The organism is Aeromonas sp. 1805 (genome assembly GCF_013085525.1).
GTDB classification, from domain to species: domain Bacteria; phylum Pseudomonadota; class Gammaproteobacteria; order Enterobacterales; family Aeromonadaceae; genus Aeromonas; species Aeromonas hydrophila.
This window is the reverse complement of record NZ_CP038515.1, coordinates 2,559,944-2,616,651: the sequence shown is the minus strand read 5'-3', so window position 1 is coordinate 2,616,651 and position 56,708 is coordinate 2,559,944. Positions and strand designations below refer to the sequence as shown.

The 56,708-nt window shown below is 62.2% G+C and carries 51 protein-coding genes, 3 tRNA genes, 1 pseudogene and 1 riboswitch (2 of these 56 running past the window's edge); of the genes and pseudogenes, 39 read left to right on the top strand and 16 right to left on the bottom strand.

What is annotated here, in order from left to right; all coding sequences use genetic code 11:
• The 6 genes from E5E96_RS12395 to E5E96_RS12370 all read left to right on the top strand — a co-directional run.
• Positions 1 to 315, top strand: the 3' end of a protein-coding gene (locus E5E96_RS12395) for a methyl-accepting chemotaxis protein (protein WP_171282263.1). 1,608 nt of this gene lie to the left of the window's left edge; the window shows 315 of its 1,923 coding nt (coding positions 1,609–1,923); its start codon lies off the left edge, out of view; the stop codon is at positions 313 to 315.
• 12 nt (positions 316 to 327) lie between these two features.
• Positions 328 to 900 carry a chemotaxis protein CheW gene (locus E5E96_RS12390; RefSeq protein WP_029301654.1) on the top strand — a complete coding sequence of 191 codons (573 nt, stop codon included), beginning with the start codon at positions 328 to 330 and terminating at the stop codon, positions 898 to 900.
• A gap of 75 nt (positions 901 to 975) precedes the next feature.
• Positions 976 to 3,144, top strand: coding sequence for a methyl-accepting chemotaxis protein (locus E5E96_RS12385; RefSeq protein WP_171282262.1), 2,169 nt, complete (start codon positions 976 to 978; stop codon positions 3,142 to 3,144).
• Positions 3,145 to 3,200: 56 nt separating this feature from the next.
• Positions 3,201 to 4,004: a protein-glutamate O-methyltransferase CheR gene (locus E5E96_RS12380; RefSeq protein WP_118881781.1), complete on the top strand. Its 804-nt coding sequence runs from the start codon at positions 3,201 to 3,203 to the stop codon at positions 4,002 to 4,004.
• A gap of 10 nt (positions 4,005 to 4,014) precedes the next feature.
• Positions 4,015 to 4,485 carry a chemoreceptor glutamine deamidase CheD gene (cheD, locus tag E5E96_RS12375; RefSeq protein ID WP_011704960.1) on the top strand — a complete coding sequence of 157 codons (471 nt, stop codon included), beginning with the start codon at positions 4,015 to 4,017 and terminating at the stop codon, positions 4,483 to 4,485.
• Between the two features lie 10 nt (positions 4,486 to 4,495).
• On the top strand, positions 4,496 to 5,557 hold the full coding sequence (locus E5E96_RS12370; protein WP_039215468.1) for a chemotaxis response regulator protein-glutamate methylesterase: 1,062 nt from the start codon (positions 4,496 to 4,498) through the stop codon (positions 5,555 to 5,557).
• Between the two features lie 53 nt (positions 5,558 to 5,610).
• Here the strand turns inward: E5E96_RS12370 and E5E96_RS12365 are convergent, their stop codons facing one another.
• Entirely contained in the window at positions 5,611 to 6,843 is a 1,233-nt protein-coding gene (locus tag E5E96_RS12365; protein ID WP_171282261.1) for a cysteine desulfurase-like protein, read from the bottom strand.
• Between the two features lie 335 nt (positions 6,844 to 7,178).
• On the opposite strand from E5E96_RS12365, the gene E5E96_RS12360 reads away from it, so the two are divergent.
• The 8 genes and pseudogenes from E5E96_RS12360 to E5E96_RS12325 form a co-directional block, all read left to right on the top strand.
• Positions 7,179 to 7,263: transfer RNA gene (locus tag E5E96_RS12360), tRNA-Tyr, on the top strand.
• Between the two features lie 31 nt (positions 7,264 to 7,294).
• Positions 7,295 to 7,379: transfer RNA gene (locus E5E96_RS12355), tRNA-Tyr, on the top strand.
• 31 nt (positions 7,380 to 7,410) lie between these two features.
• Positions 7,411 to 7,495 (top strand) — tRNA-Tyr (locus E5E96_RS12350).
• Positions 7,496 to 7,629: 134 nt separating this feature from the next.
• Positions 7,630 to 7,902, top strand: a complete 273-nt coding sequence (locus E5E96_RS12345; protein ID WP_171282260.1) for a hypothetical protein — start codon at positions 7,630 to 7,632, stop codon at positions 7,900 to 7,902.
• 747 nt (positions 7,903 to 8,649) lie between these two features.
• Positions 8,650 to 9,387: an EAL domain-containing protein gene (locus E5E96_RS12340; protein ID WP_171282259.1), complete on the top strand. Its 738-nt coding sequence runs from the start codon at positions 8,650 to 8,652 to the stop codon at positions 9,385 to 9,387.
• Between the two features lie 233 nt (positions 9,388 to 9,620).
• On the top strand, positions 9,621 to 10,982 hold the full coding sequence (yegQ, locus tag E5E96_RS12335; RefSeq protein ID WP_017408769.1) for a tRNA 5-hydroxyuridine modification protein YegQ: 1,362 nt from the start codon (positions 9,621 to 9,623) through the stop codon (positions 10,980 to 10,982).
• 1 nt (position 10,983) lies between these two features.
• Complete coding sequence (locus E5E96_RS12330; RefSeq protein WP_005334896.1) at positions 10,984 to 11,232, top strand: YfhL family 4Fe-4S dicluster ferredoxin; 249 nt, start codon at positions 10,984 to 10,986, stop codon at positions 11,230 to 11,232.
• Between the two features lie 18 nt (positions 11,233 to 11,250).
• Positions 11,251 to 11,334: pseudogene (locus E5E96_RS12325) on the top strand (ferredoxin); the annotation flags it as partial.
• An 83-nt stretch (positions 11,335 to 11,417) separates the two neighbouring features.
• Here the strand turns inward: E5E96_RS12325 and alr are convergent.
• Both alr and dnaB read right to left on the bottom strand, forming a co-directional pair.
• Positions 11,418 to 12,491 (bottom strand): alanine racemase, encoded by a 1,074-nt coding sequence (gene alr, locus E5E96_RS12320; protein WP_171282258.1) that lies wholly within the window; start codon positions 12,489 to 12,491, stop codon positions 11,418 to 11,420.
• A 309-nt stretch (positions 12,492 to 12,800) separates the two neighbouring features.
• Positions 12,801 to 14,195: a replicative DNA helicase gene (dnaB, locus tag E5E96_RS12315; RefSeq protein WP_011704946.1), complete on the bottom strand. Its 1,395-nt coding sequence runs from the start codon at positions 14,193 to 14,195 to the stop codon at positions 12,801 to 12,803.
• Between the two features lie 432 nt (positions 14,196 to 14,627).
• On the opposite strand from dnaB, the gene E5E96_RS12310 reads away from it, so the two are divergent.
• From E5E96_RS12310 to E5E96_RS12285, 6 genes are all read left to right on the top strand, one after another.
• Positions 14,628 to 15,482 (top strand): Tim44 domain-containing protein, encoded by an 855-nt coding sequence (locus E5E96_RS12310; RefSeq protein WP_011704944.1) that lies wholly within the window; start codon positions 14,628 to 14,630, stop codon positions 15,480 to 15,482.
• A gap of 178 nt (positions 15,483 to 15,660) precedes the next feature.
• Positions 15,661 to 17,202 (top strand): cyclic diguanylate phosphodiesterase, encoded by a 1,542-nt coding sequence (locus E5E96_RS12305; protein ID WP_043159583.1) that lies wholly within the window; start codon positions 15,661 to 15,663, stop codon positions 17,200 to 17,202.
• A 232-nt stretch (positions 17,203 to 17,434) separates the two neighbouring features.
• A complete protein-coding gene (locus tag E5E96_RS12300) occupies positions 17,435 to 19,273 on the top strand; it encodes a bifunctional UDP-sugar hydrolase/5'-nucleotidase (RefSeq protein ID WP_171282257.1) in 1,839 nt (612 codons plus the stop codon).
• An 86-nt stretch (positions 19,274 to 19,359) separates the two neighbouring features.
• Positions 19,360 to 19,701, top strand: coding sequence for a DUF2956 domain-containing protein (locus E5E96_RS12295; protein WP_016349725.1), 342 nt, complete (start codon positions 19,360 to 19,362; stop codon positions 19,699 to 19,701).
• A 126-nt stretch (positions 19,702 to 19,827) separates the two neighbouring features.
• The gene (locus E5E96_RS12290) at positions 19,828 to 20,163 is read left to right on the top strand and encodes a hypothetical protein (protein ID WP_171282256.1); all 336 of its coding nucleotides are present in this window, start codon (positions 19,828 to 19,830) and stop codon (positions 20,161 to 20,163) included.
• Positions 20,164 to 20,276: 113 nt separating this feature from the next.
• The gene (locus E5E96_RS12285) at positions 20,277 to 21,146 is read left to right on the top strand and encodes a tetratricopeptide repeat protein (RefSeq protein WP_171282255.1); all 870 of its coding nucleotides are present in this window, start codon (positions 20,277 to 20,279) and stop codon (positions 21,144 to 21,146) included.
• Positions 21,147 to 21,235: 89 nt separating this feature from the next.
• Here E5E96_RS12285 and E5E96_RS12280 read toward each other — a convergent pair whose 3' ends face one another.
• Both E5E96_RS12280 and fkpA read right to left on the bottom strand, forming a co-directional pair.
• On the bottom strand, positions 21,236 to 22,642 hold the full coding sequence (locus E5E96_RS12280) for a sigma-54 dependent transcriptional regulator (RefSeq protein WP_171282254.1): 1,407 nt from the start codon (positions 22,640 to 22,642) through the stop codon (positions 21,236 to 21,238).
• 151 nt (positions 22,643 to 22,793) lie between these two features.
• Entirely contained in the window at positions 22,794 to 23,600 is an 807-nt protein-coding gene (fkpA, locus tag E5E96_RS12275) for an FKBP-type peptidyl-prolyl cis-trans isomerase (RefSeq protein WP_011704938.1), read from the bottom strand.
• 119 nt (positions 23,601 to 23,719) lie between these two features.
• Between fkpA and E5E96_RS12270 the strand changes: the two genes are divergently transcribed.
• Together E5E96_RS12270 and E5E96_RS12265 are read left to right on the top strand one after the other, a co-directional pair.
• Positions 23,720 to 24,688: a WD40 repeat domain-containing protein gene (locus tag E5E96_RS12270; protein WP_171282253.1), complete on the top strand. Its 969-nt coding sequence runs from the start codon at positions 23,720 to 23,722 to the stop codon at positions 24,686 to 24,688.
• Between the two features lie 14 nt (positions 24,689 to 24,702).
• Entirely contained in the window at positions 24,703 to 24,918 is a 216-nt protein-coding gene (locus E5E96_RS12265; protein WP_011704936.1) for a SlyX family protein, read from the top strand.
• A gap of 64 nt (positions 24,919 to 24,982) precedes the next feature.
• Here E5E96_RS12265 and E5E96_RS12260 read toward each other — a convergent pair whose 3' ends face one another.
• Complete coding sequence (locus tag E5E96_RS12260) at positions 24,983 to 25,621, bottom strand: peptidylprolyl isomerase (protein ID WP_171282252.1); 639 nt, start codon at positions 25,619 to 25,621, stop codon at positions 24,983 to 24,985.
• Between the two features lie 145 nt (positions 25,622 to 25,766).
• Positions 25,767 to 25,973 carry a YheV family putative zinc ribbon protein gene (locus tag E5E96_RS12255; protein ID WP_011704934.1) on the bottom strand — a complete coding sequence of 69 codons (207 nt, stop codon included), beginning with the start codon at positions 25,971 to 25,973 and terminating at the stop codon, positions 25,767 to 25,769.
• Positions 25,974 to 26,012: 39 nt separating this feature from the next.
• Here E5E96_RS12255 and E5E96_RS12250 point away from each other — a divergent pair, with 39 nt between their 5' ends.
• The 3 genes from E5E96_RS12250 to E5E96_RS12240 all read left to right on the top strand — a co-directional run bounded on the left by E5E96_RS12250 (position 26,013) and on the right by E5E96_RS12240 (position 28,831).
• Entirely contained in the window at positions 26,013 to 26,699 is a 687-nt protein-coding gene (locus E5E96_RS12250; RefSeq protein WP_171282251.1) for a hypothetical protein, read from the top strand.
• Positions 26,700 to 26,880: 181 nt separating this feature from the next.
• Entirely contained in the window at positions 26,881 to 27,780 is a 900-nt protein-coding gene (locus tag E5E96_RS12245) for a chemotaxis protein (protein ID WP_011704932.1), read from the top strand.
• A 67-nt stretch (positions 27,781 to 27,847) separates the two neighbouring features.
• Positions 27,848 to 28,831 (top strand): hydrolase, encoded by a 984-nt coding sequence (locus E5E96_RS12240; protein WP_171282250.1) that lies wholly within the window; start codon positions 27,848 to 27,850, stop codon positions 28,829 to 28,831.
• Here E5E96_RS12240 and E5E96_RS12235 read toward each other — a convergent pair.
• Entirely contained in the window at positions 28,813 to 29,973 is a 1,161-nt protein-coding gene (locus tag E5E96_RS12235) for a membrane-associated sensor domain-containing protein (RefSeq protein ID WP_171282249.1), read from the bottom strand. The genes E5E96_RS12240 and E5E96_RS12235 overlap by 19 nt on opposite strands.
• A gap of 83 nt (positions 29,974 to 30,056) precedes the next feature.
• On the opposite strand from E5E96_RS12235, the gene E5E96_RS12230 reads away from it, so the two are divergent.
• Positions 30,057 to 30,299, top strand: coding sequence for a YheU family protein (locus tag E5E96_RS12230; protein ID WP_011704929.1), 243 nt, complete (start codon positions 30,057 to 30,059; stop codon positions 30,297 to 30,299).
• A 429-nt stretch (positions 30,300 to 30,728) separates the two neighbouring features.
• Here E5E96_RS12230 and E5E96_RS12225 read toward each other — a convergent pair whose 3' ends face one another.
• The gene (locus E5E96_RS12225; RefSeq protein WP_171282248.1) at positions 30,729 to 32,075 is read right to left on the bottom strand and encodes a UDP-glucose/GDP-mannose dehydrogenase family protein; all 1,347 of its coding nucleotides are present in this window, start codon (positions 32,073 to 32,075) and stop codon (positions 30,729 to 30,731) included.
• 221 nt (positions 32,076 to 32,296) lie between these two features.
• Between E5E96_RS12225 and arnB the strand changes: the two genes are divergently transcribed.
• From arnB to E5E96_RS12180, 9 genes are all read left to right on the top strand, one after another.
• Positions 32,297 to 33,433 (top strand): UDP-4-amino-4-deoxy-L-arabinose aminotransferase, encoded by a 1,137-nt coding sequence (gene arnB, locus E5E96_RS12220; protein WP_171282247.1) that lies wholly within the window; start codon positions 32,297 to 32,299, stop codon positions 33,431 to 33,433.
• Between the two features lie 6 nt (positions 33,434 to 33,439).
• The gene (arnC, locus tag E5E96_RS12215; protein ID WP_171282246.1) at positions 33,440 to 34,420 is read left to right on the top strand and encodes an undecaprenyl-phosphate 4-deoxy-4-formamido-L-arabinose transferase; all 981 of its coding nucleotides are present in this window, start codon (positions 33,440 to 33,442) and stop codon (positions 34,418 to 34,420) included.
• Positions 34,417 to 36,408 (top strand): bifunctional UDP-4-amino-4-deoxy-L-arabinose formyltransferase/UDP-glucuronic acid oxidase ArnA, encoded by a 1,992-nt coding sequence (gene arnA, locus E5E96_RS12210; protein WP_171282245.1) that lies wholly within the window; start codon positions 34,417 to 34,419, stop codon positions 36,406 to 36,408. The genes arnC and arnA overlap by 4 nt, the downstream gene beginning before the upstream one ends.
• Complete coding sequence (gene arnD / locus E5E96_RS12205; RefSeq protein ID WP_171282244.1) at positions 36,401 to 37,300, top strand: 4-deoxy-4-formamido-L-arabinose-phosphoundecaprenol deformylase; 900 nt, start codon at positions 36,401 to 36,403, stop codon at positions 37,298 to 37,300. Before arnA ends, arnD begins: the two co-directional genes overlap by 8 nt.
• Positions 37,301 to 37,369: 69 nt before the next feature.
• Complete coding sequence (arnT, locus tag E5E96_RS12200) at positions 37,370 to 39,013, top strand: lipid IV(A) 4-amino-4-deoxy-L-arabinosyltransferase (RefSeq protein ID WP_171282243.1); 1,644 nt, start codon at positions 37,370 to 37,372, stop codon at positions 39,011 to 39,013.
• Entirely contained in the window at positions 39,013 to 39,357 is a 345-nt protein-coding gene (locus E5E96_RS12195) for an EamA family transporter (protein WP_024944371.1), read from the top strand. Before arnT ends, E5E96_RS12195 begins: the two co-directional genes overlap by 1 nt.
• Complete coding sequence (gene arnF, locus E5E96_RS12190; RefSeq protein ID WP_171282242.1) at positions 39,354 to 39,800, top strand: 4-amino-4-deoxy-L-arabinose-phosphoundecaprenol flippase subunit ArnF; 447 nt, start codon at positions 39,354 to 39,356, stop codon at positions 39,798 to 39,800. The genes E5E96_RS12195 and arnF overlap by 4 nt, the downstream gene beginning before the upstream one ends.
• A gap of 174 nt (positions 39,801 to 39,974) precedes the next feature.
• Entirely contained in the window at positions 39,975 to 40,844 is an 870-nt protein-coding gene (locus E5E96_RS12185) for a phosphoribulokinase (protein WP_045528133.1), read from the top strand.
• 15 nt (positions 40,845 to 40,859) lie between these two features.
• Positions 40,860 to 41,390, top strand: coding sequence for a DUF4136 domain-containing protein (locus tag E5E96_RS12180; protein ID WP_011704919.1), 531 nt, complete (start codon positions 40,860 to 40,862; stop codon positions 41,388 to 41,390).
• Between the two features lie 57 nt (positions 41,391 to 41,447).
• Here the strand turns inward: E5E96_RS12180 and E5E96_RS12175 are convergent, their stop codons facing one another.
• Both E5E96_RS12175 and E5E96_RS12170 read right to left on the bottom strand, forming a co-directional pair.
• Positions 41,448 to 41,744 carry an MliC family protein gene (locus E5E96_RS12175; protein ID WP_011704918.1) on the bottom strand — a complete coding sequence of 99 codons (297 nt, stop codon included), beginning with the start codon at positions 41,742 to 41,744 and terminating at the stop codon, positions 41,448 to 41,450.
• A gap of 49 nt (positions 41,745 to 41,793) precedes the next feature.
• A complete protein-coding gene (locus E5E96_RS12170) occupies positions 41,794 to 42,198 on the bottom strand; it encodes an OsmC family protein (protein ID WP_016349708.1) in 405 nt (134 codons plus the stop codon).
• A 311-nt stretch (positions 42,199 to 42,509) separates the two neighbouring features.
• Between E5E96_RS12170 and crp the strand changes: the two genes are divergently transcribed.
• On the top strand, positions 42,510 to 43,148 hold the full coding sequence (crp, locus tag E5E96_RS12165) for a cAMP-activated global transcriptional regulator CRP (RefSeq protein WP_011704916.1): 639 nt from the start codon (positions 42,510 to 42,512) through the stop codon (positions 43,146 to 43,148).
• Positions 43,149 to 43,274: 126 nt separating this feature from the next.
• A complete protein-coding gene (locus E5E96_RS12160; RefSeq protein ID WP_039215438.1) occupies positions 43,275 to 44,075 on the top strand; it encodes a putative RNA methyltransferase in 801 nt (266 codons plus the stop codon).
• 60 nt (positions 44,076 to 44,135) lie between these two features.
• Here E5E96_RS12160 and E5E96_RS12155 read toward each other — a convergent pair whose 3' ends face one another.
• The 4 genes from E5E96_RS12155 to E5E96_RS12140 form a co-directional block, all read right to left on the bottom strand.
• Positions 44,136 to 46,058 carry a glycoside hydrolase family 19 protein gene (locus tag E5E96_RS12155; RefSeq protein WP_301271268.1) on the bottom strand — a complete coding sequence of 641 codons (1,923 nt, stop codon included), beginning with the start codon at positions 46,056 to 46,058 and terminating at the stop codon, positions 44,136 to 44,138.
• 83 nt (positions 46,059 to 46,141) lie between these two features.
• Entirely contained in the window at positions 46,142 to 48,520 is a 2,379-nt protein-coding gene (locus E5E96_RS12150; protein WP_171282241.1) for a M66 family metalloprotease, read from the bottom strand.
• 72 nt (positions 48,521 to 48,592) lie between these two features.
• Positions 48,593 to 51,202, bottom strand: coding sequence for a glycosyl hydrolase family 18 protein (locus E5E96_RS12145; RefSeq protein ID WP_130632932.1), 2,610 nt, complete (start codon positions 51,200 to 51,202; stop codon positions 48,593 to 48,595).
• Positions 51,203 to 51,312: 110 nt separating this feature from the next.
• Positions 51,313 to 51,400: riboswitch (cyclic di-GMP riboswitch) on the bottom strand.
• A 174-nt stretch (positions 51,401 to 51,574) separates the two neighbouring features.
• The gene (locus tag E5E96_RS12140) at positions 51,575 to 55,075 is read right to left on the bottom strand and encodes a PAS domain-containing hybrid sensor histidine kinase/response regulator (RefSeq protein ID WP_171282240.1); all 3,501 of its coding nucleotides are present in this window, start codon (positions 55,073 to 55,075) and stop codon (positions 51,575 to 51,577) included.
• 219 nt (positions 55,076 to 55,294) lie between these two features.
• Here E5E96_RS12140 and E5E96_RS12135 point away from each other — a divergent pair, with 219 nt between their 5' ends.
• A complete protein-coding gene (locus E5E96_RS12135) occupies positions 55,295 to 55,906 on the top strand; it encodes a DUF2975 domain-containing protein (RefSeq protein ID WP_045528120.1) in 612 nt (203 codons plus the stop codon).
• 7 nt (positions 55,907 to 55,913) lie between these two features.
• Positions 55,914 to 56,123, top strand: coding sequence for a helix-turn-helix transcriptional regulator (locus E5E96_RS12130; protein WP_011704909.1), 210 nt, complete (start codon positions 55,914 to 55,916; stop codon positions 56,121 to 56,123).
• An 84-nt stretch (positions 56,124 to 56,207) separates the two neighbouring features.
• Here the strand turns inward: E5E96_RS12130 and E5E96_RS12125 are convergent, their stop codons facing one another.
• Positions 56,208 to 56,708, bottom strand: partial view of a 3-phenylpropionate MFS transporter gene (locus tag E5E96_RS12125; RefSeq protein WP_139703655.1) — the 3' end only. It continues 639 nt past the right edge of the window; only the last 501 of its 1,140 coding nucleotides appear in the window; the start codon falls outside the window, past its right edge — the gene reads right to left on this strand; it ends in the stop codon at positions 56,208 to 56,210.

Genomic DNA, 56,708 nt, shown 5'->3' with positions numbered 1-56,708 from the left:
TCTGGTGAGCAGGCCAGCGCTGCCAACCAGATAAGCCTCGCCATGAGCCAGCTCAACCAGGTGACCCAGCAAAACGCCGCCAGCAGCGAGGAGCTGGCGGCCACGGCCGAAGAGATGAGCTCTCAGGCCAACGAGCTGCAGCAAACCATGGATTTTTTCTCGCTGGAGAACCTGAGCAAATCGGCAAGGACTCACGAGAGCGGACATAAAGGATTGCCCCCCAGAGGCAAATTTGTCATGCCGACCCCGCACCCACTGCACGGCAATACGGCAGCGCAACCTCCGGTTGACGAGGCCGATTTTGTCCGTTTTTAACCGGAGAGCCCCATGAGCATGTCTACCGAAGTGGCCGTCCAGCATGGCACGCTGGCCCCTGATAACCAAGGCGATGCCCAGTACCTGACCTTTCTCATCAACGGCGAGATGTTTGCCATCAACATTCTCGGGGTCAAGGAGATCATCGAATACGGCAACATCACTCCCATCCCCATGATGCCGAGCTTCATCCGCGGCGTGATCAACCTCAGGGGAGCCGTGGTCTCGGTGGTGGATCTCAATGCCCGCTTTGGCAATGCCCCTTCCAGCATCACCCGCCGCAGCTGCATCGTCATTATCGAGGGAGTGCATCCGGACGATCCGGAACACGGCAATCAGGACATCGGCGTGGTGGTCGACTCCGTCTCCGAAGTGCTGACCATTCCCTGCAATGAGATAGAGCCGCCACCGAGTTTCGGGGCTCGCATCCGGGCGGACTTTATCAGCGGTATGGGCAAGGTAAATGGCAAATTCGTCATCCTCATCAATACCGAGAAGGTGCTCTCCATCGACGAGATGGCACAGCTCAGCGAACTGACCCAGCAGCAGGAACGGTTGCTGGAACAGAAGCCACAGACACCGTAATTCAGGCGTAGCAAGCAACAAGAGTGTCGCTCACCACACCACACAGCAATGACATGTCGCACAAGGATAAGGCTCATGACTCAATCATTTTTTGGCAATCTGTTCGGCAACGGCAGCGCTCATGCCTTGCTGCAGGAACAACTGCTCCAGCTCATTGGCGCAACCCGATCGCTCCAGCAGGGGATCAGACAAGGCGACCAATCTGCCCAGCTTGAGCTGGGTTCGCTCAGTGGCCCGCTGCGGGAACTCTGTCAGGAGTTCAATACCGTGCTGGCGCTGCTGGGGGAGCGCCTTAGCAACACCCTCGCCACCATCAGTGCCAACCAGACCCTGTATGACGAAAACCTGCGAGTGCGCAAGGCGCTGGATGGGGCCTCGACCAATGTGATGATCGCTGATACCAATCTCGACATCGTCTATATGAATGAAGCCGTGCTCGCCATGCTGGGCCAGGCCGAATCGGACATTCGCAAGGATCTGCCCAATTTTGATGTCAGACAGCTGATGGGCAAGAACATTGATACCTTCCACAAAGACCCTTCCCATCAGCGCAGCATGCTGGCCAAACTGAACAGCACCTATCGCGCCCAGATAACCGTCGGGGGACGCATCTTCTCGCTGATCGCCAATCCGGTCTTCAACGATGGCGGCGAACGGCTTGGCTCCGTTGTCGAGTGGGCCGATCGGACCAAGGAGATCGCCATCGAAAACGAGATGAAGGCAGCCAGCGCAGCGGCCAAGATCGCCGCTGCAGAGAGCCTGCGCGTCAAGAAGGCGCTCGATGGCGCCAGCACCAACGTGATGATCGCCGACACCGATCTCAACATCATCTACATGAATGAATCCGTCAAAGAGATGCTGAGCCTGGCTGAAGCGGATATTCGCAAAGAACTCTACAACTTCAATTCAGCCACCCTGATGGGGGCCAACATCGACAGCTTCCACAAGAATCCGGGCCATCAGCGCAGCATGCTGGCCAAGCTGAACAACACCTATCGTACCCAGATCCTGCTCGGCGGGCGCACCTTCTCGCTCATCGCCAACCCGGTGTTTGGCGACGATGGCGAACGGCTCGGCTCCGTGGTCGAGTGGTCGGATCGCACCAAGGAAGTCGCCATCGAGCGGGAGATGTCGGAGATCGTGCAGGCAGTGATCAACGGCGAACTACACCGCCGCATGGATCTGACCGGCAAGAATGGCTTCTTCCAGACCCTGGGAGAGGGCATCAATCGCATCGCTGAGGTGATCGATACCAGCCTCAACGACGTGATCCGGGTGGTGCAATCCCTGGCCAGAGGCGACTTGACCCAACAAGTCGAGGCCGACTACCCCGGAGTGTTTGGCACCACCAAGGACTCCCTCAACCAGACCATAGTCTCGCTGACCAATATCGTCACCGAAGTGCGGGGCGCATCTGACAATCTCTCCAGCGCGGCCGAACAGGTCAGCGCCACCGCCCAATCCATCAGCCAGTCAAGCAGCGAACAGGCTTCCAGCATGGAAGAGACCAGCGCCTCCATCGAGCAGATGAGCGCCAGCATCAACCAGAACACCGACAATGCCCAAGTCACCGATGGCATGGCCAGCAAGGCAGCCAAGGAGGCCGTGGAAGGCGGTGAGGCCGTCAAGCTCACGGTCGATGCCATGAAGCAGATCGCCAAGCGGATCGGCATCATCGACGACATCGCCTACCAGACCAATCTGCTGGCCCTCAATGCCGCCATCGAGGCCGCCCGGGCCGGGGATCACGGCAAAGGCTTCGCCGTGGTGGCCGCCGAAGTGCGCAAACTGGCGGAGCGCAGCCAGGTCGCGGCCCAGGAGATCGGCGAGCTGGCCTCTAGCAGTGTCGACATGGCGGAGAAGGCGGGCCGTCTGCTCGATCAGATGGTGCCCTCCATCAACAAGACCTCGGATCTGGTGCAGGAGATCAGCGCCGCCTCCGCCGAACAGTCCACCGGCGTCAGCCAGATCAACATCGCCATGAATCAGCTGAGCCAGGTCACTCAACAAAATGCCTCCTGCAGTGAGGAGCTGGCTGCCACCGCCGAGGAGATGAGCAGCCAGGCCGAACAGCTGCAACTGGCGATGGAGTTCTTCACGCTGGAACAGCACAAGCACGGCGCCAACCAGAAGGCACCGGCCCGTGGTGGCCCACGGGGGCGTTTCATGCACGAGGGCAACGGCCAGGAAGGTGTAGGTACCACGCCACGCCCTCACAATGACGCCGACTTTATCCGCTTCTAGCCTGATGCGGGTGGGCCAAGCTCACCCGCATCCCGCTCACCGCAGGGAGTTTGTGCGTGTATCAGACCCAGTTGCATGATGATGAATTTGCGCAGTTTCAACGCTGGATCCACCAGACGGCGGGTATCGACTTGTCACCAGCCAAGAAGGCCCTGGTTGCCAGTCGCCTGTCAAAGCGGCTCTGCCACTACGAGCTGGAGAGCTACGGCGACTATTTCAGCCTGATCATGAATAACCGAGGGACAGAACTGCAGGTCGCACTCGATCTGCTCACCACCAACGAGACCTATTTTTTCCGCGAACCCAAGCACTTTGAATTTCTCGGCAACAAGGTATTGGCACAACTGCCAAAAGAACGGGCGGTGCGGATCTGGAGCGCGGCCAGCTCTTCCGGTGAAGAGCCCTACAGCCTGGCCATGACCCTGGCCGACAATCTGAACCATGGCAGTTGGGAGGTCATCGCCTCGGATATCTCGACCCGGGTGCTGGAGCAGGCCAGAGCCGGGCAATATCCCATCGAGCGGGCCCACAACATCCCGCTGCCATTTTTGATGAAGTACTGCCTGAAAGGGGTCGGTTTTCAGGAGGGCACCTTCATCATCGATCGCAAGCTGCGCGAGAAGGTGCAGTTTCATCACATCAATCTGAATCAGGAGCTGCCCGACATCGGGCTGTTCGACGTCATCCTGATCCGCAACGTGATGATCTATTTCAACCGGGAGACCAAGGCGCAGGTACTGCAACGGTTGGTACCGCGCCTGCGCAAAGGGGGCTATCTCATCGTCAGCCATGCCGAGAGCCTGAACGGTCTGCCCCACGGCCTGCAACTGGTATCGCCTTCCATCTATCTGAAACCATAAGGGTTTCAATATGAGAGAGGTCTCGCTGCAACCTGGAGAATTCTATTTTGGGCAGGATGACACCATCATCCGCACCCATCTTGGTTCCTGTGTGGCCATTACCATGTGGCACCCGGAACAGAAGCGAGGCGGCATGTGCCACTACATGCTGCCCAGCCGCGGCCACAGCACCATGAGTCTGGACGGTCGCTATGCCGATGAAGCAATTCAACTATTTATCAATGAGATAAGCAAATATCCCGCCCCCATCCACGAATACGAGGTCAAGCTGTTTGGCGGCGGCAACATGTTTATCGAACAACAAACGCTCAACACCATGAATGTGGCCATCAGAAACATCAAGGCCGCCTGGCAACTGACCCAGCACCTGGGCCTCACCATCAAGGCCCACCATCTTGGCCATGCGGGACACAGAAGCCTGATTTTTGAGCTGGCCAACGGCAATGTCTGGGTGCGTCATCACCGCTTGCCACATCGCTAAGGGGACGGGAATGAAACAGATCAAGGTCATGCTGGTGGATGATTCCGCCGTGGTCAGGCAGGTATTGCAAGCCATTCTCGAGCAAGAACCCGACATCAAGGTCATCGCCACCGCGTCTGATCCGCTGTTTGCACTGGAGAAGCTGAAGAAGGAGTGGCCAGACGTGATCGTGCTGGACGTGGAGATGCCGCGCATGGACGGCATCACCTTCCTCACCAAGATCATGGCCGAACACCCCACTCCGGTGGTCATCTGCTCCTCCCTGACCGAGAAGGGGGCGGAAACCACGCTGCAGGCCATGGCCGCTGGCGCCGTGGACATCATCACCAAGCCCACCGTCGGCCTGAAAAGCTTTCTGCAGGAGTCGGCGCAGGAGCTGGCCATGGCGGTACGCGCCGCCGCCCAAGCCAATGTCAGACGACTGGCCAAAGTGCCCACCCCCAGCGTCGCCCCCAAGCTCAACGCCGACGCCATCATGCCCGCCGCCAGCCAGCATGCCATGGCCCAGACCACCGAGCGAATCGTGGCGATCGGTACCTCCACCGGCGGCACCCAGGCGCTGGAGGCCGTGTTGACCACCCTGCCCCGCGTCTGCCCCGGCATTGTCATCGTGCAGCACATGCCGGAGAAGTTCACCGCTTCGTTTGCCGAGCGGCTCAACAGCCTGTGTCAGATAGAAGTGCGGGAGGCCAAGAGCAATGACAGGGTGATCCCCGGGCTGGCGCTGATCGCCCCCGGCGGCAAGCACATGCTGCTCAAACGCAGCGGCGCCTACTATCACGTCGACGTGATGGACGGCCCCCTCATCAACCGCCACCGCCCTTCGGTGGACGTGTTGTTTCGCTCGGTGGCCAAGTTTGCCGGCGGCAATGCCACCGGCATCATCATGACCGGGATGGGGGATGACGGCGCCCGCGGCTTGCGGGAAATGCTGGAGGCGGGCGCCAACACCTTCGCCCAGGATGAGGCCTCCTGCGTGGTCTTCGGCATGCCCAAGGAGGCCATCAAGCTTGGCGCCGCCCGCCATGTCTTGCCGCTGCAGGATATCCATCACGCCATCGTAGGCCGCTAGCAGGCGGCAGAGAGATGAAACGACACAGCCCGGCATGACCGGGCTGTTTTATCTCAATGCGGCATATCGTCGAGCAGGGCAAACAGGCGGTCAATCTCAGCCGAGGTGTTGTAGTGCATGCAGCCTATGCGCAGCACCCCATCGCTCACCCCCAGTTGCTCAACCAGTGCCAAGGCATAGAAATGGCCGGCCCAGCTGCATACCTGATGCTGCCCCAAAAACTCGGCCATCTCGGCCGGGGTATGGCGGTTTGACGTCAGGGCGAAGGTCGGGGTGCGCCCCTGGCTGCCGTGAATGCCGTGCAGGGTGAACCAGGGCCGCTCGGCCAGCTTGGCCATCAGATGCTCGCTGAGTTGCCGTTCGTGGGCCTGGCTGCGGGCAAACGCCAGATCGAGGCGAGCTTCCAGCTCATGCTCGGTGCCGTCCAACCCGGACAGGGAGGCCAGGTATTCGACGGTGGCCTCCACCCCGGCCAGCGCTTCCCAGCTCTGGGTGCCGGTCTCCCACTTGTAGGGCGCCACGTTCTTGGCCGGCTCAACCTTGTAGGGAGTGAAATGCGTCAGGTGGCGATGCTTGCCATAGAGAATGCCGAGATGCGGGCCGAAGAACTTGTAGGCGGAACACCCCAGAAAATCGCAATCCCAGGCCTGCACATCGATACGCTCGTGGGGAGCAAAGTGAACCGCATCCACATAAAGCAAGGCCCCTGCCCCGTGCACCGCATCGGCGATGCGAGGGATGTCGACCAGAGTGCCGGTGGTATTGGAGGCCGCCGTCACCGCCACCAACCGGGTCTTGGGCCCCAGCAGGCTGCACAGATGCTCATAGTCCAGCCCGCCGGTGGCCACGTCTATTCTTGCCTGATGCACCACCACGCCGCGATCCGCCGCCGCTTGCTGCCAGCTGGAAACGTTGGAGTAGTGATCGAGCGCGCTGACGATGATCTCGTCGCCGACCTGCCACTCCCGCGCCAACGCTCGGCTGAGCGCAAAGGTCAGGGTGGTGAAGTTGGCGCCGAACACTATCTCCTCTGCCCGCTCAGCCCCCAGCAACGCAGCCACCGCCTGCCTGGCCCGCAGCGCCTGCTGCTCGGTCACCCTGGCCGAGAAAAAGGGGCCCCCCAGATTGGCGTTGAAGTGACCGAGGTAATCGGTCATGGCGGCGAGTACGGCATGTGGCACCTGAGCGCCGCCGGGGCCGTCCAAGAAGATGGGGGCTTTGCCCTCAACCAGCTGATTGAGAGCGGGAAACTGGCCGCGCAACACGGCGATATCGAGAGCCTGCATAGGGAGAGTCCACAATCCATGTTAACAGTTGAATAACATGGCGAGAGTAAAATGCGGCAGCAGCAATGTCCATCAAGGAAGCGGTCAGCCATCACACTTAGAAGAGAAGGTGATTTTTTCAGTACAAAACGCTACTCGGCGCATGTTGTCTGATGGTGCTTCACACCCGCGATGAGCCCTGGATCTGGTCTGACAGCGACAGGGAAGTCGTTGATAAGCGTGAAAAATGAGCGACAAATATCAAAAAATGACCGAATGGCACTTTTTTATCGCCAGATAGGCCCACCAGGGGTTCACAAAGAGCGAAGATCTGATAGTATGCGCCTCGCACTTGGGGAGGGGTTCCCGAGCGGCCAAAGGGATCAGACTGTAAATCTGACGGCTCTGCCTTCGAAGGTTCGAATCCTTCTCCCTCCACCATTCAAGTGCAACAATCAGGAAAATACCCCGTGGAGGGGTTCCCGAGCGGCCAAAGGGATCAGACTGTAAATCTGACGGCTCTGCCTTCGAAGGTTCGAATCCTTCTCCCTCCACCATCTTCCTGAACACAATATGCAAGGCCCCTGTGGAGGGGTTCCCGAGCGGCCAAAGGGATCAGACTGTAAATCTGACGGCTCTGCCTTCGAAGGTTCGAATCCTTCTCCCTCCACCATCATTCAAGAAAACCCGGCCCAGTGCCGGGTTTTCGCTTTTCACGCTTCTATCCATTTGACACTGTCAGATCTGACAATTGCCTGTCGGCCCGCTTTTGGAAACAGTATTGCCATCACATCAAGAGACATGACCATGTTCGAGATCTGGGATGAAGAGGGACAGGCAACCGGTCTGAGTCTGCCGCAGCTGCAACAACGGCTGAGCTCCTATCGCGGCGAGGTGATGGTGCGCTACATCAACCGCATCGGCCTGCCCACCACCCTGTTTCTGACCATCGACCAGGGCCTTGCCTATCAGCGCTTCAAAGCCGATACCCCCCTGCTCGACTGGACCTGGCTGGCACAGGCCGTACAGCCGGAGCAACGCAAACAGTCATTGCTTCCACTTGAAGCAGTTGCTCCCTGAATAGTTGTATGTATCAATAGATAAGTAAATGGGAAAACTATTTAAGAGAACAGATTAAATACTTAAAATTTTACTTTATATACTCCATCCAATAAGAGCATGTATTAATAATAGCTTACTATTTAAAATCATATAGGTAGCAATGAAATTTATAACATCATACATGATGTGATCTGTTATCTATCCCAGATTATTAATATTTATAAATAGTCAGAGCGCTTACGCCCTATTCTCCGAAACAATTAGTCTGAACGAACTTGCCACCTGAACCCATTCTATAACAATCTCAAGTGCCCCCATAGCTGGCGTCATCATAAATCACTTCATGAATGGCGATCTCTACAAAAATCGCCTAACCAGCTGATGGAAAGCAATTTAAAATGTGCTCCTTGCTAGCTAAACATATGATCATATAAACTTCCGATACTGATTCCTGCCGATGCAGAAGTATTGCCGCTGAACAGCAAAAAAAAAAGATCAAATATACTTTCCTCATTACCATTCCAAGCGTCTATCTATACAAGAGGGATGAGTGAAATCATCAACACGGCGAGGCGTTGCGGCTCTTTAATAATCATCCCACCGTATATTTACCGGGCCAGTCTATGACGCAAACGAGTCAGCGTTAATCGGAATAGTCCTATATTGCAGGCATTAATTAACGTTAATTATCAGATGATTCCTACAGGCTTTTCCGATCTCTTCTGCTGTATTATCCGCAACCCTATCCGTCAACAGGTGAGTGCCGTGTTTGCATTTCAAGAAGAGTACCCAATAGGTGACATGGCAAGCATCGCGGTGGCCGATCTTGCCGTGCCCTTCTATCAGCCGATCATCGGCCGGGATCATCAGGTCAAGGGTTATGAGGTGCTGGCCAGACGCTGGGAGCAGGCCCAGCAGAGCTATCAGGGCATCGACTTTGCCTCCCTCAGTGAGGAGCAATCCCTGCATCTGGACATCGTCATGCTCAGGGCCATCATGCGGGATCTGCCGACCCTGGCAAAAGGCGGACCCTATTTTCTTTCCATCAATCTCAACCCGACCCTGAACAGCCCCACCTATCAGAACCTGTTGCTGCTGGTGCTGATGCAGGCGCGCAAGCTGGGGATCGAGGTCTGGTTCGAGGTGCTGGAACAGGCCCCGCTGCAGCGGCAGCACAGGGCGCTGATCGAGGTACTGCGCAGCCACGGTGCCCATGTCGCCTGCGATGACTTCGGTACCCTGGAGTGCAACTTCCAGCGCATGCTGGCGCTGCCCTACGAGGTCATCAAGCTGGATCGCTCCCTGCTGCTGCAAGCCAGCAAGACGCCCCATGCCCTGCGCATGCTGACCGGTCTGGTGGAGTACCTGCAGCGGCTCGGCATGAAGGTGGTGTGCGAAGGGGTCGAGACCCTGCAACACATCGAAATAGCCAACCGGCTCGGTTGCGACTATCAGCAAGGCTACGCCTACGCCATGCCCTCCCCCCTCTCTCGCTGGGCCTGAACCGCCCCATTTTTGACCGCCGACTCGCGCCGGGGACGTTCCCCTGCCAAATTGCATGATGCGGTGAGGGCGAGTACAATCTCGCACCCCGTTTATCCGGTGCATGCTGCTGCAGCCCGGATATACCGTTATCGGGTCGCGCCGAGCGAGTATCCACTCCCGGCGTAGCTCAACCCATACGGCGCCATCAGGTGGCGCCGTCCTGATTTGCAATCAGATACGAAGAGTCCGCCATGTTTAAACCAGAATTGCTCTCCCCCGCAGGTTCCCTCAAGAACATGCGTTACGCCTACGCCTATGGCGCCGATGCCGTCTATGCCGGCCAGCCCCGTTACAGCCTGCGGGTGCGCAACAACGAATTCGATCACGAGAATCTACAGCTCGGCATCAACGAGGCCCATGCCCTCGGCAAACAGTTCTACGTGGTGGCCAACATCCAGCCCCACAACTCCAAGCTCAAGACCTTCATCCGCGACATGCGCCCGGTGGTGGAGATGAAGCCGGATGCGCTGATCATGTCCGACCCCGGTCTCATCATGATGATGCGTGAAGCCTTCCCGGACATGCCTATTCACCTGTCGGTACAGGCCAACGCGGTCAACTGGGCCACGGTGAAGTTCTGGCATCAGATGGGCCTGACCCGGGTCATCCTCTCCCGCGAACTGTCGCTGGACGAGATCGAGGAGATCCGCATGCAGGTGCCGGAGATGGAGCTGGAAGTGTTCGTTCACGGGGCGCTGTGCATGGCCTACTCCGGCCGCTGCCTGCTCTCCGGCTACATCAACAAGCGTGACCCCAATCAGGGCACCTGCACCAATTCCTGCCGCTGGGAGTACAAGGTGCACGAAGGCAAGGAAGATGACGTGGGCCAGATCGTCCACCGTCAGGAGCCCATCGCCATCCGCCCGGACAACACCCTGGGTCTTGGCAAACCGACCGATGCGCTGGTGCTGCTGGAAGAGTCCAACCGCCCGGGCGAGTACATGAGCGCGTTCGAAGACGAACACGGCACCTACATCATGAACTCCAAGGATCTGCGCGCGGTCGAGCACGTCGAACGACTGACCAAGATGGGCGTGCACTCGCTGAAAATCGAAGGCCGCACCAAGTCCTTCTACTACTGCGCCCGCACCGCCCAGGTCTATCGCAAGGCCATCGACGATGCGGTCGCCGGCCGCCCGTTTGACCGCAGCCTGATGGGCACCCTCGAGAATCTGGCCCACCGCGGCTATACCGAGGGCTTCCTGCGCCGTCACAACCACAGCGAATACCAGAACTACGACTACGGCTACTCGGTCTCCGACACCCAACAGTTCGTTGGCGAGATCACCGGTCGCAACGGTGACATGGTGGAAGTCGAGGTGAAGAACAAGTTCCTGGTGGGCAACAGCCTGGAACTGATGACCCCGCAGGGCAACCTCAGCTTCAATCTGGAGCAGATGCAGAACCGCAAGGGCGAGCTCATCGACACCGCGCCGGGCAACGGCCACGTGGTCTATGTACCGGTGCCGAAGGAAGTGGACGTTGACTACGGCATCCTGCTGCGCAACCTCGGTGAGCGCCAGGATACCCGTCAGCCGCACTCGGCCGCCTGAGATGGCACTGCTCATCACCGACAAGTGCATCAACTGTGACATGTGCGATCCCGAGTGTCCGAACCAGGCCATTAGCCTGGGCGAGGAGATCTACGAGATCGACCCCAGTCGCTGCACCGAGTGCGTCGGTCACTACGAGAAGCCGACCTGCATCAGCGTCTGCCCCATCGACTGCATCATCTGGGATCCCGCTCACGTGGAAACCGAAGATCAGCTGATGGAAAAGTTCGTGCGGATGCACAGGCAGTAACATCAGCATCTGCTCTACATGGACTGCATCATCTGGGATCCCGCTCACGTGGAGACCGAAGATCAGCTGATGGAAAAGTTTGTGCGGATGCATCGGCAGTAAAACATCGGTAACCCGCAGGTCGCTGACGACACATAAAAAAAGCCCCGCATGCGGGGCTTTTTGACGTTTGGCGCTCACGGCATCTAGACGTATTCCATAAAGACCCGGGAGGTAAGCTTGGTGATGAGCTCGTAGGGGATGGTGCCGATCTGGTCGGCCACCCGCTCCACCGGCAGCCCTTCACCCCACAGCACCGCCTCGTCGCCGGCCTTGTCGGTGGCGCCTGGGCCGAGATCCACCGTGGTCATGTCCATGGAGACCCTACCCACCAGCGGCACGATACGGCCGTTGACCAGCACCGGCGTGCCGTTGGGGGCCATGCGTGGATAGCCGTCGCCATAGCCGATGGCGATGACACCGAGCCGGGTATCGCGATCCGACACCCAGTTGGCGCCATAGCCCACCGGCTCGCCCGCCTTGTGATCCCGCACTGCAATCAGTTGTGTCTTGAGGGTCATCACCGGCTGCAGGTCGTAATCGGCCGCCACCGTGTTGGGGAAGGGGGAGACGCCATAGAGGATCACGCCGGGGCGGATCCAGTCGCAGTGGGAATCCGGCCAGGCCAGGATGCCCGCGGAGTTGGCCATGGCCCGCTCGCCCAACAGCGGCGCGGTCAGCTGGCTGAACAAGTCGATCTGCTCGCGGGTGGTGGGCTGCTCCAGCTCATCGGAGCGGCTGAAGTGGGTCATGATGTTGAACGGTTGAACCACGTTCTTGCACTTGGCGAGGCGCTCGATAAAGGCGGGCATCTCGTCGGCCCGCACGCCGAGGCGGTGCATGCCGGTGTCGAGCTTGAGCCAGGCCACCACAGGGGCAGGCAGCTCCGCCTGCTCCAGCGCTTCGAGCTGCTCCCAGGTGTGCACCGCGGTCTGCAGGTTGTTGGCCGCCAGCACCGGCAGGTCGGCCGCGCTGAAGAAGCCTTCCAGCAGCACGATGGGCTTGACCACGGCGCAGGAGCGCAGCATCAGCGCCTCTTCGATGCGGGCCACCGCATAGGCATCCGCATCCACCAGGGTGCGGGCGACCGGCAGCAGCCCATGGCCATAGGCGTTGGCCTTGACCACGGCAATGATCTTGCATTGGGGGGCGTGGCGTTTCACCACGGCGAGGTTGTGGCGCAGGGCCGCGGTATTGATTTGGGCTATAGCCGCTTTCATCTGTTTTCCCTTACGAGGGCATGATAACGCGCGAACGCGCCAGGCACCGGAGGGTGTCAGCCCTTAATTGTCATCGTCTAAGGCCGGACCGGCAGAATTGTCGAACCGGGAAAACTGTTTCTGGATACCGGGAGCAGGCTCCCGGCTTACTTAGTAGTCATCATCAAACGCCGGGCCCGCGTAGTTGTCAAAGCGCGAGAACTGACCCTGGAAAGTGAGGCGCACCCGGCCGCATATTGGCACCGTTACGCGGCTTTGCAGCGATGACTCTCACCACTTTCTTTCTCTTCAGGATCGCGCTGACGATGATCAGTAGTCATCATCAAACGCCGGACCCGCGTAGTTGTCAAAGCGCGAGAACTGGCCCTGGAAGGTGAGGCGCACCCGCCCGATGGGGCCGTTACGCTGCTTGCCGATGATGATCTCGGCGATCCCCTTGTCGGGGCTGTCGTCGTGATAGACCTCGTCGCGGTAGATGAACATGATCAAGTCCGCATCCTGCTCGATGGAGCCCGATTCCCGCAGATCCGAGTTGACCGGGCGCTTGTCAGCCCGCTGTTCCAGGCTTCGGTTGAGCTGGGAGAGCGCCACCACCGGGCACTGCAACTCTTTCGCCAGCGCCTTGAGGGAGCGGGAGATCTCGCCGATCTCCAGGGTCCGGTTGTCAGACAGCGCCGGCACCCGCATCAGCTGCAGGTAGTCGATCATGATCATCGAGAGGCCGCCGTGCTCACGGGCAATACGACGGGCGCGAGAACGCACGTCGGTCGGGGTGAGGCCGGAGGCGTCATCGATGTACATCTTGCCCTTCTCGAGCAGCAATCCCATGGTGGAGGAGAGCCGCGCCCAGTCCTCGTCGTCGAGCTGACCGGTCCGCACCTTGGTCTGGTCGATGCGCCCCACCGAGGCGAGCATACGCATGATGATCTGCTCGGAGGGCATCTCGAGGGAGAAGATCAGTACCGGCTTGTCAGCGGTGAGCGCCGCATGCTCGCACAGGTTCATGGCAAACGTCGTCTTGCCCATGGAGGGACGGGCCGCGACGATCACCAGATCCGAGCGCTGCAGGCCGGCGGTCATCTTGTCGAGATCACCGTAACCGCTCGATACCCCGGTCACGCCGTTGTGGGGCGTCTTGAACAGCTCTTCAATCTTGTCGACGGTCTGCTCGAGAATAAGCTTGAGCGGCTGGGGCCCCTCGTTGGCGCTGCTGCGCTGCTCGGCAATCTTGAATACCTTGCTCTCGGCGAGATCCAGCAGATCGCCGGAGGTGCGCCCCTGCGGCTCATAGCCTGCTTCGACTATCTCGTTGGCGACCGAGATCATCTCCCGCACGACCGCCCGCTCACGCACGATCTCGGCGTAGGCACTGATGTTGGCGGCACTCGGGGTGTTCTTGGCGATCTCCACCAGATAGGCGAAGCCACCGGCCTCTTCCAGCTGTTCGGAGCGCTCCAGCTCCTCCTGCAAAGTGATGAGGTCAATGGGGTTGCCCGCATTGGAGAGGCGGGTCATGGCCTGGAAGATGAGGCGGTGCGGGCGGCTGTAGAAATCCTTGTCGATCACCCGTTCGGCGACCCGATCCCAGGCCTCGTTGTCCAGCATCAGGCCGCCCAGTACGGACTGTTCGGCCTCAAAAGAGTGGGGAGGTACTTTCAGCTGTTGTGTCTTGGCGTCTTTTTTCGCCGTCACTTGCTCTGCCATACACATAAAAACCGCAGCGGGAAGGGGACGGGAATTTTACAAAAGAAACCCCGTCATCGCGAGTGCAAATGCACGCTATTCACTTCTGTCAGCCACAACCGCTCTCCTGATGCTTATTGACGCCGCCTGTCGATGAAATCTGTCTCGCATTCATACAATCATGAAGGGCCAGACTAGGGTCTGATCCTGCGGTTTGGCTCGCGCCTTGTTGCGCAGCTTGCGCTCCTTGCGGCTCGGTCGTCGACTTTTCATGGCCTGTCTCCTCGCAACGCCCCCGATCGGGGCAATCTGTTCATGAATAATTCATGCCAATCATGTTAATCATAGTCGCAAGCTGCAATACAACGAGGGACAGGCAGCCTGCCATGCGCCTCGCTGAGCTTGCCAAAGCAGAGCATGCCCCACCCACTGATGAGAGTGAAAAGAGTCAAAATGAAAAAGATGCTGACCCTGTTTGCCGTGATCCTGGCCATTGGCCTGGGGGCACCCATTGCCGAGGCCAAGAAATTTGGCGGCGGCAAATCCTTTGGCAAGAGCTATAAAACGGCTCCGGCCCAACCGGCCGCCAAACCCGTCGACACCAAGAACCCCACCGTGGGCGCCCAGGCACCCAAGAAGGGCGGCATGATGGGCGGCCTGCTCGGCGGCCTGCTGGCCGGTGGTCTGTTCGCCTACCTGCTGGGCAGCGGCGCCTTCGAAGGTCTGCAAGGGATGGACTTCCTGCTGATCGCCCTGCTGGCACTGGGGGCCGTGTTCCTGATCCGCACCCTGCGCAAGGGCAAGATGGCGGCGCCACAGCAGCAGACGGCCTATGCCGGCTATCAGCCGCCCCAGAGCGCGGCGCCCCAGCAGTTCGAGCAGAACCACAGCGCCCCGCAGGCCACCGGTTTTGCAGACAGCGACGTGCCGTTCCGCCTGCCGCCAGGTTTTGACATGAACGGTTTCCTGGCCGGGGCTCGCGATCACTACCGCACCCTGCAGGAAGCCTGGAACAAAAACGATCTGGAAAAGGTACGCGAGTACGTGAGTCCTGAGCTGTTTGAACAGCTCAAGGCCGAGCGTGCCGAGCTTACCGGTGAGCAGCATACCGAAGTGATGTATGTGGACACCCAGCTGGTGCGCGCCGACTACGGCAGCGACTGGGCCCAGGTCAGCGTGCGCTTCAGCGGCCGCTACATGGATCGCCAGGAGCAGGTCGAGGAGGACATCAAGGAGGTGTGGCACCTCGAGCGCAACCTCGCCAAGGACAATGCCCCCTGGCATATCGTCGGCATCGAGCAGCTGTAAACGCGCTTTTCCTGCGATGACAAGCAAAGGCGGCCTGAGGGCCGTCTTTGCTTTTTGGTATTTCCAGCCCCCTGCACCCGCCCATGCCGCCCCTTGTACCGGCTATGAGATTGAGGTGTGATTGTGTAGTATGACCGACCTTTTTTTGTTCAATTGACTCTTCATCGAGGCGTGGCCCATGGCTCTTCCTTTTCTGCGTCGCAGCAACATGCCTCGTCTCCTGGCCAGCCTGCTGTGCTGCGCCACCCTGATCCTCATCTCCCTCGTCACCCTCTACTGGCAGACCTGGTCGATGACGCGCCAGCAGGCCCAGACCGCCGCCGAACGCGCCATGACCCAGATCGACAGCGCGCTGCACCACTCGACCCTGGCGGCCAAGGCGGCACTGCCACTGGCCAGCCGTCCCTGCCGCGAGGTGGCCCGCGAGCTGCGGGTGCTGGTCGCCACCTCCCCCTATGTGCGCTCGGTCAACCTCTCCCGCAACGGTCGCCTCTACTGCTCCTCCATCTTCGACGAGATCGATCTCAAAGACCGGCTGCAGAACAGCCAGCACGAGCTGCTCAGACTGGAGGCGGTCACCCAGCTCGGACGTAAACCGTCGCTGCTGTTCTACCACCTGAGCGAAGGGGATCATGCAGTGGTGGTCGCCATCAACCCCTATCATCTGAGCAAACCGTTGCAGTGGCACCTCGCCGGGCCCCACAGCTGGGTGCAGATAGGCAAGCAGTGGCTCGACCTGCAGGGCAAGGTGCACGATGGTCAACCGCCCAGGCTGCGGGGCTTCAACTACCGGCTCGACTCGGCCACGTTCGGCTACAGCCTCAACCAGGGGTTCCCGCTGAGTGCCGTGCTGGCCATGACCCTGCAAAAACAGGGCAGCATGGTGCTGCTGATCCTGGCCCTCGGGGGGCTGGCCGGCCTCGCCACCTACCGCTGGTGGAGTCATATCTCGACCCCGACCCAGGAGCTCAGGCGTGCCATCATCAAGCAGGAGTTCGTGCCCTATCTGCAGCCCATCGTCGTCAGCCAGAACGGCCAGCTGCATGGCTGCGAGGTGTTGATGCGCTGGCAGCACCACCGCCAGGGGCTGATCCGGCCGGATCTCTTCATTCCGCTGGCGGAGGAGAGCGGCCTCATCATCCTGATGACCCAGACCCTGATGCAGCAGGTGCGGCTGCAGTTTGCCCCCCATGCGGCGGCGCTGCCGCCCCGCTTCCACTTCAGCTTCAACATCTGTGCCCGCCACTGCCAGCAGCTGAGCCTGCTGGATGACTGCCGCAGCTTTCTCGCCGCCTTCACCGCCAACCCGATCACCCTGGTGCTGGAGCTGACCGAGCGCGAGCTCATCACTCCCAACCACCTCACCGAGCGGCTGTTTGAGGAGCTGCGGCAGATGGGGGTCAGGATCGGGCTGGACGACTTTGGCACCGGCCATTCCAGCCTCACCTATCTGCAGCAGTTTCACGTGGACTATCTGAAGATCGATCAGAGCTTCGTCGCCATGATCGGCACCAACGCCCTCTCCCGTCATATTCTTGACAGCACCATCAGCCTGGCGACCCGGCTTGGGCTGCAAACCATCGCCGAAGGGGTCGAGACCCAGGAGCAGGCCGACTTTCTGGTCGAGCGGCAGGTCGATTACCTGCAGGGCTACCTGTATGGCCGCCCGCTCACCCCGCAGCAATTTCTGCAGCAGCTGAGCCCCACGCCTGCGCCTTGAACCACCGCTGACACCAATGGGGTTGCATTGACACCCATGCTGGCGGAAAATCCCCGCCGCGCCTTCTCCTGCTCTGCCAAATAGAGCAAACGTTTATTTGCTTTATTAATGTGCAGTAGCTCAAAGGAATCAGCTCTGTTTATTTCCAATTATTACTTTTTGCCTAGAATCGCCACACTCCTGTCATGCAGGAACGATATACAGGACTATAACAACAAGAGGAATATTACCGATGAAGAAGACGCTACTGGCCGTCACCGTCTCTATTACCCTGTTCGGGCTGACCGCCTGCAATTCAGAAAACAGCAGCAAGGAACATATTCCGCTGGATCTGACCATTGCCCACATCAATGATACCCACGCCCACCTCGACCCGACCGAAAATGCGCTGGCGATCCAGCCCACCGGCCAGGAGCTGTTCAAGTTCAACGCCAAGCTGGGCGGCTATCCGCGCCTGAAGTTCAAGCTGGACGAGCTGCGCAGCCAGGCTGCCAACGAGGGCCGCAACTTCATGGTGCTCAACGGTGGTGACGCCTTCCAGGGCACCCTCTATTTCACCCAATTCAAGGGTGAAGAGGAGTCCCGGCTGCTCTCCGACATGGGTATCGATGCCATGGTGCTCGGCAACCACGAATTCGATCTGGGCAACCAGGCTATTAAAGACTTTGTCTCACGGGTGAATTTCCCGGTATTGGCTTCCAATATGGTGAAATCCAGTAGCGCTACCCTGAAGGACAGTGAAAATATTCACGAATATGTCATTAAGGAAGTCAATGGCGAGAGCGTGGGTATTTTCGGGCTGGTGCTGGAAAATATGCATGACATCTCCTCACCGGATACCGACACCAAATTCCTGCCGATGATTGAGACCGCCCAGAAAATGGTCGATACCCTCAAATCCAAGGGTGCCAACAAGATCATCATGGTCACCCATATCGGCCTGCAAAATGACCAGGCGGTCGCCAAGGCCGTCAACGGCATCGACCTGATCGTCGGTGGTCACTCCCAGACCTTCCTCGGCGACATCACCGAGCTCAACAGCATCGGCTACACCGCCCACAACCAGAACCCGGCCGACGACAACACCTATGCCCAGATCGTCAGCAACCCGGACGGTGGCAAGACCTGTATCGTGCAGGCCGGTGAATGGGCCAAGGGCTACGGCCTGGTCAACGTCTCCCTCAGCAAGGAAGGCCAGCTCACCAAGTGTGAGGGCCGCAACACCCTGATGACCGGCGACGACTTCACCAAGGAAGTGGCCAAGAAGAAAGTGCCGCTCAGCGGCACCGAGCAGACCAACGTGGTCGACTTCATCAACAAGTCCCCGGTCATCGAGATCGTGCCGGAAAACACCGCCATGCGCGATGTAATCGACACCGAGTACAAGCCGGCCGTGGCCGAGCTCGAAGCCAAGATCATCGCCGACGTGCCGACCAAGCTGACCCACGTGCGCGTGCCGACCACCCCGGACGGCGCCGGCCTCATCGATCCCCTGGTGGCCGAGTCGCTCTACTGGAAGCTCAACAAGCTCAACACCAAGGTCGACTTCACCATCCAGAACGCCGGTGGCGTGCGTGCCGACGTGAACGCCGGCCCGCTCTCGGTCGGTTACGTGATGGGTACCTTGCTGCCGTTTGGCAACAAGATCGCCGCCTTCAACCTCAAGGGCAAGGACGTTCGGGCCACCCTAGAGTACGCCGTTGACTACTCCATCGGCCTGGAGACCGGGATCGCCGCTTCCAGCGGTGCCTTCCCCTACGTCGGCCATCTGAGCTACACCTACGACGGCAAGCTGGTCAAGGGCTCCCGCATCACCAAGCTGGAACTGCTGGACGCCAACGGTCAGTGGCAGCCACTGGATGACGAGAAGGTGTACCGGGTCGGTGCCAACACCTACATCGCTTCCGGCAAGGATGGCTACAACGGCCTGCTCAAGCGTGAAGAGCTGCCCAACAAGGGTGACTACGTCGACTCCGGCGTCGGTGAGAACGAGATGTTCATGGAGTACGCCGAGTCCCAGGGCACCCTCAACCCGCTGCCCTACGCGACCGTGACCTACTACAAGCCCTGATCCGGCTCACAAGCTGTTGCAACGGCGCCTGAGGGCGCCGTTTTTATGGCATACTCCCCGCCAATCGATGCCGAGGAGACCCTTTGATGGCGAAGTACGACAAGATTTCCCCCGAGACCCAGCAGGAGGCGATGAAAATTGCCCGTGCCAACCAGAAGCCGGGGCAGACCAAGGAGCAGACCCAGCTGATCGCGCAGGGGATCCAGAAAGGCATAGACGAATACAAGAAACAGATGAAGGTGCGGGCCCGCGAGGCCAGCCGTCAGAAAAAACTGCAAGCCAAGGCCAAACAGTCCCACGCAGCGCCGCAGGATGAGGAACCGGACGACATCGTCGAACTGGTCGAGGTTTCTCGCCAGCATCCGCTGCCCTGGCTGCTGCTGGCCATCAGCTGGCTGGGCTTTGCCGCCTGGTTCTGGCTGCGCTGAAGCCCAGGCCGACAAACCTTTGCCCGGGATCTGCTTCACAGCCCGGGCCCTTGTGGCTGGTCATCCCCGCCCCGGGCTGATTAAATCCCGCCACTGCTGCTCACGCCTTTTTTCAGGATACCCGTTATGAACCCGGCTCCACTCTACCTGCTGGCACCCCTGGTGCTCTTCATCGTGACCCTGTTGCTCTATCGCATCTCGCCGCTGCGCGCCGTTGCGGCCGGCAGCGCCCGCTGGTTTATTCTGCCGGCCTTCACCCTCTTCATCCTGCTCATCATCATCAATGGTGCGGCAGACCCGAGCCTGCGCAACCCGGCCTTTCACTGGCTGATGCCGGGGCTCGGCTTCGCCCTCAGCCTGTTCCCTGCCCTGCCCAAGGCGCTGGTGCCGCGCCTGGCGATCAAGGAGGGAGCCTTCGCCGCCATCGGCCTGATGTTGATGAGCCTGGCCATGGTCTACTGACCGGCTCGCCACTGATGCGAACATGACTCAAGGGGCACTCTGTGACGGGGGCCCCTTGTACAAACAATGGCCTGCAGGCATCTTGGGGGGAGGATAGCCAGCAAGGAGGCCAAATGGACAATCCGCCCGATTTCATGGCGCAGTGGGATTATCGGGATCCCGCCGCCAGCTCCCTGCGTTTTCATGCCCTGTTGCCCGAGGCGCGCGCCGCCGCCGATCTGCAGTACGAGCTGGAACTGCTCACCCAGATAGCCCGCACCCATTCGCTGCAACGCCAGTTTGCACAGGCGCACCAGTTGCTCGACGAGATAGAGCCCCGCCTCACCGACGTCACTCCGCGAGCCCGCCTGCACGCCCTGCTGGAGCGCGGCCGTACCTTCAACTCCGCCGGCGACAAGGCCAGCGCCAAGACGCTGTTTGAGCAAGCCTGGCAGCTGGGGCTCAAGCACAAGGAGCTCTATCTCGCCATCGATGCCGCCCACATGATCGCCATCGCCGCACCGCTGGAAGAGCAGAGCCGCTGGCATCAACTGGCGATGGAGCTGGCCGAGCGCAGTACCGATCAAAAGGTGCGCGGCTGGCTCGCCACCCTTTACAACAACCAGGGCTGGACCCTGTTCGAGCTGGGTCGTTTCGATGAGGCCAGGGGCTTGCAGCAAAAATGTCTGGCCTGGCACGAGCAGCACAACAACCAGGCCAAGGCCTTTATCGCCCGCTGGAGTCTGGCCCGTCTGCTGCGGGCTCAGGGGCAGCACGAACAGGCGCTGGCCGACCTGATGCAGCTGAAGGGTGATATGGCGGCTGCCGGGGTGGCGGAGGATGGCTATCTGTTCGAGGAGCTGGGGGAGAATGCGCTGGTACTGGATGATCCGGCTGCGGCCGAATACTTCTCCCGCGCCTGGTTCCTGCTCTCGCAGGATCGCTGGCTCAAGGCCAACGAGGCCGAGAGGCTCGCCCGCCTCAAGCTCTTGGCCAAGCTCTAGCAAGCCACCGCCACAAACGCAGCGGGGCGGCCAATCGGCTGCCCCGCACATTTATCCCCCGGGAGGGTGACCCCCTGCCGACACCGGCCTCACGCCAGACTTGCCTCTTCCCAACCCTGTTTCTTGCGATAGATGGTGGAAGGGCTGATCTCCAGCAACGCCGCCGCCTTGGGGATGTTGCCGTCACAGCTGGCGATGGCCTGCTCTATGGTCTCTTTTTCCACCAGCCAGAGCGGGCGGATCGGGGCATTGGCCGCCACCACGGCACCACTGCCGGTCGCCGCCGCAGCGGGGATCGCCGCCAGCGGGCTGGCACGGCTGCCGTTGAGCGGAGGTGGCAGGATGTCGGGGCTCACCAGCTCGCGATCGTTGAGCACCACTATGTTGCGCACCACGTTCTGCAGCTCGCGCACGTTGCCGGGCCAGGGGTAATCGAGCAGCACCCGCGCCGCCTCGGCATCGAAATCCTTGAAGCGCTTGTTCTCTTCCTTGGCATAGCTCTGCAGCAGGGTTCGCGCCAGCAGCAGTATGTCCTCGCCCCGCTCGCGCAGCGGCGGCAGGCTGAGGGGGATGACGTGCAGCCGGTAGTAGAGATCCTCGCGAAAACGCCCCGCCTTCACCTCCAGCAGGGGATCCCGGTTGGTGGCGCAGACGAAGCGCACGTCGACCGTCTCCAGCTTGCCGCTGCCGACCCGCTGCAGGGTGCCGGTCTGGATGAAGCGCAGCAGCTTGCTCTGCAGGTCCAGATCCATCTCGCAGATCTCGTCCAGAAACAGGGTGCCGCCGTCCGCCAGGCTGGCCGCCCCCTTGCGATCCCCCTGCGCTCCGGTGAACGACCCCTTCACGTGGCCGAAGATCTCGCTCTCCATCAGGTCGTGGGGAATGGCGGCGCAGTTGAGGGCGATGAAGGGCTGCTCGCGACGGGGGCTGCACTGGTGGATAGCCTCGGCGCACACCTCCTTGCCGGTGCCGCTCTCGCCGGTGATGAACACGGTCGCCTTGCTCGGCGCCGCACTCTCGATGATGCGATAGACCGCCTGCATCGGCATGGAGGCACCGATGAAGCCGGCAAACGAGCTACGCTCGAAGTTCTCCCGATACTGGGCCACCAGCGAGCTGAGCTGCTGGTGCTTGAGGGCATTGCGCGCGGTGGCGCACAGCCGCTTGCCGTCGAACGGTTTGGTCAGAAAGTCGAAGGCGCCGAGCCGCATCGCCTCCACCGCCACGTCCACCGAGCCGTGGGCGGTGATCACCACCACCGAGCAGGGCAGCTGCTGTTCGGTGATCTGCTGCAGGATGTCCATGCCGGACATGTCGGGCAGCTCGAGATCCAGCAGCACCACCGGCGGCGGGCTGCTCAGCAGCTGCGCCAATGCCTGCTGGCCGCAATCGGCCCGCAGCACCTCGTAGCCATCCTGGGCCAGATACTGTTCATAGACCACCGCCAGACTGCGGGTATCTTCCACCAACAGGACTCGAGGTTTGCTTTCCGCCACGGGAGCCATCCTTGCAATTGATTTTGTTGTCTATTTCGGGTGTCGTTCGCCATGTTAGCACAGTTGGCGATACTCTCTTTTATCCCGCCATTCGGGCGGAGTTACAAGTAAAAACGGCTCCCTAAGGAGCCGTTTTTTCAACGTTTTCCGCTTACTTCTTGGCGTTGTCGCCATCGGCAGCCGGCTTCTCGATAGCCAGCAGCTCAACGTCGAATACCAGCACGGCATTGGCCGGGATGGAACCCGCACCGTGTTCGCCATAGGCCAGCTTGGACGGCAGGAAGAACTTGAACTTGGAACCGACCGGCATCAGCTGCACGCCTTCGGTCCAGCCCGGGATCACCTGGTTGAGCGGGAAGGTGGCCGGCTCGCCGCGATCGACGGAGCTGTCGAACTTGGTACCGTCAGTCAGGGTACCGGTGTAGTGGACCTTGACGATGTCGGTGGCCTTCGGCTTGGCGCCGGTACCCATCTTCTCGACCTGGTATTGCAGGCCGGATTCGGTGCTCTTCACGCCCTCTTTCTTGGCGTTGGCAGCCAGGTACTCTTCACCCTTCTTCTGGTTTTCCACGGCATCCTTGTCAGCCTTGGCCTTGGTCAACTCGTTGATCTTGGCGTCGTACTGCTGCAGAACCTTCTGGATCTCCTCGTCGGTCATCTTGGCTTCTTTGCCCAGACCGTCGGTCACACCCTTGAGGATGACGCTGTTGTCCAGCTTGATGCCGAGTTCCTGCTGACGTTCCAGGGTATTGGCGATATAACGACCCATGGAGAGGCCAATTGCATAGCCGGATTGCTCTTCAAAGCTCTTGGCTTCAGCCTTGGGGGCCTCTGCCGGCTTGCTGGCTTCTGCCTTGACCTCTGCGGTATTCGCAGCAGTCTTCTCGTCTTTTTGGCAAGCAGTCAGACTCACGGCAACTGCCGCGGCCAACAGGGACACCTTCAGAAAATTGTTCATCAGTTTCTCCAAAACTCTAAATACCGCTCTCGGTTCCTTCGTGAAATGAGAGGTTTATCGTGATAAGCGCCTTATACTAACGCCGTGATCGCAGGTAACGAAAGCATGAGACAGGAAAAATGATAAAAAGTGCCATTTATCTCGTCGCGATTTGCCTGATGCTGACAGGCTGCGAACAGAGCTCATCGCCGGACCGACAACTGACCCTCGCCAACCAGGGGCTGCTGAGCGCCGATCTGGCCAGCGACGGCAAGCAGGCCATCGTCTCCAGCCTGAGCCAGGGCACTGTGGTGTGGGACCTGGAACAGGGCAAGGAGCGCTGGCGCTGGCGCCAGTCCGACAATCCGGACAACTTCATCATCATCACCCGTTTCTCGACGGACGACAGCCACGCCGTGACGGCCACCCCCGACAGTTTCGGGATCTGGCGCCTGCAGGATGGCCAGTCGCAAGGCTACTATTCGCTTCCTGAATCCAGGCTGAGGGACATCGCCCTGTCGGCCGACGGTCGCCAGGTGCTGATCGGCCGGGAAGACGGCAAGGCGGAAGTGGTGGATACCCGCACCGGCCGCCGGCTGCAGTTTCTCGGCCACACCGAGCAGGTCAACACGGTGGATCTCTCCCCCAACGGCCGCTACGCCCTCACCGGCGGCAACGACTACAGTGCCTACCTGTGGGACACCCGCTCAGGCCAGGTGGTGTGGCGCTTCAACCATGCCGGCCGGGTGGTGCTGGCCCGGCTCGACCCGAGCGGACGGCTCGCCTTCACCGCCGACAGCCGCCAGGCCAGCATCTGGGATCTGACAACCGGCAAGGAGCTGAGCCGGCTGCAGTTCGATCACCGCTTCGAGGTCTACACCGCGGCGCGTTTTGCCAACGACGGCAAGTGGCTCATCACCGGCGCCCCCTCCCGCCAGCTATCCCTGTGGCAGGTGAGCGACGGCAGCCTGCTGCAGAGCTGGCGCGTCTCGCCCCATCCCAAAGTGAAACCGCCGAGCGCAGTGGTCTACGGCGTGGCTTTGCGCGACAATAGTCACCTTGTCAGCGCCAGCTCCAGCGGCCTGGCCGAAATCTGGACTATCAAGTAAGGACCAAAAGGCCCATGAGTCAGCAATTAAACGATCGCCTCGAAACCCTGGAAAGCCGCCTCGCCTTCGCCGAATACACGGTGGAGCAGCTCAACGACGAGGTTACCACCCAGGGCCGCGAGCTGGATCGGCTCAAGCATCAGATCCAGCTGCTGGTGGACAAGCTGCAGAGCGTGCAGCCGAGCCAGATCGCCAGCATGGCAGAAGAGACCCCGCCACCGCACTACTGATGAGTGCCAGCCATAAAAAAACCCGCGCCAGGCGCGGGTTTTTTTATCATCGGCAATGCCGTGATCAGTGCTGATGGCCCTTGCCACCGCAACCGCCGCCACCGCAGCAGCCGCCGTGACCTTGGTCGTCGCCGTGGTCATGACCGTGATCGTGGCCGTGATGGCCACCACCGCAGCAACCGCCGTGCTCATGACCGTGGTCGTGATCATGGTCGTGGCCATGATCGTGACCGCAACCACCGGCACCGTGAACGTGGCCGTGGGCCAGCTCTTCGGCAGTGGCGGCGCGCACGTCCTTGATCTCGACCTTGAAGCCCAAGGTCACGCCAGCCAGCGGATGGTTGCCATCCACCTTGACGAACTCTTCGGACACTTCGATCACGGTCACCGGACGGTGGCCGTCGTCGGTCTCGGCCACAAAAGTATCCCCTTCAGACACTTCCATGCCGTCGAACAGCTCGCCGGGCACTTCCTGCACCAGGTTCTCGTCGTACTGGCCATAGGCCTGCTCCGGCGTCAGGGTGACGTCGAACGCCTCGCCCACGCTGCGACCTTCCAGCTCGGCTTCGAGGCCGGAGACCAGATAACGGGTACCGTGCAGATACACCAGAGGCTCTTTACCGACAGTGGTGTCGATGACTTCACCGTGTTCGTCGGTGACCGTGTATTCCAGCGTAACCACGCTCAGGGGAGCTACTTTCATGTCAGGGATCCTGCGGATAGAAAAAAACGGGCCCAGAATACCTCAAAAAGGCAGACAAGCATATGGTCGGTCCGGCTTCAGCATGATGAAAAAGCAATCAACAGCCACCAGCCTGACCGGCGTGTCATCACCTTGAGGCCGGCACTCACTCGGGACGAAACACGCCGATTACCTGTTCCGTCTCCCGGGTCACCTTGTCCACCTCGGCCTGGGTCTGTACCTGGGTATCCCCGCACTCGACACAGGTCACCTTCTCGACTCCATGCTCCATATACAGCATCATGGTGTCCATTTTGCCGCACGCCGGGCAGACCGCACCGGCAATGAAGCGTTTTTTACGTCTGGTTTCCATTTTTGTTACCTCCAGGCAGCATCATATCAGGGTTTTTACATGCATCACGCCATCGAATATCAGCATTTTTCCACTCCGCATCTGCAAGTCGGTGCCCGCAAGCGCGCGCCGGTGGGCCAGCTGCTGCGGATCACCCGGGGCGCGGCGCTGCTGCGACTCGGCGCCCATGAGTGGCTGATGCCGACGGGAAGCCACTTCTGGCTCTGTGCCGATGCCCTGGCCGCATTCACCCCGCTGGCGGGCTGCCAGCATGATCTGCTGACCTGCTCGGTACGCGTGGAGCAGCCAGAGCGGGCGGGCTGGCTGCAGCCTACCCCGCTGCTGACGGCGCTGCTCGACGGCCTGGCCCAGTGGCAGCGCCCCCGCGACTGGCAAGGTGCCTATGGCCACCGCTTGCAGGTAATTCTCGACGAGCTGCCGGCCTGCCCCATTGCCCCCCAGCCAGACAATGCCCTGCAGGCCGCCTGGCAGGCGCTGGCAAACGGTCAGGAGGGCAGCGATGCGGCATGGCAGCAATGTCTGGCGCAGCGTGGCCTCAGCGACCCGGCGCTGGCTAGCGATGCGCTGCGCGCCCAGTGGCAGCTGCTGCAAGCGGTACGGCTGCTCAAGAGCGGCAGCCAACGCGCCCAGGTGGTGAGCAAGCTGGGTTATGGGGATGAAGCCGCGCTCGCCCACGCCTGCCAGCAGTGGCTCGGCACCCCGCTGGAGGCGTTGCAGGCGCGCTGAACGCCCCTCCCATGAGGGCCCCAGGCAGTGCGCACAGGTGCGGATTGCGGCAATAAATGGATGAAATGAGTCCAGTTTTGCGGCCAATGGTCGTTAATAACCACAAGGCCATTTCTTCTATAATCCTTTATGCTAGGGGCCTGAATTGACTGATACCGTTTTGACTCACAGGACATCTGCCATGAAAAGCAAGGCCAACCAATCCCAGGGCATGTTGCTGTTTCATCTCTCGGCCAAGCAATCCTTCGCCATCGGCACCCTCAAGGTGAAAGAGATAGTGCCCTACACCCAGCTGACGGCCATGCCGCACTCGCACCCGACCGTGCTCGGCGCCGCCAGCATGCGTGGCACCACCATCCCGGTGATCGACATGGCCATGGCGGTGGGTTATCGCCCGATCAGCAAGGAAGAGATGCCGCACTGCTTCATCATCATCACCGACTGCCGCCGTACCCTGGTGGGTTTTCTGGTGCGCGGCATCGACAAGATCACCGAGTGCAACTGGCGCGACATCGAGCCGCCGCCCGCCACCCTCGGCCACAACGTGTTCGTCACCGGCGTGACCCGGGTCAATGACCAGCTGATCCAGTTGCTGGACGTGGAGCTGATCCTCTCCCGGGTCTATCCGGACGATCCCAGCCATCTCTACCCAGTGCTGACCGATGTGCAGCGGGAGCGGATCAAGCCGATGCGGATCCTGCTGGTGGATGACTCCTCGGTCGCCCGTCGCCAGCTGATGGCGGCGCTGGACTACATCAACATCCCCTACGAGGTGTGCACCAACGGCAAGGATGCGCTGACCCTGATGCAGACCCGCGCCAGCCAGAAGACCCCCATCGACATTCTGGTGAGCGACATCGAGATGCCGGGGCTCGACGGCTATGAGCTGGCCTTCGAGGTGCAGAGTGACGCCAAACTGGCGGGCGCCTACATCATCCTGCACACCTCGCTCTCCAGCGAGATCAGCGTGGAGCGGGCCCATCAGGTGGGCGCTCACGAGGCGCTGACCAAGTTTGAAGCCAACGAACTGATCCAGGCCATGCTGCGCGGTGCCGAGCACCACGACAGCCTGCCGGCCTGATCCCGACGGCGAGAAGCCCGGCTTCTCGCCGTTGCCTTTTCTGTCCCTGTCACCCCGCGGACCCAGCATGCTGATCGAAAGCCACTTCCACGCCCCCTGGTGGGCGCGCAATCCCCATCTGCAAACCATTTTGCCCAAGTGGCTGCGCCGCCAACCGGCCCGCTTCGTGGCGGAGCGCTTCGAGCTGGCGGACGGCGACTTCGTCGATCTCGCCTGGAGCGGCGAGATCAGCCGGGATGAGCGGCCGCTCATCGTGCTGTTTCACGGGCTGGAGGGGAGCATTCACTCCCACTACGCCAAGGGACTGTTCGCTCACCTGCAACGCCAAGGCAACGAGGCGGTACTGATGCACTTTCGCGGCTGCAGCGGCGAACCGAACCGGCTGCTGCAGGCCTATCACTCCGGCGCCATCGAGGATGCCCAGGCGCTGATCGCCGAGCTGGGCCGCCGCTTTCCCGGCAAACCGCTCATCGCCATCGGCTATTCGCTGGGGGGCAACATGCTGGTCAATCTGCTGGCACGCGCCTGCCCGAGCGAGCTGACGGCGGCGGTGGTGATCTCGGCACCGCTGCGGCTGGACAGCTGCGCCGATCGGGTTAATCAGGGCTTCTCGCGGGTCTATCAGAGCTATCTGCTGCGCACCATGCGCCACAACCTGCAGCAGAAGATCCAGCGGCAGGCGGCGGCCGGCGCCCGCTGGCAGCCACAGCAGGTGCGCGCCATCGCCACCCTGCGCGACTTCGATGAGCAGGTCACGGCGCCGCTGCACGGTTTTGACAGTGCCGATCACTACTATCAGCGCTGCTCGGGCCTGGGCATGCTGGCACGGATCCCCATCCCCACTCTGGTGATCCACGCCGCCGACGATCCCTTCATGACCGAGGCGGTGATCCCGCAGGCCGAACAGCTCTCACCCATGGTGCGCTACGAGCTGAGCCGCCAGGGCGGCCACGTGGGCTTCCTGCACGGTACCCCATGGCGACCGCGGTTCTGGCTGGAAGAGCGGATCAGCCAGTGGCTGCGAGAACAGACTCAGGGGGCGAGCCGGTAGCCGTTGCGGCCAGCCTCCTTGACCTGATAGAGCGCTTCGTCGGCGCGCACCAGCATGTCGGCGATGCCATCCTGCCCCCCGTGCCACAGGGCGATGCCCTGACTCACGGTGACCCGATCCGACACCTCAGACAGCGCATGAAGAATGCCTCGCCCGGCCAGCGCGGCGGCAATGCGTTTGGCGATGGCGCTGGCGGCCAGTGCATCGGCACCGGGCAGCAGCAGCACGAACTCCTCCCCGCCATAGCGGGCCACCACGTCAGCCGGCTGGCGAATGGCCTCGCGCAGGCAGTCGGCCACCGCGATCAGGCAGTTGTCCCCCTGCAGATGGCCGTAGTGATCGTTGAAGCGTTTGAAGAAGTCCACGTCCAGCAGCAGGATGGCAAACTCGCCGTGCTGCTCTCTCGCCTCCTGCAGAATCTGCTCGCTGACGTTGTCGAAGTGGCGCCGGTTGGCCAGCCCGGTCAGCGGATCCCGCTTGGCCATGGCATCGAGCTGGCGAGCCAGGGTCAGATTCTCGTGCTCACGGGACACCGCCAGTTCGAACCAGCCGTTGAGCATGCGCCTGCCCGTCTCCAGCATGATGATGAGGCAGCCCACCGCCATCCAGTGCACCGCCGGAAACGGCACCTTGACCAGCAGCGCCTCCAGCAGCAGAAACAGCAGCGGCGGTGTGCTGAAGCAGTAGAACAGCCGCACCTCGCAATAGAGCGCCACCAGCGCCGTCATCAGCAACATGCTGATGAGATCGAACGCCAGGCTGAAACCGCCTCTTAGCTCCACCAGGGCGATGGCGTAGCCGAGCAGCGCCCAGCCAGTCCCCCATAGCAGGGCGCCGGCACGCAGGCAGGGCTGCCAGATGGCGGGGGGCTGGCGGGAGAGCCAGTGCCAGAACAGCGGAAACGACAGGCAGGCCAGCGTCATCAGCACCAGCTGCACCTCGTAGCTCCAGGGCAGTACCCGGGCCACCACCAGATGGGCGTCCTGATAGACATAGAAGCGCGCCAGCAGGAACAGGATCGCCAGCTGGTTGACGGCCCAGAACCAGCGCAACCCCTTGCTCAGGGCGTGACGGCGAGACTCATACAGATGGTGTTCGAGGTGGCTGGAGAGACGACGTTGTTCATCAGAGAGCATGTTCATACCTGCTTGCTGCCATATAAATCCCTTGCGCTTGCTGCCGACAGATAGACAATACCCGCTCTCTGGTAACGGAAGATGAAACCATGATTATCCCCTGGCAAGAGCTGGATGCAGACACCCTCAACAACCTGCTCGAGCACTTCGTGCTGCAAGAGGGCACCGAGTACGGCGAACATGATGTCAGTCTGGCCGACAAGGTCGCCGATGTCAGGACACAGCTGCAGCAGGGGCTGGCCGTGATCGTTTACAGCGAGCTGCACGAAAGCGTGAACATAGTACCCAAGGCGACCCTCGACAGGGCTCAGGTGGACGATATACCGGAATAGCCGGCCCATTGCCATCCCGATCTGGGTCTTGCCAGCCGGGCCGACACGATGGCGGCACCAACCCGACAGTTCCCGCCGGGCTAGCGCGTCCCTTTCAGAAAATAAAAATGGCCTTCCGAACTAGCGGAGGGCCATTTTTATTGTGAGCAGAGTGAGCTCTGCCGGATGTCATGCATTGATTGGTGCCCCGCGGCAATATGCTGCGGGGAAATAGGCCATATCAATACCGGTTTAATTAATAGTGGCGAGCCATGCAGAGAACCTGGCCATAGCGGCAATATAAAATTAATAAAGTGAATCAGCTCACAATATTAAATAAATATGACAAGGACGCTCACCAACAATAGTGACGAAAATAGTCTTGTGCAGCGTGAATAGATGCCGCACTGCCATTGCACTGAAACATAGCGGCAGCGTGGCATGGTCTTTTTATTTCATTACCGATTCGCCCCGCCCAATGGCGTAGTAATGAAAACCATGATCTTTCATCCGGCCCGGATCAAACAGGTTGCGGCCATCAACGATCAGCGGATAACGCAACGCCTGCTTGATGGCGGCAAAATTGGGGGCCTTGAAATGGTTCCACTCGGTGCAGATCACCAGGGCATCCGCACCAAACAGCGCCGCCTCCTTGGTGCCCATCAGCCGCAGCTTGTCACAGTTGCCGTAGATCTGCTGGGCCTCCTGCATCGCCTCGGGATCGTAGGCCTGCACGGTCGCCCCGGCCTGCCACAACGCCTCCATCAAGGCCCGGCTCGGCGCCTCGCGCATGTCGTCGGTGTTGGGCTTGAACGCCAGCCCCCACAGGGCGATGGTCTTGCCGGCCAGGCTCTCCCCTTCGGCGTGGAAGAACGCTGACAACAGCTGAAACAGCCGCGATTTTTGCAATTCATTGACTCGCTCCACCGCCCGGATCAGCGGCGTGTCGTACTCCAGCTCCTGGGCCGTGGCCAGCAAGGCTTTGACATCCTTGGGAAAACAGGAGCCGCCATAGCCGCAACCCGGGTAGATGAACTGATAGCCGATGCGCTGGTCCGAGCCTATCCCCTGGCGCACCATCTCGATGTCGGCGCCGACCCGCTCGGCCAGCCCGGCCATCTCGTTGATGAAGCTTATCTTGGTGGCCAGCATGCAGTTGGCGGCGTACTTGGTCAGCTCGGCGCTGCGCACATCCATGAACAGGATGCGGTCGTGGTTGCGGTTGAACGGCTCGTAGAGCTCGCGCATCAGCTGGCGGGAAGCCTCGTTGGCGGTGCCCACCACGATGCGATCCGGCCGCAGGCAATCCTGGATGGCGGAGCCCTCTTTCAGAAATTCGGGGTTGGAGACCACGTCGAAGGCGAACGACTGATCCCGCTGCTGCAGGATGGTGTTGACCCTGGCGGTCACCTTGTCGGCGGTGCCCACCGGCACGGTCGACTTGTTGACGATGATGACAGGCCGATCGCGATACTGGGCGATGGTCTCGGCCACCGTCAGCACGTGGCTCAGATCGGCGGAACCATCTTCCCCCGGTGGCGTGCCTACTGCCAGAAACTGCACATCGCCGTGTTTGACGGCCAGCACGGCGTCCGTGGTGAACACCAGGGCGCCGCTCTTGATGTTGCGCTGCAGCAGGGATTCGAGACCGGGTTCATAGATGGGCACCTGGCCATCCATCAGGGCTGCCACCTTCTGTTCATCGACATCGACACAGATCACCTGATGACCGACGTCGGCCAGTACGGTGGCCTGAACCAGGCCCACGTAGCCACTTCCAAATACAGTAATGTTCATATTGATACAACCAAAATGTCAGAGAAAATGTAATTTGGAAAAACAAGAGTTGGGGGGGTTATAAATATTTATCACATTACCTAAGATGACCGCACCAGTTAATTGTTACCAGCTGTTTCTGGACCATTGCAGGCCCGCTTTTATATACGTTATGTTGAGTGCAATTTGTTGGGGCTGCCCGCTTTTACGGGCACTGATTAATATTCTTCGTTGGATCTCTTATGCAAGATTTTCTGCCATTTTCGAGGCCCGCCATCGGTGATGCCGAGATAAGTGCTGTCTGTGACGTATTGAAATCGGGCTGGATCACCACGGGCCCGAAGAATCATGAACTGGAACAGCAATTCTGCGACACATTCGGCTGCCAGCACGCGGTCGCGCTCTGCTCCGCCACCGCCGGCATGCACGTCACTCTGCTGGCGCTGGGCATAGGCCCGGGAGATGAGGTGATCACCCCCTCCCAGACCTGGGTCTCCACCATCAACATCATCACCCTGCTGGGGGCCGAGCCGGTCTTCGTCGACGTGGACCCGGATACCCTGATGACCAGCGCCGAGCTGATCGCGCCGCTCATCACCGCCAACACCAAAGCCATCATCCCGGTCCACTACGCCGGTGCCCCGGTCGATCTGGATCCGATCCTGGCGCTGGCCGGCCAGCACGGCATACCGGTCATCGAGGATGCCGCCCACGCGGTCGGCACCCGCTACCGGGAGCGCTGGATCGGTGCCAGCGGCACCGCCATCTTCTCCTTCCACGCCATCAAAAACCTGACCTGCGCCGAAGGGGGCATGCTGGTGACCGACGACAAGGCGCTGGCGGACAAGGTTCGGATGCTCAAATTCCACGGCCTGGGGGTGGATGCCTTTGATCGCATGAGCCTGGGCCGCAAGCCGCAGGCGGAGGTGATCACCCCGGGCTTCAAATACAACCTGGCCGACATCAACGCCGCCATCGCCCTGGTGCAGCTGGCGCGTCTGCCCGAGCTCAACGCCAAGCGGGCCGAACTGGTGGCCCGCTACCAGGAGCGGCTGGCCGGCCTGCCGCTGGCGCCGCTCGCCGTGCCGGACTACCCCCACCTGCACGCCTGGCACCTGTTCATGGTGCGGGTCGACCCGGATCGCTGCGGGCTCGGCCGGGATCAGCTGATGCAGGCACTGCAGGAGCGCGGCATCGGTACCGGTCTGCACTTTCGGGCGGCCCACACCCAGAAATACTACCGCGAACGCTATCCGACCCTCAGCCTGCCTCATACCGAGTGGAACTCGTCACGCCTGTGCACCCTGCCACTCTTCCCGGACATGACGCTGGCCGACGTCGACCGCGTGGTCGCGGCCCTTATCGACATATTGGAGTAATGCAACGTGAACAACACTGACATCAAGCTGGTTTCGGTGGTCATCCCCGTCTACAACGAGGAGGCCAGCCTGCCCGCGCTGCTGAGCCGGGTCACCGTCGCCTGCGATCTGCTGTCACAGGATTATGAGGTGATCCTGATCGATGACGGCAGCCACGACGGCTCCACCGAGCTCATCAGAGACGCCGCCGCCGTTGAGGGCAGCAAGCTGGTCGGGGTGCTGCTCAACCGCAACTACGGTCAGCACGCCGCCATCATGGCCGGCTTCGAGACCGCCAAGGGGGATCTGGTGATCACCCTGGATGCGGATCTGCAAAACCCGCCGGAGGAGATCCCTCGCCTGGTGGAAGCCGCCATGCAGGGCTACGACGTGGTGGGCACCATGCGCCGCAACCGTCAGGACTCCTGGTTTCGCAAGACTGCCTCCAAACTCATCAACAAGTCGGTGCAAAAGGCCACCGGCGTGCACATGAGCGACTACGGCTGCATGCTACGCGCCTATCGCCGTCACATCATCGACGCCATGCTCTGCTGCCAGGAGCGCAGCACCTTCATCCCCATCCTGGCCAACAGCTTCGCCCGCCGCACCATCGAGCTGGAAGTGGGCCACGCCGAGCGGGCCCACGGCGAATCCAAATACGGGCTGATGCACCTCATCAACCTGATGTATGACCTGGTCACCTGCATGACCACCACCCCGCTGCGGCTGCTCAGCATCGTCGGCAGCGTGGTGGCGGGCATCGGCTTTACCTTCTCCATCCTGCTGATCCTGATGCGCCTCATTCTGGGCGCCGACTGGGCCGCCGATGGCGTCTTCACCCTCTTTGCCATTCTCTTCACCTTTGTCGGCGTGCAGCTGCTGGGCATGGGGCTGCTGGGAGAATACATAGGCCGCATGTACACCGACGTGCGCGCCCGTCCCCGCTACTTCATCCACCAGATCGTGCGCAGCGCCATCACCCCTTCGCAACAGGAAGCTGAACAATGAAAGTCGTCGTCTTTGCTTATCACGATATCGGTTGCACCGGTATCGAGGCCCTGCTCGAGGCAGGCTACGAGATCCAGGCCGTCTTCACCCACGCCGACGATCCGGGCGAGAACCGCTTCTTCGGCTCGGTCGCCCAGCTCTGCGCCGAGCACAACCTGCCGGTCTACTCCCCCGAGGACGTGAACCACCCGCTCTGGATTGAGCGCATTCGCGAGCTGGCGCCCCAGGCCCTCTTCTCCTTCTACTACCGCAACATGCTCAAGCAGGCGATCCTCGACATCCCGACCGTCGGCGCCTTCAACCTGCACGGCTCCCTGCTGCCCGCCTACCGCGGTCGCGCGCCCATCAACTGGTGCCTGGTCAACGGCGAGGCCGAGACCGGCATCACCCTGCACCAGATGACCGCCAAGCCTGATGCCGGCGCCATTGTCGCCCAGCAGGCGGTGACCATTGCCGACGACGACACCGCGCTGACCCTGCACGGCAAGGTGCGTCTCGCCGCCCGTGCACTGCTGGAGCAGGAGCTGCCCAAGCTGCGCGCCGGCGACATCCGCCTCACCCCGCAGGATGAGAGCAAGGCCAGCTACTATGGCCGCCGCACCCCGGCCGATGGCGAGCTGCACTGGCACCGCCCGGCCCGCGAACTGCACAACCTGGTGCGCGCCGTCACCCAGCCCTACCCGGGCGCCTTCAGCTTCGCTGGCGATCGCAAGCTGACGGTGTGGAAGAGCCACTGGCTGGCCCAGCAGAGCGACAAGCAGCCGGGCACCATCCTGAGCCAGGAGCCGCTGCGCATCGCCTGCGGTGCAGGGGTACTGGAGATCGTGGCCGGTCAGGCCGAAGGTGGACTCTATGTGCGCGGCGCCCAGCTGGCCCGCGAACTGGGGCTGGTCGAAGGGATGAAGATCGGCGCCAAGGCGAGCAATGCCCTGCGCAAGGCGCGGCTGACCCGGGTGCTGATCCTCGGCGTCAACGGCTTCATCGGCAACCACCTGACCGAGCGCCTGCTCCAGGATGGCGGCTACGAGGTGTATGGCCTCGACATCGGCTCCAGCGCGGTGGACCGCTTCATCGGTCACCCCAACTTCCACTTCGTGGAGGGGGACATCAGCATCCACACCGAGTGGATCGAGTATCACATCAAGAAGTGCGACGTGATCCTGCCGCTGGTGGCCATCGCCACCCCCATCGAGTACACCCGCAACCCGCTGCGCGTGTTCGAGCTCGACTTCGAGGAGAACCTCAAGATCGTCCGCTACTGCGTGAAGTACCACAAGCGCATCATCTTCCCCTCCACCTCCGAGGTGTACGGGATGTGCGACGATCACAGCTTCGATGAAGACTGCTCCCGCCTCATCGTCGGCCCCATCAACAAGCAGCGCTGGATCTACTCGGTCTCCAAGCAGCTGCTGGATCGGGTCATCTGGGCCTACGGCAAGAAAGAGGGGCTCAACTTCACACTGTTCCGTCCCTTCAACTGGATGGGGCCGCGTCTGGACAGCCTGGACTCCGCCCGCATCGGCAGCTCCCGCGCCATCACCCAGCTGATCCTCAACCTGGTGGACGGCACCCCGATCCAGCTGGTAGACGGCGGCGCCCAGAAGCGCTGCTTCACCGACATCGAGGACGGCATCGAGGCTCTGTTCCGCATCATCGAGAACAAGGAGAACCGCTGCGACGGCCAGATCATCAACATCGGCAACCCGGACAACGAGGCCAGCATCCAGCAGATGGCCGAAATCCTGCTCGCCAAGTTCGAGGCTCACCCGCTGCGCGACCACTTCCCGCCGTTTGCCGGCTTCAAGCTGGTGGAGAGCAAGTCCTTCTACGGTGACGGCTATCAGGACGTCTCCCACCGCCGGCCGAGCATCGCCAATGCCCGCCGCCTGCTGGACTGGGAACCGACCATCGAGATGGAAGAGACCATCGGCAACACCCTGGACTTCTTCCTGCAAGGGGCGGTCACGACGGGAGTCGAGCATGACTGAGGTAGGTCTGCGGATCGACGTCGATACCTTCAGGGGGACCCGTGACGGGGTGCCCCGCCTGCTGCAACTGCTCGACAAGCATCAGGTCAAGGGGAGCTTCTTCTTCTCGGTCGGACCGGACAACATGGGGCGCCACTTGTGGCGCCTGCTAAAACCCCGCTTTCTGCTCAAGATGCTGCGCTCCAACGCAGCATCCCTCTATGGGCTGGACATCCTGCTGGCCGGCACCGCCTGGCCCGGCAAGTCCATCGGCAAGCAGCTCGGCTCCCTGATGCGCGACACCGACAGCGCCCGTCACGAGGTGGGGCTGCACGCCTGGGATCACCACGGCTGGCAGGCCAACACCGGCCGCTGGGACGAAGCCGAGCTCACTCGTCAGACCCGGCTCGGGGTGGATGCGCTCAACCAGATCCTGGGGCGCGAAGTGGATTGCTCCGCCGCCGCCGGCTGGCGAGCCGACCCGCTCACCACCCAGGCCAAGGAACAGTTCGGCTTTCGCTACAACAGCGACTGTCGCGGCAGCGGCCTGTTTCGGCCCCTGCTGCAGGATGGCCGCCCCGGCACCCCGCAGATCCCGGTCAACCTGCCCACCTTCGACGAGGTGGTGGGCCATCAGGTCACGGTCGACGGTTTCAACCATTTCCTGCTGGAGCAGCTGGCGACCCCGCCGGCGCAGGGCCCTCACGTCTACACCATCCACGCCGAAGTGGAAGGGATCGTGATGGCGGATCAGTTCGATGCCCTGCTCGGCGAAGCCAGGGCGCGCGGCATCCGCTTCGTGCCGCTCGGGGATCTGTTACCATCCGACCCGACCACGCTGCCGACCGGCCGGCTGGTCCGCGGCACCCTGCCCGGACGGGAGGGCTGGCTCGGCTGCAAGGCCGAGGCCTGAGATGAATGACGCCACCTCGGGTGGCAGGACTAACCATCGCGCTAATCACACCATGCAACAGAGGATGTCATGACGTTGACCAAGTGGGCCCTGCCCCTGTTCTTTCTCTTCTTTTACCTGCTGCCGCTTGACCAGCGGCCGCTCTGGAGCCCGGACGAAAACCGCTACGCCGAGATCAGCCGGGAGATGGTGAGCACCGGAGACTGGGTCGTGCCCCACTTCCTGGGCTTGCGCTACTTCGAGAAACCCATCGCCGGCTACTGGTTCAACAGCATCAGCCAGCAGCTGTTCGGTGACACCAACTTCGCCGTGCGCTTCGCCTCGGCCGCCGCCACCGGTCTGAGCGCCCTGCTGATCTGCTGGTTTGCCCTGCAGCTGTGGCAGTGCCGGCGCAAGGCCTTCCTGACCGGACTCATCTATCTGTCGCTGCTGATCGTCTACGGCATCGGCACCTACAGCGTGCTGGACGCCATGGTGACCCTCTGGCTCAACGCCGCCATGGTGAGCTTCTACATCATCCGCAAGGAGGGCTCCCTTGGCAGCCGGGTCGGTGGCTATCTGCTGTTCGGCCTCGCCTGCGGCATGGGCTTTCTCACCAAGGGCTTCATCGCCCTGGCGGTGCCGGTGGTGGTCATCGTGCCCTACGTCATCTATCAGCGCCGCCTGCTCGAGCTGGTGCGCTTCGGGCCGCTGGCCATCCTGAGCGCAATCCTGCTGGCCGCCCCCTGGGCCATCGCCGTGCACCTGCGCGAACCGGACTACTGGCACTACTTCTTCTGGGTTGAACACATCCAGCGCTTCGCCGCCGACAACGCCCAGCACAAGGCGCCGTTCTGGTACTACCTGCCCATGGGGCTGCTCGGCACCCTGCCCTGGCTCGGCCTGTTGCCCGGCGCCCTGCGCAAGGGCTGGCAGGAGCGCAAGATAAGCCCGGAAACCCTCTACCTGCTGGCCTGGGTGATCCTGCCCCTGCTGTTCTTCAGCATTGCCAAGGGCAAGCTGCTCACCTACATCCTGCCCTGCTTCGCCCCGCTCGCCATGCTGATGGCCGCCAGCGCCGTCGACCTGCTCAAGGAGGGCAAAGAGCGGGCCTTGCGGGTCAACGCCTGGCTCAACGGCCTGTTCGGCCTCATCTGCCTGGTGGTACTGGCCGTGCTGGCGTTCGCCCCCAGCCACGCCGTCTATGGCGAGGAGGATCACGGTGCGCTGGCGGTGGCCATGGTCATCTTCGCCGGCTGGAGTCTGCTCGGCTTCATCCAGTTGAAAGAGGTCAGCCGCCGCTGGACCCTGAGCGCGCTCTGCCCCATGGTGCTGGCCATCGGCCTGCCCTGGGCGCTGCCGCAATCGCTGATCGACTCCAAGCTGCCGGAGCGCTTCATCGAGGCCAATCAGGCCGTGCTGATGAAGTCAGGCACCCTGCTGGCCAACGACGTCGGACTGGCCTCCTCCCTCGCCTGGGGCACCCAGCGCAGCGAGATCAACCTGTTCGACAGCAAGGGCGAGGTGCATTACGGCCTCGGCTACCCGGATGCGGCGGGGCGCTACGTGGCCCGCGCCGACTTCCCGGCCTGGCTGGAACAGGCGCGCAAGAATGGTCAGGTGGCCCTGCTGATGAAGACCGATCGCGACGGCAATACCGGGCCCGTGCCCCCCGCCGACGAGACCATCGTCAGTCACCGACTGACCCTGCTCATCTACCACGGGGCCCAGTGATGGACATCCTGCTGCTGTTGCTGGTGTGCCTGCTGACCTGCAGCGGCCAGATGCTGCAAAAGCAGGCGGTCGTCAGCTGGCAGCGCCGGCCCTGCAACCACTGGCAGAAGCTACGCTCACCCTGGCTCATCGCCAGCGTGGCGGCGCTCGGCTGCGGCATGCTGCTCTGGATCTACCTGCTGCAGCGGCTGCCGCTCAGCATGGCCTACCCCATGCTCAGCATCAATCTGGTGCTGGTGCTGGTGGGTTCCAGGCTGTTTTTTCACGAGCAGATCAGCTACCACAACTGGCTGGGAGTGGGAGCCATCATAGTGGGCGCCCTGCTGCTGGGAGGTTTGCTATGAGCGATGACCATCCGCAGGCGGGCCAACGACCGGCCAGCCCTGCAAGAGCGGCGCTGAAGGGGTATCTCTACGTGCTCGGCAGCATCTTGCTGGTGACAGCCGCCCAGCTTGGCATGAAGTGGGGGGTGATCCAGCTGCCGACCTGGCAGATGGATCTCGCCGTGATGCTGGCCCATCCGCTGCCACTGCTGGTGATCCTGGCCGGGGTGGGCTGCTACGCCCTGTCGCTGCTCTGCTGGTTGGCGGCACTGCACTCCACCCCGCTCAACATCGCCTACCCCCTGCTCAGCACCAGCTATGCGCTGGTCTACCTGCTGGCGGTCAACATCCCGCTCTTCGCCGAGCCGCTGGAGCCCGGCAAGGCGCTCGGGGTGCTGTTCATTCTGCTGGGGGCCGTACTGGTGGGGATCAAACCTGCGGCCGGCACCAAGCAGGACAGCTAGTCTTTCTCTTTCTTGGTCACAAGGGCTGCCACGGCAGCCTTTTTTGCGTCTGCGACCGATGCCCGCACGCTGGCACACCCGCGAAGCAGTTGCGCGGTGGTACTGTCAGGTCGCACACTTGACCGCACTCGGAACATGCCTTTATAACGGAACTCCCAAGGAAGAGAGAATTCTATGTCGGCAAAGCATCCCATCATTGCGGTTACCGGTTCGTCCGGGGCCGGCACCTCCACCTCCACCAACGCCTTTCGCTCCATGTTTCATCAGCTCGGTTATCAGGCGGCCGTGGTGGAAGGGGACAGTTTTCATCGCTACACCCGCCCGGAAATGGACGTGGCGATCCGCAAGGCGCGCGAACAGGGGCGCCACATCAGCTATTTCGGCCCCGAGGCCAACGACTTCGGCCTGCTGGAGAGCTTCTTTCAGGAGTACGGCCAGAACGGCAGCGGTCAGTATCGTCGCTACCTGCACAGCTTCGACGAGGCGGTCCCCTTCAACCAGATGCCGGGCACCTTCACCCCCTGGCAGAACCTGCCGAGCGACACCGACCTGCTGTTCTACGAAGGGCTGCACGGCGGCGTGGTCACCGATGATCACAACGTGGCCCGCCACGTGGACTTCCTCATCGGGGTGGTGCCCATCGTCAACCTGGAGTGGATCCAGAAGCTCATTCGCGATACCTCGGAGCGCGGCCATTCCCGCGAGGCGGTGACCGACTCCATCGTCCGCTCCATGGACGACTACATCAACTTCATCACCCCCCAGTTCTCCCGCACCCACATCAACTTCCAGCGGGTGCCGACGGTGGATACCTCCAACCCCTTCAGCGCCAAGGTGATCCCAAGTCTGGACGAGAGTATGCTGGTGATACGGTTTCGCGGCATCAAGCAGGTGGATTTCCCCTACCTGCTGTCGATGATCGACGGATCCTTCATGTCACGGATGAACACCATCGTAGTGCCGGGCGGCAAGATGGGCTTCGCGATGGAGCTGATCCTGCGCCCGTTGATCCAGCAACTGATTGAAACCGGCAAGATCACCTGAGCCAAGGAGCTGATGATGCGGTTAGCGTTTATCTCTGTGGGATTGGCCGCCCTGCTGGGTGGCTGCAGCAGCGGCCCGGCCGCGCCGACCCTGGAAGCGGGCACCATGGTGGTGCGCCCGGCGGCCAGCTGGCCATTCGGGGCGACGCCGCGCTATGCGCTGGCCGAGCAGTTCCAGTATGCCGGCGACAGCGCCGAGGGCTGGCTGGAGCCGGTGCAACAGGCGGTCAATCAGGAGCTGGGACGCAAGGGGTGGCAGAGCGTGCCCCTCGACGAGGCCGATGTGTGGGTCGCCATCGGGGTGGCCGGCAGCAAGGATCTGAGCGACGGCGAGATCTTCGCCCGCCTCGGCATGACGCCTGGGTTGCAGGCCAAGGCCGATGCCCGCAAGGGCACCCTGGCCATCGTGCTGCTCGACCGGCGCACCCAGCAGGCGGTGTGGAGCAGCGCCATCTCCCTGGCCAGCGACGTGGCCATCGCAGAAGGGGAGCGTCAGCAACTGAGCCAACAACTGGCCGCCAAGATGCTCAACGCCCTGCCGCACTGACCCCCAATATGCAAAACGGCCTGCATTGAGCAGGCCGTTGTCATCACACCATGACGCTCACTTGCGCTGGCAAGTCAGCAGGGTTACCCCTTTCTGGCTGAGGATGGCCTGCTTCTCCTGATTCCAGAAGGTGGTCACCCCATCGGAATACTTGGCACCGGACTCCGCCTCGACCCGGCCCAGCTTGTGATAGACCCCGGCATAGGGGAACTGCACCATGTCGGCCTGGGCATCATAGGTCACGGCCAGCAACTCCTCACCGCACTGATACTGGCTGTACTGGTACTGGGTCGGTTGCGGCATGCTGCAGGCCGCCAGCCCCAGCAGGGGGAGTAACGCTATCATCTTTTTCATTGCACTTTCCTTATGTCATGGTGTTATTCGATCGGAAGAGCCACTGCTATCAGGCTTCAAGAATTTGATAACTATGGGTAATTTCTACCGCTTTTTCCAACATCAGGGAAACTGAACAATATTTTTCCATCGACAGATCCACTGCGCGGGCCACCTGCTTTTCGGCCAGCCCCTTGCCGGTCACCACGAAGTGGAGGTGGATCTTCTCGAATACCCGCGGCACCGAGTCAGCCCGCTCACCGGCCAGCTCCACATGGCAGGCGGTCACGGATTGACGCGCCTTCTCCAGGATGGAGACCACGTCGATCGAGCTGCAACCGCCCACCGCCAGCAGGATCATCTCCATCGGGCTGGCACCTTCGCCGGGGTTGGCACCGTCCAGGATCACCTTGTGACCGGACTCACTCTCGCCCACAAACTGCATGCCTTCCACCCAGCTGACCTTGGCTTTCATTTCACATTTCCTCTTGATGACGACAGATCTGACTGACATAGCATACCGCAGACGACGCGACAGCGGCACATATCCGCCATTTTCACGAACTTCCTGACTAACTAGATCAAAATCAACATCTGATGCCCCCATCTTCCCTACAATGGCGAACGGAACGCAGCAGGGGTTGCAAGGGGAGCTGGCAAAAGCCCTCAAAGCCTTGTCAGCACAGACAAAGGCTCTTATCCTACTGCGACTAATACAAGGAATGGCAAGGTTGGCAGCTTGCCCGGACGCACGAGTCCATAAAAAGACACTACAGAGGAATTCTCATGGTCATTGGCAAACCGCAAAGCGATCCCACCCTGGAATGGTTCTTGTCGCACTGCCACATTCATAAGTATCCCGCCAAGAGCACCCTGATCCACGCGGGTGAGAAAGCGGAAACCCTCTACTACATCGTCAAGGGCACTGTGGCCGTCTTGATCAAGGACGATGAAGGCAAGGAGATGATCCTCTCCTATCTGAACCAGGGCGACTTCCTGGGCGAGATGGGGATGTTCGAGGAGAGCGAAAACCCGGAGCGTTCCGCCTGGGTGCGTGCCAAAGGTTCCTGTGAAGTGGCCGAGATCTCCTACAAGAAGTTCCGCCAGCTGATCCAGGTCAACCCGGAAATCCTGATGCGCCTCTCCGGCCAGATGGCGGCCCGCCTGCAGCACACCAGCCAGAAAGTCGGCAACCTCGCCTTCCTGGACGTGACCGGCCGGATCGCCCAGACCCTGCTGAACCTGGCCAAGCAGCCGGATGCCATGACCCACCCGGATGGCATGCAGATCAAGATCACTCGTCAGGAGATAGGCCAGATCGTCGGCTGCTCCCGTGAAACCGTCGGCCGGATCCTCAAGATGCTCGAAGAGCAGGAGCTGATCTCCGCCCACGGCAAGACCATAGTGGTGTTCGGCACTCGCTGATCTCCGCGACTGGCGGCCCCGCACTGGGTCGCCGGATAAAAAAGGCTGCCACGGCAGCCTTTTCTGATCGTCTCCCCTATAATCCCGAACGCCCCTGCCGTCATGGCCTTCGCCAAGAGAAATCCTATGCACCTGCAATGCCCTATCTGTCGCAGCCCGCTGCAACTTCATGAAGCCTCCCGCGGGGTCTACTGCGCCAACAAGCACCATTTCGATCCCGCGCCGGAAGGCTATCTGGATCTCATCCCCGGCAAGAAGAATCCCAAGGACAGCGACAGCCGCGCCCTGATGCGCGCCAAACGCCACTTCCTCGAGCAGGGCCACCAGTTGCCGCTGGTCGAGGCGATGGCCAGCCTGCTTGCCCCCCTCGAACCGCGCGAGCTGATCCACCTGGGCTGTGGCGAGGGTTACTACTGCCGGACCCTGGCCGAGCGCCTGCCTGGCTGGCAATTTGCCGGCGTCGACATCGCCAAGAACACCATCTTTGCAGCCAACAAGGCGCAGCCGGACGCTCAGTTCATCATCGCCGATCCGGCCCGCGCCCCCATCCTGCCGGGCACGGCCCAGCTGCTGCTGGTCAACGATCTCAAGGTCAAGACCGAGCAGCTGGTCAGCTGGCTGGCACCGGGCGGCTACCTGCTCTACCTGCAACCCGGCCCCCGCCACCAGTGGCAGCTGAGGGTCAGCCTCAACCCGGTCAGCATGGAGCACCCGCTGAGCTGGCCGAGCCTGGCCGGCCTCAACCCCATGGGTCAGCTGCGCTGCCAGTTCAGCATGCAGATGGACCAGGGCCTGCGCAGCTTCATCCTGGAGACCAGCCGCCTCGGCTGGCGCGCCAGCGGCGAGCAGCGCCACGCCTTCAGCCATCAGGGACCGGACGAGCTGGAGCAGGATCTGCTGCTGAGCCTGTGGCAAAAGCCGCTCTGATGGCGCACCCTCCCATGAAAAAAGGCCCTGACGGGCCTTTTTAATTGCGCGGAGATGTCGTTACAGCTTGATCCAGGCATCGCTCCAGGCCGTGCCCTTGCCGGGCTCATAGGCCCAGGCCGCGCCGGCACACCAGCCGGTGTAGGGATGGGGCTTGCACTGGTAGTTGCCGCCCAGGTTGCTCACCTTGTCACCGGCCTTGTAAGCGGTGCCCTCCTTGTAGGGCGGGTTGCCATCCGGCGGCGTGGTGCCGCCACTGCCCTTGATCAGGATCTCGTGGGTGGCGCTGCGGCTCAGCCCCTTGTCGTCGGTCACCTTGAGCACGAAGCCGTAGCGGGTGTCGCTGGTCGGGGTCGGCGGCAGGATGGCGCTCAGGGTGGACTGCGTCAGATCCGAGGCGCTGGCCCCGGCAGGCAGGGTCCAAGCGTAGCTGAGGGGCTTGCCTTCCGGATCGCTCGAGCCCTGGCCGGAGAGCAGCACGGTGGCGCCGCCCAGCGCCTCGCTCGGGCCGCTGATGCTGGCCACCGGCGGCAGGTTGGTGCCACCGCCGTTGTCCTCGATCACCACCTCGGGGAAGAAGTGCTGCACGCAGCGGCTGTAGTCACGCTCCTTGAAGGCGCTGAAGCGGGTCTGGTAGCCCACCAGCTTGCAGGCGTAGCTCTTGCCACCGTTGGGGTTGCCCGGCACATAGCTCCAGTCGTTCTCCCAGTAGATGGGCAGGGCGCCGGCGCCGGCCTCGTCAAAGACCTTCATGTTTTTGCAACCGAGCACCTCGTCGGCGGGCACCGGCACGCCCAGATACTGGGCCTGGGCCTGGTAGTAGGTGATCCGGTTCTGGGACTGGGCATGCTCGGCTGCACCGCCGCACTCCACCCCACCGTTGATGATCTGGGTGGTCACCCCGAAGCCCGGCACCAGGCCGTTCTGCCGGTCGTGGGCGTTGGGCTGCCAGGTGCCGTCGATCACATGCAGCATGGAGGGCTTGGGCGGCTGTGGATAGACGAAGAAGAACACGGCGCTGGCCAGGTTGAGCCAGGTGTCCGCCACTTTCTCCGGGTTGTCCAGCAGGGTACGCACAGTGCCGAACATGGCCTCGGAGAAGGGGCCGTAGTTGTAGTTGTACGACAGCTGCTTGGCGCCACGACCGAAGTAGCTCTTGAATTCGCCGTTGTCGAATTTGCCGCACGGCCACTGCTGACCCTGCCACACATCCGGCCGGCACTCGGCGTTGTAGCCGCCGCGCATCTGCTCGGTCCAGCCCATCTCCCGCACCCACACCAGCCCCTGGCGCCACTCGGGCTCGGGGCGCCAGCTCTCGTGGCCGCCGGTCTCCTGGGCGAAGTGGGCGAACATGGTGGCCAGCGACTTGCGGCAGATGGCTTCGGCGTTGCGTCCGTCGCTGTAGTCACCGCAGAAGGCCGGGAACTTGGCCACCGCCTGCAGGAAACCGCGATAGGTGTACTCCGGTGCCCGCAGCGGGAACAGGAAGTTGAACTGCGACTCGCTGAGCAGCCCTTCCACCCGTTTGACGTTGGCGGGGTTGAGCGGCAAACCGGGGGCCACCGCCTCGACCACGGCGTTGTCGCGGGTGGCGATGGAGGTCTTGACCGCTGTCATGGCCGGAAAGTCGGTGAGCGCATGCTCCTTGGCGTCCAGCTCGCTCTGGCTCAGGTAGACGGTGCTGCCGTCAGCGGCGCCGCTGCCTCCCTGCGCGGGCGGGGCTATGCCCTCCATGTCACCCGGTGGCGTCGCCTCGCCCGCCCCCAGCAGGGCCCACGGAGAATCCCACTCGTTGGCGACCTGCACGCCCGGGCTCTGGCCCGGATTGGCATACCATTTGGCCTCGTAGATCTGGCCGTTGAAACTGACCTGGCTGCCGCCGCCATAACCCTGATTGATGTCATAGGCGCTGGCGGCCCACAGCTGACCGCTCAGACAGAGCCCGGCCAGCAGGGTGGCCACAGAGGACTTTCTTGTCATCATATTTACCTCTTGCTTGATGAAAGGCGGGGCTTGGCCCCCGCCAGTAGCACCTCGCATTGCGCGAGGAGAAAGGAGAAAAACACTCAGCGCGCCGCCAGCGGCATGCCGTTGACCGTGTAACCGAGCCCGGCCGGGGCCGGAGCAAGCTGGGCCTCGGCCTGTGACTGGTTGCGGCACAGCACGCTGGCGCTGCGCGGCTCGCTCGCACTCGGCACGTTGACGTGGAACTTGTTCATCACGCTGGCGCTCAGCCGGTGGTTGGCCAACTTGAAGCGCAGCAGGCCGTCGCGGGTCTCCACCTGCAGCTGGCAGTCACTGTTGCCGAGCCGCTCGCCGTCATCGCCATAGGCAAAGCCGTAGGCGCCGTGCAGGGCCGGATAGAGGTAGCTCGGCAGCTGCCCCTGCGGGTCGTAGTAACCGACCAGGGTGGTCACCGGCACACCGAAGGCAGCTGGCTTGCGATCAGCCGCCAGATCCGTCGGCGCTCCCTCGTTCCAGCGGCTGCCGTCGGAGCGATAGCTCTTCTTGAAGCCGCGCGAGACGGTGATCTGCTGGCCGTTGATGAAGAGGGTGCTGTTGTAGCCGGCGTTGTGGTCGATGCTGACGATGCGGCCGCGATTGACCGCCGAGGCGGTCGGCAGCTGGATGTTGCGGGTCCAGTTGCCATCCCACATGGCCACCTTGACCAGATCGTACTCGGCCAGCAGGGCGGCCAGCTTGACCTCTCCCAGATCGCTCACCGGCGCGGTGATCTGCTCGGCGAGATCGACCCGGTGGCGGTAGGGCTCCATCCTGGCCTGGCTTTCGTTCCACTTGCTAAAGCCGGTGGGGGATGCTGCGTCGAACACCGCCTTGCTCTCGAGGAAGCGCTGGATGATGGCGGCCGAGTTGGGGGTGTAGAGGGTGAAGCGGTTGAAGCCGGAGAGCGGCTCGCCGCCGGCCATGGCATCGAAGCCGAACTTGCGGCCATCAAACGGGGCCTGGCACTGACCATCGAGGCAGGCGCTCTGGCCGCTGCGGCTCGCAAAGAAGTTGGGGATGAAGCGGTTCTTGTCGCCATCCCAGCCCCAGGTGGCATTGATCTGATCGGCGCTGCGGTGCACCGAGCCGGCAAAGCCGCCCACGTAGTGGCCGAGACCGTAGTTGTGGCCCACCTCGTGGCTGAACTCGTTGCCAAGGGAGGCGTCAAGGGTGACGATGCCGCCCCCGCCGGAGCCGCCGTGCACCTGCACCCCGTTGGCGTACTTGCCGCGGCTGTTGTGGGCCGCCAGCTGTGCCACCACGTAGGGATGGCTGTTCTCCCCCTCCCCGGCGGTGCTGTTGATGCCGTAGTTGGCATTGTCGATGCCAAGGGAGATGAGCTCCTTGCCGATGCGCTGGCGCATGGTACCGCCGTGCCAGCCCCCCTCGCTCGGATCAAAGTCGGTGAGCAGGGTGCCATCCGGCAGCATCACCTCCGGCAACGACAGCGGCGCATACTGGCTGACGATGAGCCGGCTGGCGGGAATGGTCTGGAAATACTCCCGCTGGGCTTCTTTATCTTTGGCAAAGGCGAACTGGTCGCGCAGGCTGGTCAGCATGCCGATGTCGATGGTGTGGATCAGCAGCTCCCCCGGTGCCCCCACCTTGAGGTCGCTCAGCTCGCCGCTCAGATCCCCCTGGCTCAGGCGCAGGGTGAGGCCGGGCATGATCCACTCGGCCGGCAGCACGGCGCTCCAGGCATCGCTGGCATAGGTGATGCCGTTGTTTTCCAGCTCGCCATCGCGGATCCACTGACCACGCACGAATTTGAACTGCTGGCTCTGGCCGCGGGAGATTGTCACCTGACGGCCGCTGAAATAGACGGTGGAGTTGTAGCCGGCATTGGAGGCGAGGCGCACCATCTTGCCCTCCAGGCTCGCGTCGCGCGGCAGGTGGATGTCGCGCACCCAGCGGCCGTCGGCGGTCTGGATGGTGACCAGGGCATGGGGCTGCAACTTGCCGAGCAGGAAGGCGCCGCTCGGATCACTCAGCCTGGCCAGCTCGCTGCTGCTGTTGATGAGGATGCTGGTGCCGGGGCCCGGGGTGAAGTCGACCCCCTCCTCCGGCGTTCCTTCCAAGTAGTAGGCGGTCTTGGGCAGGCGGGAGGGCGGATCCAGCGTGAGGCTGCCGAGCAGCTTGCCGGCGCCGTCGCGGGCCTCGAGCGCCAGCGGCGCCTGGTTACCGGCCTGCAGCGGGCGCACCAGCAGCAGACTCTTGCGCAGGGCGGTGAGGCGGGGCTGGTTGTCCCCCTCCCGCGGGTGGGCGGGCAGGATCTGGCTCTGGGCAAACTGGACGCCGGCCAGCAGCGACCCCTGCAGATCGTTCTGCGGACGGGTGGCGTCAAAGACCAGCGGAGTGGGTGGCTGAACGGCGGCCAGCAGCGGGCCGCTTGCCAGGGCTGCGCCGATCAGGCAGGCAAGACGTGTGGTGCATGTGGTCATGGTGGTGCTCTTTGTTGTTATGGGGAAAAAAGGGGGCATGCCTGGCATGCCCCGATGGGTTTAACGGTGAGGTTATTTGCAGCTGGCGGCGCCGATGTCCTGCCAGACGTCGTGCTTGCCGGGCTCGTTGCCGCGGGTCCAGTACTGGGCCTTCCACTGGCGGCCGTTGTGGGTGGTCACGTCACCGGCGTTGTAGGCAACGCTGGCATCCCAGCCCAGCTGCACCTGGCTTATCAGCTTCCACTGATCGGCGGTGCGGCTCGGTTCGTTGCCCTGGGTCCAGTACTTGGCCTGCCACACCAGCTGGTTGTGGCTCACCTTCTCGCCACCGTTGTAGGTGGTCGAGGCCTTCCAGGCCGGCCAGTTGGCGGCATCCGGATCGGTGGCGTTGCAGTCGCCGCCACCGCTGACCGGGGTCACGGTGAGGCGGGTCTTGCCCTGGGCATCCAGGGCGCCGTCGGTCACGGTGACGGTGAGGTCATAACCGGTCTCCACGGTGACGTTGGGGCCCGTCACCACCAGGGTCTTGCTGTTCTGACCGCTGGCGGTGAGCCCGGCGGGCACGCTCCACTGATAGCTCAGGGTATCGCCGTTGGGGTCGGTGGCGCTGGCGGTGATGCTCACCTGCTTGCCAGCCTGCACCGAGACCTTGTCCTGCACCGTCACGACCGGCGGCAGGTTGGGTTGCGGCGCCTTGTTGGTCACCACCACCTGATCCTTGGCGCTGAGGTTGTGGTCATCGGTCACGGTCAGCTCGAACACCAGATTGACGTCCTGGCTCACCGCATCGACGCTCACCTTGGCCTTGGCCTGGGTGGCATCGCTCAGGGTCGCCTTGGGACCGGAGATCTGGGCCCAGCTGTAGCTCAGCACCGCTCCTTCCGGATCGCGGGAAGAGGAACCGTCCAGCACCAGCTGGGCCGGCCCGGTCACCGCGAGATCGGTGCCGGCGTTGGCCACCGGCGGCTTGTTGACCGGCGGTGTGCTATCGCCGTGGCCCAGCCCCTCGTGCATAGCGTTGAGAATGTCGCCGTTGTCGGCGTCGATTTCCCAGGCGAACAGGCCGCCGAGCTGGTTGGCCAGCACGTACTGCCCCTTGGCCTTGACCGAGCGCTCGTCATCGAAGGTGATGAGCTCGCCGGTGGCAGCCTTGAACACGGACGGTGCCTCGGCCACTTCGTCATAGCTGTACTGCCAGTCGCCGGCCATCTTGCCCTTGGCGATGCCACGGTAGTCGATGACCCCCTTCTCCCAGATCCCTTCCGCTTCGGTCCCCGCAATCGGGCCGGTGGCGGTGCCGGTGAAGGGGTTGTTGCCCTGATACCCGCTGACGCCGGTCCAGCCGCGACCATACATGGCGGCACCCACCACCACCTTGCCCGGCTCGACGCCCTGACCCAGCAGCGCCTTGACCCCCTTGTCGGTGGTGTACTTGGTGTTGGGATCCCAGCTCGATTCATAGAGCGCGGTCTGGTGACCCAGCCCGGTGTTGGTCCAGGCGCCGTTGAAGTCGTAGCTCATCAGGAAGATGTGATTCATGTATTGCTGGGCGGCGCGATAGTCCACCTTGGCAATCTTGTCACCGCCGGCGCTGATGGCGGAGGTGAGCTCATAGGTGCGACCGGTCTCTGCGCTCAGCTCGTCGAGCATGGCGCGCAGCTCCTTCATCAGCAGCACATAGGTCTCGCCGTCGGAGGGGCTGCCGAGGTTGGGGTTGGCCCCCAGGCCACCCGGGAATTCCCAGTCGATGTCCACCCCGTCGAAGAATTTCCAGGTCTGCAGATACTCCTTCACCGAGGCGACGAAGGTGTCGCGCTTGGTCTTGTCACCGAAGAAGAAGAAGGGGTCGGAGAGGGTCCAGCCACCGATGGAAGGGAGGATCTTCAGGTCCGGATAGGCCTTCTTGAGTGCCATCAGGTTGCCGAAGTTGCCCTTGTAGGGTTCGTCATAGGCGGTGAGATTGCCCTGTCCCATCTGGATGGCGGCCCAGGGATCGTGGATGGAGACCTTGAAGTCCTCGCGGCCGGCACAGGAGCGCTGCAGCGCCTCGAAGCTGCCGGAGATCTCTTTCAGGCTGTCGTTGATGCCGTTGCCACCACAGATCGGGGTGAAGCCGTAGAGGATGTGGGTCAGGTTCTGGGCCGGGATCTTGTCCACGGTGAACTTGCGACCATAGACCCCCCACTCCACGTAGTAGGCCCCCATCACCTTGCCGGTCTTGTTGACGTAAGGCTTGTTGTTCTCCTTGAGCGGCGCCTTGAGCGGCAGCAGGTGACTGCCATCGGTGTCGGCCACCAGGATCTCTTTCTTGTCGGAGAGGGTGCAGCCGTCGGCGTTGCACAGCGCCACCTGCATCTGGTAGCGGCCCCCCTTGGTGACCTTGAAGTTGGCGGTGCCGGAGGCGGACGCGGCACCGGACCACACCTCCTTGCCGTCGAGCAGTACCTTGGCGGTCTGGCCGACATCACCGGACCAGAGGTTCCAGCTCACGCTGACCGGCGCGCCATCGGCGTGCACCTTGACCAGCTTGTTGTAGGAGGTGGCGGCTTGATCCACTTCGACGATGGCGAACTTGGTTTCGCCCCAGCCGATGGTGGGTTTGCCGGGGGCGGCAGCGAAGGCGGAGGAGGCACACAGACCCCCGACCAACAACGCCAGTACGGAGGGTTTTGGACTTAACATAGTTGAATATCCTTATTTCGTTCTTGGAATAGATAACGAAAAAGGCAACGCAACCTGACAGGTAACGCAGACAACATCGCACCATGGCTTGGCCCATGGACGAAACAACCTGTGGTGGCCCCGCTATCTTAGGTACTGCTGACCCTTAGACCGGAAGCTTTGCGTCCCGGACTTTCATCCGGTTTGCCTTTTGCACAACTTGATTTGCGACAAAAATAATCGCGACCTGACTATAAGGGAGTCAAAGGAGGGAGGGCAAACCCCCGAGCGGTTATTAATAAACCACTTTTTATCGAAAATGAGCCTCAAACGAGAAGAAAAGGCACTTTTTTGTGTCAGAAAGTGCCGATCTTGCTGGCTGGGGGCCGGCGATTAAAATTCGGACGAATTCCCGGTTTCGTGATCATCATCAAGTTTGGCCGGCCGCAAGATGCTGTTCATCAGCGCCCGCAGCTTGAGCGGCTTGACCGGTTTGCTGATGTAGCCGTAGCCGTGTTCGCGGATCTGCGCCTGCAGCTCGCTCTTGCGATCCGCACTGATGATGATGCCGCCGATGTCGTTGCCGTGGGCGAGACGCAGCATGTGCAGCGCCTGCAGCCCGGTCTTGCCGTCGTCCAGATGGTAATCGGAGAGCACCAGCTGCGGCAGGAAGCCGCCGGCGATGAGATCCTCCGCCTGGGCCAGGCTCTGGGCACAGACCACCTCGCAGCCCCAGCGTCCCAGCAGGGAGTGCATGGCGATCAGGATGTCGCTCTCGTTGTCGATGCAGAGCACCCGGATCCCCTCCAGCTGGCTGTCGCGCTGGGTGGGGGCCGCCACCTGCGTCATTGCGACAGGACGGGTCGCCAGATTGAGGGTGATGGCAAACACCGAGCCCGCCCCCGGCCAGCTGCGCAGGGTCAGGTTGTGGCCGAGCACCAGGGCGATGCCGCGAGCGATGGCAAGGCCGAGCCCCAGCCCCTGCTCCCGTGCGGTGCGGGAGTGATCGAGGCGGGAGAACTCGTCGAAGATCGCCTCCTGCTTGTCGGCCGGAATGCCGGGGCCGTTGTCCCACACCTCGATGCGCACCTTGTCGCCGAGCCGGCGGCAGCCGAGCAGCACCCGCCCGCCCGGGTTGTAGCGAAAGGCGTTGGTGAGGAAGTTTTGCAGCACCCGCCGCAGCAGGCGCACGTCGCTGTAGACCGCCACACCGCTCTCCACCACCGAGAACTGGATCCCCCCCGCCTGCGCCAGCACCCCGAACTCCGCCTTGAGGTTGTCGAACACGTCGCGCAGGGCAAAATCCAGTTTCTTGGCTTTGAACTTGCCCGCTTCGAGCCGCGAGATGTCGAGCAGATCGGTGATGAGATCCTCGGTCGCCCCCAGCGCGTCGTCGATGTGGCGGGCGATGCGGGCCGGCTCGTCCGCCGGCGGCAGCATCTCCAGCAGGGAGGAGGTAAACAGCTTGGCGGCGTTGAGCGGCTGAGTCAGGTCGTGGCTCACCGCCGCCAGGAAGCGGCTCTTGGAGTGGTTGGCCCGCTCCACCTGCTGGTTCACCAGCAGCAGCTGGCGGTTCAGTTCAGACAGCTCGTGGGTGCGCTCGGCCACCCGTGCCTCCAGGTGTTCGTTGGCCTCGCGCAGCACTCGCTCGGCGTCGCGAAACGGGGTGATGTCGGTAAAGGTCATCACGAAGCCGCCCGCCGGCATGGGGTTGCCCTGCATCTCGATCACCCGGCCATCGGGGCGCTCACGCGCCGAGATATGCTGGCTGCCGCGCTGCATGAAGGCGACCCGCCGCGCCACGTGAGCCTCGACATCGCCGGGGCCGCACAGCCCCTGCTCGGCGTTGTAGCGGATGATCTCCTCGATGGGGCGGCCCACCTGGATGAGGCCGGGCGGATAGTGGAACAGCTCGATGTAACGCCGGTTCCAGGCCACCAGCTTGAGTTCCCGGTCCACCACCGAGATCCCCTGCCCCATGTGTTCGATGGCCCCCTGCAGCAGGCCACGGTTGAAGCGAAACACGTCGGAGGCCTCGTCCACTATGGTGGCGATCTCTTCGAGCTGCATGTTGCGCCCCTGCAGGGCCGAGGCCAGCACCAGGCGGGCGGACGAGGTGCCGAACACCCCGGCCAGCAGCCGCTCGGTGTGGGCAATCAGCTCGGCGGAGGCCTGCATCTGGGGCGCTAGGGTGCCGCCCCGCTCGCCAGCGAAGCGACCGAAGGCGCGCTTGACCCGGCTCGAGCCGACGAAGCGGGCCGCCAGCATCTCCAGCTCCTTGACCGAGACCCGCGCCTGATAGAGCGCCGTGGTGTCGCGGCTCGGCTTGCCGACGAAGTTGGCCGCCTGCAGCCGCTCGCTCACCGCCGCCTGCGACAGCAGGGAGCCCGCCACGTAGCCGATGAGATTGAGCAACAGGCTCAGGAAGATGCACCAGGCCCCCAGGCTGAGATCGCGAAATGCCGGCCAGTCGGGCGGCGCCAGCAGGGCCGCCAGCGGCGAGCCGGCCAGCAGGCCGCTCTCCGCCAGCAGGGTGGCGCACCACAGGCTGACCCCGAGGGCGAGACCGAGGTAGACCCCCTTGCGATTGCCGTGCCGCCAGTAGAGGCCGAGCAGCAGCGCCGGCGCGAACTGGGCCACGGCGCCGAACGACAGGTAGCCGATGCGCGACAGGCTGGTGAGATCCCCGAGCCAGAGGTAGAGCCCCCAGGCCGCCAGCAGGATCAGCAGGATGGCGCCGCGGCGCACCTGCAGCAGCAGGCGCACCAGCCGCTCATCCCGCCCCTGCTGCCAGAAGCGGCGCAGCAGCACCGGCAGCACCAGATCATTGCTGACCATGATGGCCAAGGCGATGGTGCAGACGATCACCATGCCGGTGGCCGCCGAGGTGCCGCCAAGAAACGCCAGCAGCGCCATGCCGTCAAAACCGAGCGACATGGGCAGGCTGATCACATAGGTATCCGAGGCCATGCCGGCCCCCACCCACTGCTTGCCCGCCAGCGCCAGCGGCCAGATGAAGAGCCCCATCACGAACAGGTAGAGCGGAAACAGCCAGCGCGCCCAGTGCAGATCCTGGCCCTGGTTGTTCTCCACCACGGTCACGTGAAACTGGCGCGGCAGGCAGATGACGGCGCACATGGCGACCAGGGTATAGATGGCGAGCTCCAGCAGACTGCCCGGCGTTACCGCCACCACCGCATCGAGAAAGTCGCTGGCCACCAGGGTGCGGGCCTGGCTCGGCTTGCTGAGGATAAGCCAGAGCGCAAAGCCCCCCACCGCCATGAAGGCGAGCAGCTTGACCACGGATTCGAAGGCGATGGCCACCACCATGCCGCGGTGGTGCTCGGTGGCGTCCAGATGGCGGGTGCCGAACAGGATGCTGAACAGCGCCAGCAGCAGGGCCACGCCGAGGGCCAGCCCGGCGGTATTGCCGGTGGGGCCGGCAGGTACAGAGTTGGCCATCAGCAGATCCAGCCCGGTGACGATGGCTTTCAGCTGCAACACCAGGTACGGCAGTATGCCCATGATGGCGATCAGCGCGATCACCATGGCCAGGCGCTGGGACTTGCCGTAACGGGCGGCGATGAAGTCGGCGATGGAGGTGATGTGCTCGCGCTTGGCCACCAGGATGAGGCGGGCCAGCAAGCGCCAGCCGAACAGGAACACCAGCATGGGGCCCAGATAGATGGGTACTGGTGACCAGGGCGACTCGCTGGCCTGGCCCACCGTGCCGAAGAAGGTCCAGGAGGTGCAGTAGACCGCCAGCGACAGGCTGTAGAGCAGGGGCTGCCCCTTTAAACGGCGACGTTTGTTCTTGTCCGCCACGTAGGCGATCAGAAACAGCAGCCCCAGATAGGAGAGCGACAATCCGATCAGCAACCATCCCTGGTGCATCTGTAACCTCTTGTCCGTGTTGAAGATTCAAGCGCAGCAGCAGCCAGTCTAGAGAGCCGCCCGAAAAATGTCATCTTCTTATTGCAGCAAGAATTTATCGTTTTTCAATAAAAAACGGTTGAATAAATATCGAAAAACGATAAACATTTGGCTGTATTTATTGATAAACAATAATTCGGTGCTGCGCGTGGCCCACCCTTTCACTCCAAGAGGTAAGCGATGAAACACAACAAGCTCGAACGCATGAGCAATCTGATTGAATGGATCCTGCTGTTCGCCCTGCTGGCCACCCCGCTCATGACGGTCATGGGGGTCTGGTCCCAGCTGCTCGGCGGCAGCGACTATCTGCAGCAGGAGCTGATCGACGCACTGGCGGTGCAAGACAGTTCGGTGCTCAACCATGTCCCCCTGACCATGGCGCAGCCGGCGCTGGCCAGCACAGCCCCCTCGATTGCCGACTACCCCCTCAGCCTGGGCACCCGCCTGCTGGGCACCCTGGTGATGCTGCTGCCGGATCTGGTGTTCATGCTGATGCTGTGGCAACTGCTCCAGCTGTTTCGCGGCTATCGGCAGGCCATGCTGTTCACCTTCAGCCAGATCCGCCGCTACCAGTTGATCGGCCTGCTGCTCTGTGTCAGTTTCGTCACCAAAATCATCACGACCCCGCTGCTGGACCTGGTGCTCACCCTGCCTGGCCCCGAGCTGCACGGCCAGATAAAAATAGGTTCATCGGACTTCCAGCTGCTGCTGGCTGGGCTGATCGTGTCGGCGCTGGCGCTGGTGATGCGCGAGGCCAAGCGGCTGGCCGATGAACAACAACTGACGGTGTGAGGAACCCATGCCCATCATCATCCGACTCGATGCCCTGCTGGCCGAACGCAAAATGACTGCCCGCGAGCTGGCCCTGCGGGTCAACATCACCGAGGCCAACCTCTCCATCCTGAAAAACGGCCATGCCAAGGCGGTTCGCTTCTCCACCCTGGAGGCGATCTGCCGCGAACTGGGCTGCCAGCCCGGTGATCTGCTGGCCTTTGAGCAGGAGTCCTGAGCCAGCCATCACCATGCAACAAGGGGAGCCGAGGCTCCCCTTTTTCGTTGCTGATCAATGTGGTTGCTGACCGGACAGGGCCACTCAGGCGGCCTTCACCTCGCCCTCCCGCAGGCGCAGCACGAACACCGGCAGCACCACCAGCACCATCAGGAAGAAGATGCCGCCCCCCAGCGGTTCGAACAGCAGGCCGCACAGGGTCATCAGGGCGGCCACCGTCATGCCGAGCCCCAGCGCCGCATAGAGCGCCTGGGTCGGGATCAGCTGCTCGGCCGGCAGCTGACGGGTCATGAAGCGCACGGCGCCGAGGTGGCTGACGCAGAAGGTGACCGCATGCAGCAGCTGACCCGCCACCAGCACCAGCAGCTCGGTGGAGGCTCCGAGCAGGATCCAGCGCACCACGCAGCCCAGCGCCCCCACCAGAAACAGGGTCTGGGCGCCGAAGCGGTTGAGGAAGCGCTTGTCGGCGGCAAACATACCGATCTCCGCCACCACCCCCAGCGCCCACAGATAACCTATGGTGGTGCCGCTGTAGCCCGCCGCCTTCCAGTGCATGGCACTGAAGCCGTAATAGGCGGCGTGGCT

Bases quoted from the DNA above. Each gene is read 5' to 3' on its own strand.
- E5E96_RS12390 (WP_029301654.1), top strand. From the start codon at position 328: ATGAGCATGTCTACCGAAGTGGCCGTCCAGCATGGCACGCTGGCCCCT.
- E5E96_RS12385 (WP_171282262.1), top strand. From the start codon at position 976: ATGACTCAATCATTTTTTGGCAATCTGTTCGGCAACGGCAGCGCTCAT.
- cheD (WP_011704960.1), top strand. From the start codon at position 4,015: ATGAGAGAGGTCTCGCTGCAACCTGGAGAATTCTATTTTGGGCAGGAT.
- E5E96_RS12370 (WP_039215468.1), top strand. From the start codon at position 4,496: ATGAAACAGATCAAGGTCATGCTGGTGGATGATTCCGCCGTGGTCAGG.
- E5E96_RS12365 (WP_171282261.1), bottom strand. From the start codon at position 6,843: ATGCAGGCTCTCGATATCGCCGTGTTGCGCGGCCAGTTTCCCGCTCTC.
- E5E96_RS12345 (WP_171282260.1), top strand. From the start codon at position 7,630: ATGTTCGAGATCTGGGATGAAGAGGGACAGGCAACCGGTCTGAGTCTG.
- yegQ (WP_017408769.1), top strand. From the start codon at position 9,621: ATGTTTAAACCAGAATTGCTCTCCCCCGCAGGTTCCCTCAAGAACATG.
- E5E96_RS12330 (WP_005334896.1), top strand. From the start codon at position 10,984: ATGGCACTGCTCATCACCGACAAGTGCATCAACTGTGACATGTGCGAT.
- alr (WP_171282258.1), bottom strand. From the start codon at position 12,491: ATGAAAGCGGCTATAGCCCAAATCAATACCGCGGCCCTGCGCCACAAC.
- dnaB (WP_011704946.1), bottom strand. From the start codon at position 14,195: ATGGCAGAGCAAGTGACGGCGAAAAAAGACGCCAAGACACAACAGCTG.
- E5E96_RS12310 (WP_011704944.1), top strand. From the start codon at position 14,628: ATGAAAAAGATGCTGACCCTGTTTGCCGTGATCCTGGCCATTGGCCTG.
- E5E96_RS12305 (WP_043159583.1), top strand. From the start codon at position 15,661: ATGGCTCTTCCTTTTCTGCGTCGCAGCAACATGCCTCGTCTCCTGGCC.
- E5E96_RS12300 (WP_171282257.1), top strand. From the start codon at position 17,435: ATGAAGAAGACGCTACTGGCCGTCACCGTCTCTATTACCCTGTTCGGG.
- E5E96_RS12295 (WP_016349725.1), top strand. From the start codon at position 19,360: ATGGCGAAGTACGACAAGATTTCCCCCGAGACCCAGCAGGAGGCGATG.
- E5E96_RS12290 (WP_171282256.1), top strand. From the start codon at position 19,828: ATGAACCCGGCTCCACTCTACCTGCTGGCACCCCTGGTGCTCTTCATC.
- E5E96_RS12285 (WP_171282255.1), top strand. From the start codon at position 20,277: ATGGACAATCCGCCCGATTTCATGGCGCAGTGGGATTATCGGGATCCC.
- fkpA (WP_011704938.1), bottom strand. From the start codon at position 23,600: ATGAACAATTTTCTGAAGGTGTCCCTGTTGGCCGCGGCAGTTGCCGTG.
- E5E96_RS12270 (WP_171282253.1), top strand. From the start codon at position 23,720: ATGATAAAAAGTGCCATTTATCTCGTCGCGATTTGCCTGATGCTGACA.
- E5E96_RS12265 (WP_011704936.1), top strand. From the start codon at position 24,703: ATGAGTCAGCAATTAAACGATCGCCTCGAAACCCTGGAAAGCCGCCTC.
- E5E96_RS12260 (WP_171282252.1), bottom strand. From the start codon at position 25,621: ATGAAAGTAGCTCCCCTGAGCGTGGTTACGCTGGAATACACGGTCACC.
- E5E96_RS12255 (WP_011704934.1), bottom strand. From the start codon at position 25,973: ATGGAAACCAGACGTAAAAAACGCTTCATTGCCGGTGCGGTCTGCCCG.
- E5E96_RS12250 (WP_171282251.1), top strand. From the start codon at position 26,013: ATGCATCACGCCATCGAATATCAGCATTTTTCCACTCCGCATCTGCAA.
- E5E96_RS12245 (WP_011704932.1), top strand. From the start codon at position 26,881: ATGAAAAGCAAGGCCAACCAATCCCAGGGCATGTTGCTGTTTCATCTC.
- E5E96_RS12240 (WP_171282250.1), top strand. From the start codon at position 27,848: ATGCTGATCGAAAGCCACTTCCACGCCCCCTGGTGGGCGCGCAATCCC.
- E5E96_RS12235 (WP_171282249.1), bottom strand. From the start codon at position 29,973: ATGAACATGCTCTCTGATGAACAACGTCGTCTCTCCAGCCACCTCGAA.
- E5E96_RS12230 (WP_011704929.1), top strand. From the start codon at position 30,057: ATGATTATCCCCTGGCAAGAGCTGGATGCAGACACCCTCAACAACCTG.
- E5E96_RS12225 (WP_171282248.1), bottom strand. From the start codon at position 32,075: ATGAACATTACTGTATTTGGAAGTGGCTACGTGGGCCTGGTTCAGGCC.
- arnB (WP_171282247.1), top strand. From the start codon at position 32,297: ATGCAAGATTTTCTGCCATTTTCGAGGCCCGCCATCGGTGATGCCGAG.
- arnA (WP_171282245.1), top strand. From the start codon at position 34,417: ATGAAAGTCGTCGTCTTTGCTTATCACGATATCGGTTGCACCGGTATC.
- arnD (WP_171282244.1), top strand. From the start codon at position 36,401: ATGACTGAGGTAGGTCTGCGGATCGACGTCGATACCTTCAGGGGGACC.
- arnT (WP_171282243.1), top strand. From the start codon at position 37,370: ATGACGTTGACCAAGTGGGCCCTGCCCCTGTTCTTTCTCTTCTTTTAC.
- E5E96_RS12195 (WP_024944371.1), top strand. From the start codon at position 39,013: ATGGACATCCTGCTGCTGTTGCTGGTGTGCCTGCTGACCTGCAGCGGC.
- arnF (WP_171282242.1), top strand. From the start codon at position 39,354: ATGAGCGATGACCATCCGCAGGCGGGCCAACGACCGGCCAGCCCTGCA.
- E5E96_RS12185 (WP_045528133.1), top strand. From the start codon at position 39,975: ATGTCGGCAAAGCATCCCATCATTGCGGTTACCGGTTCGTCCGGGGCC.
- E5E96_RS12180 (WP_011704919.1), top strand. From the start codon at position 40,860: ATGCGGTTAGCGTTTATCTCTGTGGGATTGGCCGCCCTGCTGGGTGGC.
- E5E96_RS12175 (WP_011704918.1), bottom strand. From the start codon at position 41,744: ATGAAAAAGATGATAGCGTTACTCCCCCTGCTGGGGCTGGCGGCCTGC.
- E5E96_RS12170 (WP_016349708.1), bottom strand. From the start codon at position 42,198: ATGAAAGCCAAGGTCAGCTGGGTGGAAGGCATGCAGTTTGTGGGCGAG.
- crp (WP_011704916.1), top strand. From the start codon at position 42,510: ATGGTCATTGGCAAACCGCAAAGCGATCCCACCCTGGAATGGTTCTTG.
- E5E96_RS12160 (WP_039215438.1), top strand. From the start codon at position 43,275: ATGCACCTGCAATGCCCTATCTGTCGCAGCCCGCTGCAACTTCATGAA.
- E5E96_RS12155 (WP_301271268.1), bottom strand. From the start codon at position 46,058: ATGATGACAAGAAAGTCCTCTGTGGCCACCCTGCTGGCCGGGCTCTGT.
- E5E96_RS12150 (WP_171282241.1), bottom strand. From the start codon at position 48,520: ATGACCACATGCACCACACGTCTTGCCTGCCTGATCGGCGCAGCCCTG.
- E5E96_RS12145 (WP_130632932.1), bottom strand. From the start codon at position 51,202: ATGTTAAGTCCAAAACCCTCCGTACTGGCGTTGTTGGTCGGGGGTCTG.
- E5E96_RS12140 (WP_171282240.1), bottom strand. From the start codon at position 55,075: ATGCACCAGGGATGGTTGCTGATCGGATTGTCGCTCTCCTATCTGGGG.
- E5E96_RS12135 (WP_045528120.1), top strand. From the start codon at position 55,295: ATGAAACACAACAAGCTCGAACGCATGAGCAATCTGATTGAATGGATC.
- E5E96_RS12130 (WP_011704909.1), top strand. From the start codon at position 55,914: ATGCCCATCATCATCCGACTCGATGCCCTGCTGGCCGAACGCAAAATG.